Below are 55,443 nucleotides of genomic sequence, written 5' to 3' on the forward strand. Positions count from 1 at the left end.
CTCATGCGGTTCGAGCACTGATAGGACAAAATCGTGACGTAGTTGTCATTGACAGTTTGGAAACAGGACACGCGGAATCGGTACCGGATGGTGTTCAGTTTTACACAGGGGATATTCGGGACCGTCACTTTTTAAATAAAGTATTCGAACATGAACAAATTGAGCAGATTGTTCATTTTGCAGCGAACTCACTTGTTGGCGAGTCGATGGAAAATCCGTTGAAATACTATGATAATAACGTATTTGGCACACAGGTTTTGCTTGAAACGATGACTAAACATGGTGTGAAGCACATCGTCTTTTCATCATCTGCTGCGACATACGGCGAGCAAAAAGAGATGCCTATTACGGAAAAAGCGCAAACCGATCCGACAAGTGCATATGGCGAAACGAAGCTGGCGATGGAACGGATGATGAAGTGGTGTAATGCAGCGCATGGAACAAAGTTTGTTTCACTCCGCTATTTTAACGTGGCTGGTGCGAGTGAATCCGGTGTTATCGGAGAAGACCATAATCCGGAAACCCATTTAATTCCGGTTGTTTTGCAGGTGGCCAACGGGCAGCGCGAGCATATTACGATTTTTGGCGAAGATTATCCGACAGAAGATGGGACGTGCATTCGTGATTACATTCACGTTGAAGATTTAGTCGATGCCCATATTTTGGCGCTTGATTATTTAAAAGAAGGCGGCGAAAGCAACATTTTCAATTTGGGTTCCAACCAGGGCTTTTCAGTAAAAGAAATTGTGGAAACAGCCCGCACAGTTACCGGGCACACCATTCCGGTTGTCATCGGTGAAAAACGCGCGGGCGATCCGGCGGTTTTGATCGCTTCTTCCGAAAAAGCCCGGACGACGTTAGGCTGGTCTCCATCCCGAACAGACATTACAACGATTATCGAACACGCCTGGAATTGGCACAAACATCATCCACATGGCTATGAAGGGACGAATCAAGGATGATCTTTGCTTATATGGAGGAGCTTATTTATAAAGCGCAAAAAGCGGGATTAATTGAAAAGCGTGATCATATGTACACAAGAAATCAGCTGCTCGCTTTATTAAAGAGAAATGATTTTACGGAACCTGTTAAGGATGTGTCTGATTTATCAATTCCGGATCTTGTGGAAGGGCTGACTGATGACGCAATTGAACGCGGGATTGTACAGCCATTTTTAGAAGATAAAGAGATTTTTGCGGCGGACATCATGAATATTTTTGTTTCCAAGCCGTCCCAAATTGCCGATATGTTTTGGGAAAGCTATCAAGCTTCTCCACAACAGGCAACCGATTTTTTTTACAACATGAGTAAATCGTCTAATTACATTCAAACAAAGCGGATTGCCAAAAATGTCTCTTATAAAGCCTCAACGGATTATGGAGAGATTGATATTACCATTAATTTGTCGAAGCCGGAAAAAGATCCAGCTGAAATCGCCCGGGCAAAATTGCGCCCGGAACCAGAAACAAATTATCCGAAGTGCCTGCTTTGTGTGGAAAATGAAGGATATGAAGGTCATGCGAATCATCCCGCTCGTGCCAATCACCGGATTATTCCGGCTGCGCTTAGCGGTGAAGAATGGTTTCTTCAATACTCTCCTTATTTGTATTACAATGAACATTGTATTTTATTATCAGGTGAACACCGCGATATGAAAATTGACCGGGCTGGATTTGACCGCCTCCTTGACTTTGTTCGTCAATTTCCACATTATTTCGCGGGGTCCAATGCCGACTTGCCGATTGTCGGCGGGTCTATTTTGACCCATGACCATTATCAAGGCGGCCGGTACGAATTCGCAATGGCGAGAGCGAGAGAAGATATGTCATTTTCAATGGAACATTTTCCGACCGTGGAAGGCGTGACATTATACTGGCCAATGTCTGTTATCCGGCTGAAAAGTGAAGACCAAAGCGAGCTGGCGGCTGCCGCAGATCATGTGTTAACGAGCTGGAAAACGCATGATGACGAAGCGTGTGGCATTGAGTCTTTCACTGGGGAGACCCGCCACAATACGGTTACACCGATTGCGAGAAAGCGCGGCTCGCTGTATGAATTGGATTTAGTGCTGCGCAACAATCGGACAACGGACGAACATCCCCTGGGATTGTTTCATCCACACGCGGACATTCATCACATTAAGCGTGAAAACATTGGGTTAATTGAAGTCATGGGGCTGGCGGTCCTGCCAGCTCGCTTAAAAGAAGATTTAGCCGCAGTGAAAGCTTTTGTTTCTGGTGGAATTGGGCAAGTGAAAGAAGAACATCAAGAATGGGCGGAAGAGCTGCGCAGCGTATATGATGGGCAAGAGAATGCAGAAGAATTCGTCCGTCAAGCGGTCGCCGCAAAATTTTTACGTGGCCTGGAAGACTGCGGTGTTTTCAAGCAAACGAAAGAAGGCAAAGCTGGATTCGTCCGTTTTTTAGAAAGACTTTAAACGATTGGAATGAAAAAAATGGCGACGATAAAAGATATCGCGGCACAGGCAGGTGTTTCGATCGCGACGGTGTCCCGGGTGCTTAATTACGATCCACAGTTGTCGGTGAGCGCGGAAACAAAGCAGAAAATTTTCGAAGCGGCTGAACAACTGGATTATAAAAAAAAGCGGCCGGCTAAAAAAGCCATGCAGGATACGGTAGCGCTCGTGCATTGGTATACTGAAGAAGAAGAGCTAAATGATTTATATTACCGCTCCATCCGTCTTGGGATTGAAAATAGCTGCCGAGAGCACGGGCTTTTTGTTCAAAAAATACTCTACAGCGAACTAGACAGCGTCAGCAGAGGCTCCATAAAAGGCATGATCGCGGTTGGTAAATACAGCAATGCGCAAGTAGAGAAGCTGAGCGAATGGACAAGCCGGATTGTTTTTGTTGATTTTTCACCTGAAAACGAAGCGTTTGACAGCGTTGTAACGAACTTTTCCAAGGTGACGGAAAAAGCACTTAATTGCTTATGGGACAGTGGGCTGCGCCGCATTGGCTACATCGGCGGACGCGAACAGTTCCAGGATAAATCAGGCACTGTGACGGATAGGCGCGAGCAAACATATAAACAATACATGACAGAAAAAGGCGAATATCGTGAAGAAGATGTGCTCATCGGGACGTATAGCGCCGATGATGGGTATACGATGATGAAAGCCCGTATTGAGAAGAAGAATACTGAGTTGCCGGAAGCTTTTTTTGCAGCCAGCGACACAGTAGCGATTGGCGCATTGCGGGCGATGAACGAAGCACAAATTCAGGTTCCGGATCGTGTCAGCCTCATTGGCGTCAACGATATCAGCGTCTCAAAATACGTGTACCCGCCGCTTACCACCGTTAAAGTTCACACGGAATTTATGGGCGAGACAGCGGTCGGCTTGCTGATCGAGCAGCTGAAGGAAGAACGGATTCCGAAAAAAGTCGTCTTGCCGTCCGAATTAATTGTGCGGGGAACGACGAAATAAATTAGCTGCTAAGCATTTGAAGGCTTTTTTAAAAAGAAATTTGAAGTGCCAGGGGCGGTATAATTAAATTAGGGGCGGTTTACTGTACTCCAGGGGCGGAAAAAATTTTTACCGCTCTAAGAACAGCAAATATCGCCCAAAAATAAAAAGTACCGCCCTTAAGCAAAGAGCTGCCTCCAATTATAGGAAGCAGCTCCTTTTGTCATTCGGCTAATTTATCCGCAAATGCTTTCACATACGGAGGAAGATCCGGCGGACGGCGGCTCGATACAATGTGGCCGTCTACTGTGACCGGCTCATCATGCCATGTCGCGCCGGCATTGGTCATATCATCTTTAATGCCCGGAGTACTTGTCACGTTTTTCCCCTGCAAAATATTCGCTGAAATCAGCACCCAGCCGGCGTGGCAAATTTGCCCGATCGGCTTTTTCGCCGCGTCCATTTTACGAACAAAATCGAGCACTTCCGGATAGCGCCGTAATTTATCCGGCGCCCAGCCGCCCGGTACGAGAATGGCGTCGTAATCATCAGCATTGATTTCCTCAAATGAATACTCCGCTTCCGCCGGCACACCGTACTTGCCGATGTATTTTTTCCTGGCTTCTTTGCCAACAAGATGCACCGTTGCTCCTTCTTCCTGAAGCCGCAAAATCGGGTACCACAGCTCTAAATCTTCAAATTCTTCTTCGACAAGCGCAATGACTTTTTTATCCTGTAGCCGCATCAAAATTCCTCCTCTATTTGTTTCTTTTAGTGTAACAGAGGCCGGACGCATTCAAAAACGATAACACCGGTATTTTGTTATACAAGATAAAGGAAGTATTTACCCGGTGCTGATCCGGATGCAAAAAGAGGGGCTGGTGGAGACGACGATGAAAAAATCGCCAAGCGGCCCGAAGCGAAAGTATATACGATTCCCGGAAAAGGACAGGAAGAGCTGGTGGAGTTTAAAGAAAAATGGTTTGAGCTTTCATCGGCTATGAACCAGTTATTTTAATGGGATGGATGTACTGTCAGCGAAAAGCGAGCAATTTATCGATAAATTTGTACTTATATTTATCGCTGCATCCATTTGGAGTAAAACGTGGTTCAGTATCATCATTCCACTTGTTATGTTTGGGCCGGCATTTTTTATGGAGCGGATTAATGCGAATGAGGAAACCATTTTATACGGTAGTGCCGCAGTGAGTATTATCGCATGTCTTTTCATTATTGTTTGGCCGATTTTTATGAAAGCGAAAAAACAACCGGAACGCTGATTCCGGTTGTTTTTCTTTTAGTTAGTGAGCTTCAATGGTTTCATCATTGTCTTTGCCAAAAAACTGATCAAGCGCCAAGAAAGAGCTGCCTGTCAAAGCAAGAGAAACCGACATCGCAAGCAAAGCAAGATCTAGTTCATAACCGGCCATTTGTCCATTTCCGAGAAAACCGGCTGCAAGTTTTACTTTAAGGATAGCTGCAACCATCACAACCGCCAATAGTGCTGAGAAAATACGCGTGCCGATGCCTAAAATAAGCGCCAAGCCGCCCGCTGTTTCGATAAAGGCAACCGCATAAGCAAGGACGCCCGGCAGTCCAATGCTGTCAAACCAGCCAGCTGTGTTAGCGATTCCCCCTTGAAATTTCACCACTCCATGAACAAAAAACGTAATTCCTAAAACAAGACGAATAATAAAAGCGCTCCATTCTGTATAACGATTCATTTTACTTTTCTCCTCCATTATTAATGGCTTGAAACCATTGAATAAGATTTTTTTGTACAGCTTGTGAAACAGCGTGGCCAGACGGATCGATGTGAAAGACCACATCAGCTTCGCGTTTCTTGAAGAATTTGGTATTCGCTTCTCCCCAAGACAGTGGGAAAATCGGATCTGTTTCGCCATGTGAAATAAATAGTGACAGCGGATAGGCTAGCTTCTCCGGATATGCCTCTTGAACGAAAGATGGAATATACCCGCTCAGCGCCGCTGCGCCTTTAATGCGCCCGTTTAATGAAAGACCGAGTGTCATCGCTAAAATAGCCCCCTGGCTAAAGCCCATCGTATAAAGGCGCCCCGGATCAACCGAATAATGACTACAGGCATAATCAATAAAATCCGTAATCTTTTCTACCGTTTCTTCAAATACGGGACGATGTGGATTGCCAAACCCTTGAATGGTGAAAAAAGCGAACCCGGGCGGCTGTGAAAGCGGACCGCGTATGCTAAACACGTAAACATCTTCAAGTTCATCCAGCAGAGGCAAAAGATCCTGCTCATTGCTTCCAAGGCCGTGCATTAAAAAAATGGCTGGATATTGTCTTCCTTCTTCCACTTGAGCAGGCTGGCGAAGCGCATAGTGCATCCTATAAAAACCTCCTTTGTTTTCTTATATGAATAATTGTTTATTATAAGATAACAACATTCAGGATAGAACGTCAAGTATTTTTTTGTTAATATGTAATTAAGTTTTCTATTAGTAAACAAGGAGCGAGACATTCATGGACATTGGATCAACCATTCGAGCCATTCGAAACCGAAAAAATATTACAATTGCCCAGATGAGTGAAGGGACAGGCTTATCAAAAGGGTTTATCAGCAATATGGAGAACAACAATACGTCACCTTCCATTCAATCGCTGCAGGCAGTGGCGCAGTTTCTTAACATTCCACTGCCTTATCTGCTTTTAGAAAAAGAACAGAAGATGAGGGTAGTCCGTAAAGAAGATCGCGAATATACAACGTATTCAAAAGAAAAAATTAAAGTAGAGCATTTAACGTCTAAAGGGGGATTGACGATTCAGCGGGTTGAATTTCCGCCCGGAGCCTCAACGGGAGATGCCTCCCACGCCCACGAAGGAGAAGAATGCCATCTTGTGCTGCAAGGAAAGATTTTAGCGGAGCAGGGAGAAGACTCGGTTGTTCTTGAGGAAGGCGATGCCTTCAGCTGGAATGCGTGCGTGCCGCATTTTGTTCAAAACGTTGGAGAAGGTACCGCGATTGTGCTTATTGCCGTTTATACGGACGGCGAGTCTGCGGATGTGCTATGAAGGGAAAGAAAAAAGCTGTCTCAATTTGTATTTGAGACAGCCTTTTTTCAGGTGAATATTATTGAACAACTTCCTCGCCAGTCAATTCAATGTGCCCTTCACCCCAGGCGCACATCGCATCTAAAATCGGGCGGAGCGACCAACCGTATTCGGTTAATGAATATACAACCTTTGGCGGAACCTGCTCAAAGACGGTCCGGTTCACGACGCCGTCTGATTCAAGCTCACGCAGCTGCTGCGTGAGCATTTTTTGCGTAATGCCAGGCATTAACTTTTTTAGCTCACTCGTACGCTTTTCTCCTTTAATTAAATGGCACATAATGACGACTTTCCATTTACCGCCGATGACATCGAGTGTCGCTTCAACCGGAATATTGTATGCCACGCTGTTTTCCTCCTTATAGGCACTAAAAAGTACCTGCATTACTTTAAAGTACGTACTTCTCTTTTTGTTTGATTGCTTTCATAATAGCATACACAGGAATGAAACAAAAGATCATAAATGACTATAGGTACTTTAAAGTTCCTATGATACAAAAAAGTACGTACTTTTTATTTTGGGTTTTACCATTCGTAATGATCTTTACAAAGAGACGGCAAGGACCCGCCGCTCTAAAAACAAGGAGGAATAAAAAATGAGTCAAACACTTCATGCATCTTCTACTCAAGAAAATGCTTCATCAAAAAGTACACTCGCCTTATGGGCACTAGCAATCAGTGCATTTGGAATTGGAACAACCGAATTTGTTCCGGTTGGACTGCTTGCATCCATTGCGGGCGACTTAAATATTGGGATTACAATGGCTGGGCTGTTAATTTCCGGCTATGCGATCGGTGTTGCCGTCGGTGCGCCTGTGCTGACCGCCTTAACGAACCGGATGAGCCGGAAATCGCTGCTTATGTCATTAATGGCTGTCTTTATTGTCGGAAATATCGTGGCAGCAACAGCTGCTTCGTTTGAAATATTAATGATCGCCCGTTTTATTACCGCGTTTTCACACGGTGTCTTTTTTTCCATTGGAGCAACGATTGCGGTGCAGCTTGTGCCTCCTCATAAAAAAGCGAGCGCAATTGCGTTAATGTTTACCGGCTTGACTGTTGCCACCGTCACAGGTGTTCCACTCGGCACGTTTATTGGTCAGACATTCGGCTGGCGGGCAACGTTCTGGGGTGTGGCGCTGCTTGGTGTTATATCAATTGTGGCAGTTGCCCTGTTAATGCCAAAAAATTTAAAACAGTCACCGCCGGCTAAGTTTTCGGATATGTTCCGTCTTATGACAAATAAAAATATAGTAATAGGGCTCGCGATTACTGCACTCGGGTACGGCGGCACATTCGTGGCGTTTACGTATTTAACACCGATTTTGCAGGATGTAACGGGCTTGAAACCTGGAATGATCAGCATTGTTCTGCTTGTATACGGGGTTGCGGTGGCGATTGGCAATGAAGTCGGCGGACGGCTTGCCAATCACAATCCAGTTCGTGCCTTGTTTTGGATGTTTATCGCGCAAGCAGCCATTCTTATGATCATGTCTTTCATGATTCCGTTTAAAATTGCCGGGCTGATTGGGATTATATTAATGGGGCTCCTCGCATTTATGAATGTGCCCGGCCTTCAGTTATACGTTGTTCAGCTGGCAGAGAAATATGTCCCTTCCGCAGTGGACGTTGCTTCCGCGTTAAACATTGCTGCATTCAACATTGGCATCGCAGCCGGTGCAACGATCGGCGGACTTGTCGTTGATTCCATCGGTTTGGTCCATACGCCGTGGGTTGGCGGGATAATGGTTATGGGAGCGATTCTCTTAACCGCTCTATCGTCCAAATTAGAAAAAGAATAATAAAAAACAGAGTCCGGATTTATGTCCGGACTCTGTTTTTATCCATGTACTTTTTCAAGCTGATGCAGCTTTTTGTCCAAAATAAAATTGCCAAATGGAATAAATGCCACAATGACAGCTAGAATCGGCCAAATGAGGTTCCAGCGCGTTTTCAAAGTCACATAGGCAATGATGATACAGTACGTAATAAATAGTGCGCCGTGTATGGACCCGACGATGCGGACTGCTTCCGGAATATCAAACCAGTATTTCATCGGCATCGCAATAAATAAAAGAACAAGCAGCGAGATTCCTTCAAAATAGCCCGCAAACCGCAGCTTGCCAACAGTTGTTTTTAACATAAATGCCTCCAATATAGGGATATCGTTTCTTTAAGGATAGCGGATGCATGGACAGAATTCACGTTTTTCATTGACTGTTCACGAGATTGTCAGTCTTTTTTCAAAAGTTCAACTTCAACCGGGAAAATTGATTGTCTTACTAAATTTCTAGAACAAGAAAAAGGCAAAGAAGAGAAGCCTCCTATTTGCATGCAAAAAGACGGAAAGAAAAGCTATCTCTCCGTCTTTTTACTTTAATAAGGATGCCACATAATCTCTTTTGCTTTATTAAACCGCCGTTCAACTTCTTTCCAATTGACAGTCTTCCACCAGGCATCAACATATTTAGCGCGCTCGTTTTTATATTGCAGATAATAGGCGTGTTCCCAAACATCTAAAACAAGCAGTGGAATAACATCCCATTGAGTCAGGTTCTGATGTTTTTCAGCCGTTAAAATCTCTAAACGATGAGAACGGGGAGACCAAACGAGAATCGCCCAACCGGCACCTTCTACATTTTTTGCTGCTTCTGAGAAGTGCTTTTTAAACTGCTCAAAGCTTCCAAAAGCTTCAGTTATTGCTCTGTTGAGGTCACCTGATGGGTTGCCTCCGCCATTCGGGCTCATAACTGTCCAAAAAATCGTGTGCAGGTAATGACCGGCACCGTGAAACGCTGCTTCTCGTTCCCAATGTTTAATTAAGCTGAAATCGCCGCTTTTACGTGCTTTTTGCATTTCCAGCTCTGCTTTATTAAGTCCGTCTACGTAGCTTTGGTGGTGCTTATCGTGATGAAGCTTCATAATTTCTTCTGAGATTACAGGCTCTAAGGCATTATATGCATAAGGAAGTGGAGGCAGGCGATGCCCTCCGATTGGAACGACTTGATGTTTTTTACTTTTCTTCTGAGTGGGCGCTAATTCAGACGGACGTAATAAGAGATTGAGCTGAGCATATAAAGCTGCTGCCTTATTGCCTAGTGCTTGGTAACCCAGTTTCGGATTTTCCTTTTCTACTTCTTTTTTTAATGAAGAGAATGTCTTTTCCCATTGCTGTAAAGCCTTTTCGTCAACATGACCTGCTTTTTCCCGTACGGATTTCCAGTGGTGCTCAACCTCTTTACACCAATTCAATAAAGATATCTGATACGCTTTTTCATGTGAAAACACTTATTTTACCTCCTCCATGTGCCTTTTAACAGGTTATGAGCTAAAGATGATTAGTGTTAAAAAAAGCATGGAGGAAGTGTGGATCGCTTGATTTTTTCTTTATTTATATTTGGTTTTCATTAACCGCATTGAATTCAAGACGACAATTAACGTGGAGCCAACGTCAGCAAAAACCGCCATCCAAAGAGTGAGCCAGCCCGGGATAATAAGCAGCAGCGCCAGGAGCTTCAGGCCGAATGCAAACGCGATGTTCTGCTTGATGACGTGTAATGTTTTTCGGCTGAGCGCGATCGTATAAGGAAGCTTCTCCAAATCATCGGCCATGAGGGCAATATCGGCCGTTTCAAGTGCGGTGTCTGTTCCCGCGCCGCCCATGGCGATGCCGACAGAGGCACTGGCTAATGCCGGGGCATCGTTAATGCCGTCACCGACCATTGCGACATGTCCGTGCTGCGCTCGCAGCGATTTGATCACGTCCAGTTTATCTTGGGGCATGAGCTCTGCCTGCACGTCGGTTAGTCCAAGCTGTTTGCCAATGGAGGCACCGGCCGCTTTGTTGTCGCCTGTCAGCATGACCGTTTTTTCGATGCCGATTTTTTTTAGCTTTTGGATAATCGATAAGCTGCTGTCGCGCACTTGGTCCGCTACGGCTGTATAGCCTTTTATTTCTTCGCCGGTTCCAATCAGCATGACTGTTTTTCCTTGCGCCTGCAGCTGAGAAACGCTCTGCTGTACATGTTCGGGAATAGCCAGCATGTCTTCGAATAATTTTGGGCTGCCGATATAATAGACTGTGCCATTAATAGCCGCTTTGGCTCCTTTGCCGGTTAACGACTGGAAATCATCAGCTGTGTACAGCATTGCTTTTTCCGCAGCCGCTTTCCGGAGAATGGCGGATGCAAGCGGGTGCTGGGAAAACGTCTCAAGCGCCGCAGCAACGGACAAAAGTTCATGTTCGGTCATATCAGACAATGAAGCAATATCCGTCACTTCCGGTTTTCCTTCTGTTAACGTGCCCGTTTTATCAAATGCGACAACCTTCAAACGGCCTGTTTCCTCCAAATGAATACCGCCTTTAATCAAGACGCCATTTTTAGCTGCGTTTCCGATCGCTGTTACAATGGCGACGGGTGTTGAAATAACAAGGGCGCACGGACAGCCGACAACGAGAACGGCAAGGCCGCGATAAATCCATTCAGACCAGCCGCCTCCTATGAAAAGAGGAGGAAGAACCGCAACGAGAAGGGCGATACCCATAATAGCGGGTGTATAATATTTCGCGAAGCGGTCGACGAATGCTTGAGACGGAGCGCGCTCTGCCTGTGCCTCTTCGACTAAGTGAATGATTTTTGCAATGGTTGTGTCTTCAGCAAGCTTTGTGACACGCACTTCTAAAAATCCTTCTTCATTAAGCGACCCAGCAAACACTTCATCGCCTGTTTCTTTATGAACGGGGATTGATTCACCTGTAATAGCTGCTTGGTTAATGGATGACTGGCCTTTGATCACTTCGCCATCCATCGCCACTTTCTGACCGGGTTTAATGATCATCGTGTCGCCAACTTGAATGTCTTCGACGGCAATCTGGAACTCCTGATTGCCCCGTTTAATAAGGGCGGTATCCGGCGCAATGTCCATGAGCGAGCGAATCGACTGGCGGGCTTTGTCCATTGAGTAGCCTTCGAGCGTTTCGCTTAACGCAAACAGAAAAACGACAACAGCGCCTTCCCCCCATTCTCCGATGATCGCCGCACCGATAATGGCGACCGTCATAAGCGTTTTCATATCAAATTCAAATCGTACTAAGTTTTTCAAGCCGACTTTAAATAAATCATAGCCGCCAATTAAAATCGAAAGCGCAAAGATCGTGATTGTCACAAGGCTGCTTTCGCCGGCAGGAAAGGTAGAAATATAGCCAAAGATTAGAAAAAACAGCGAGACCATTGTGTTTTTGTTTTCGCGCTTTTGCCAGAACGGAACTTTTTCTTCGTTGAATTTTTCACGCTCTGGGTACACTTTAATGCCGTCAAACGCGCCGGCGGCTTCGAGTTGTTCAACAGATGCATCGCCGACGATCGCAACTTTTGATGCACCAAAATTCAGCTGGACATCTTCAACCGTTTGGATATCGCGAATATTTTTTTCAAACTTGGCAGCGCAATTGGCACACGACAAGCCTTGAAGCCGGTAAACATGCTTTGTTTCTTCACTCATAGCCTCCAGTCCTCTCTGGCATGCTCAAGTGCAATGCTGACCAGCTGGTGAACATGATTGTCTTTTACAGAGTAATAAACCATTTTTCCTTCTTTTCGGTACTTAGCAAGCCCCATGTTGCGGAGCAGGCGCAAATGGTGAGAAGCCGTTGCTGTGGTGGAGCCAATAATTTCGGCCACATCACACACACAAAGTTCCTCTTCAATCGTCAGCGCGTAAACAATTTTCAAGCGGGTTGCGTCCGATAAGGCTTTAAAAAGCAATTCAACACCGCTTACATCTTCTATTTTCGACTGAACACGTCCGACTACATCTTCGTTAAAACAATTGGTTTCACATGTATCATTAACGGGTTTTACGGTCATTCCGCCACCTCATTCAAATAGTTGTTTGATTGTCTATATTTAGTGTATGATGGGGGTAAAAAAAAGTCAATCACACATTCAAATGATTATTTGAATATAAATAAAGAAAGGCCAAAAGGAGTGTGAAATGTGATGGGACATTCTCATGATCATCATCGCCATGGAAGCAATAATAAATCAGCGTTAAAATGGGCGTTTTTCCTAATTGCTTCTTTTATGATTGTCGAGGTCATTGGCGGTATTTTAACAAACAGTTTGGCGCTCATGTCCGATACGGGGCATATGCTGAGCGATGCCGCAGCGCTTGGTCTCAGCTATGCGGCGATGACATTAGGTGAAAAGGCAGCCTCCAGCAAAAAAACGTACGGCTACAAGCGGTTTGAAATTTTAGCGGCGTTTATTAATGGAATCACATTAATCGCCATCTCGGTTTATATCTTTTTTGAAGCATACCAGCGGCTTATGAATCCCCCGGAAGTGGTTAGTACAGGAATGCTCGTTATTTCGACACTTGGACTGGTCGTGAATATCGCAGCGGCATTTATCCTGATGAGAGGGGATAAAGATGAAAACCTTAATGTCAGAAGCGCTTTTCTTCATGTGTTAGGCGATCTGCTTGGTTCGGTCGGCGCCATTTTGGCCGCGCTGCTTATTTTATTTTTCGGCTGGAATATCGCCGATCCGATCGCGAGTATCATTGTGGCCGTTTTGATTATTATAAGCGGGTATCGGGTCGCACGAGATTCAGTTCACATTTTGATGGAGGGGGCACCGTCTAATATCGACTCCGACAACGTAAAAGAGAAGCTTCTCTCATTACATGAAGTCCAAAGTGTTCACGACCTGCATATTTGGTCTATTACATCTGATTTTCCGGCGATCAGCTGTCATTTGGTCGTAAAAGAAAGTGAAGACGAGCAGATGGTTCTTTCAAAAGCAAAAAAAATGCTGCACGATGAATTTGAGCTGCATCATGTGACCATTCAAATTGATAAAGAAGGAATCGCGGGCTGCGAAACTTGCAATTAAGAAAGTGTGAGAAAAGTGCTGTATTCAATGATGATGTTTTTATTAGCCGGCTTGGCAGAAATCGGCGGTGGCTATCTTATCTGGCTTTGGCTCAGGGAAGGCAGGCCATTTACGTGGGGAATTGTTGGCGGTGTCGCGTTAGCATTATATGGGGTCATTGCAACGTTTCAAACATTTCCTTCATTTGGCCGTGTTTACGCTGCTTACGGCGGTGTGTTTATTGTTTTGTCCGTTTTATGGGGATGGGGTGTCGACAAAAAAGCACCGGATCTGTACGATTGGATTGGAGCAGGCATCTGCCTCGTCGGTGTAGCAGTTATGCTTTGGGCACCGCGGCATTAAGAAAAAGAAAAAAAGCTGGAGAAAAATTCCTCCGGCTTTTTTCTATTTCACATCTGCTTCCTGCAGGCATCGATCAAAACATGTGTTGCACGCTTCTAAGCACTTCAGACAAGCTTGAATACACTCTTTTACATGTTGTTCGTTCATCCCAATTCCTTCTTCTTTTAACCGTCTCCTTTTTCTTTACACACAAAAAACAAAATCCATAGATTCTGCACATTTCCCAGGTACAGTAAAAGAAAACACCTACATGAATGGGGGAAATGAACATGAAAAAAGCATTTAAAGGACTGGTTTTAACCGCAGCACTTTCAACAGCGCTTGCAGCATGCAGCAAAGATGAAACAGACAAGATGGACGGCATGGATCATGAAAATATGAATCATGAAAACACGGATAAAAATATGGGGAATTCGCAAGGAAGCACTGAAGTCTCCAATGATCTGCTTGCTCAATTTGCGGCTGCGCCGGAGACGATGAACGAAAACGCGGCGGAAAATGTGCAGGTCATGAATACAAAAAACACAACGCGTCTTGACGCACAGGACCCGGTGCGAGCATCTGTTCTTGTATCGCAGACGATTTGGCCGGCAACACACACAGAAAGCCAGCCGGGCACGGTTATTTTAGTACCGGATGACAGCTGGCAAATAACCTTGGCAGCGGCAGACCTCATTCATCATCCAAACAACGGACCTATACTGGTTACCGATAAAAATGAATTATCAACGGATACATTAAATGAAATCAAGCGGCTTAACCCAAAAGGCAATGAAGAAGGCACGCAGGTGATGATCATGGGCGACTTATCGGAAGGGGTAAAAAGCCAGCTTGAAGGCTTTCAAGTAGAAGCGATAGAAGAAACGGACCCGGCCCAGTTTGCGGCGGCTGTTGATGAAAAATATGCATCCGTTTCAGGAGACGAGTATCCGGAAAGCGTAATTATCGTCTCAGCGGACGAAGCAGCAAAAGCTTTCTCCATCCCTGCTATTAACTGGATTGCCCATATGCCGGAGCCGGTTCTGTACGTGACGAAAGGCGGGATTCCGGAAGCAACAAAACAAGCGCTTGGGCAGCGTGAAAATGCGTCGCTTTATTTACTCGGACCGGATTCAGTTATTTCAAAAGAAATTGAAACAGAACTGAATGAATATGGGAAGGTGACGAGAATCGCAGGAGAAGACCCGGTATCAACTTCCATTGAATTTGCCAAATTTAAAGATGAAGAAACATCATTTGGCTGGGGATTAACCGAGCCTGGTCACGGTGTATCGTTTGTTTCGAGCGCGACACCCGATTTAGCGCTGGCGGCCGCTCCATTTTCCCATTTAGGCAAACATGCGCCGGTTTTATGGCTTGAAGAAGGGAAAGTAACGGAACCGGTCTATGATTTCCTTGCCACGATCAAGCCAACGTTTGAAGAAGATCCGACGCAGGGTCCGTACAATCATGGATTTATTGTTGGCGGACAGGATTCTATTTCATTTGAAACACAAGGTATTCTGGATGATAAGCTGGAAATTGTGCAGGCGGACGGCGAAGGGCATGGCAGTCACTAACAAGCACCTGATTATGCAGGCAGGCTTGAATCGTACTACACTTGTAGTAACCGGTACACGATAAGGGGTATAGACAGATGAAAAAATCGATTTTGATTGTCGATGATGAATGGGAAATGAGAAACCTGCTTGCGATTCACTTAAAAAAAGAGTACGACGTAACAGAGTGTGCCAGCGGAAAAGAAGCCGTTTTAGTTATTCAAAAACGGACGGTTGACTTGATTTTGCTTGATGTCATGATGCCGGACATGGACGGCTGGGAAACGTGCCGGGTGATTAGAGAGCGCCATGCAATGCCGATTTTAATGCTGACGGCGAGAAATGAAGTGAAGGATAAAGTACGGGGGCTGGAAATCGGGGCGGATGATTATTTAGTGAAGCCCTTTGATCCGGAAGAGCTGTTGGCGAGAGTGAAAGCCCTGCTTCGGCGCTCTGATGTGCAAACGCCGCTTTCAGAGGACAGCCCGGTTACATTTGGCAATGGTTTTTTTACGATCAACCGGCAAAGCTATGAAGTATTCATAAATGGAGAAAAGCTGGATTTAACGCCAAAAGAGTACGAATTTATTGAAACGCTCGCCCTCAGTCCGAAACGCGTATTTACACGTGATATGCTGCTGGACCGCTTGTGGGGATTTGCGGACCGCCGTGATACGCGGACGGTAGACAGCCATGTAAAAAACATCCGGACCAAAATTCGCGAGGCCGGCACACGATATGATCCGATTCAAACCGTATGGGGCGTCGGCTATAAATTTCAAGAACCGGGGCAGCCATCATGAAATGGAACAGTATTACCGTCAAGCTCGGAGGCAGTATTATCGTGCTGTTTCTGGTCGTATTGCTTCCGCTTATGTATACGATTGATCAACTATTTACGTCGTTTTACACAAATCAGCAGCAAAAGCAGACCGAATATTTTGCCGGCCAGTATTCAGCAATGATTACGGACGTGGAAGATGTGAATTCGTACCATATGTTTGATATGCTGTCCGATTTAATCAATGCTGATTTCCTCATTTTTAACAAAGAAGGGGTCATTTTGCGTTCAACTGCAGGCGCCTCCTTTCAAGAAGGAAGCCGTGTCATGACCGAATTATTCGCTCCGATCGCACAAAACCGGTCTGTCGGGCTTGAGTATACATCGTCCGCACAGCCGCTTTTTTTAGCCGGGAAACCAATTGTTATAGACGGTGAAGTGAACGGCGGCCTGGTTGTTGCATCCAATATGGACGGTGTGCAGCAATCGATTAAGGAAGTCAGAAAATGGCTGTTCGTCTCTGCTGTCGGCGCGCTGTTGATCGCTGTGGGTTTCACGTATTTTATTTCGCGGCGTCTGGCCTCACCGCTTTTGCAAATGGAAAAAGCGGCACGCGACATGGCGCGCGGAAAATTATCGACGGTGCTGCCTGTTACGACAAGAGATGAAGTGGGCACATTGGCTGTTGCCATTAATGACCTTGGACGAGAGCTGAAGCAATACAGGACGAGCCGAAGTGAGTTTTTCGCCAACATTTCACATGAACTGCGGACACCAATTTCGTATATTAAAGGGTATTCGGAAGTGCTCCGAAAAGGCATGATCGAAAACGAAGCGGAAAAACAGCAGTATGCGGCCATTATTGAAGACGAGTCGAAACGACTGACAGCACTGATTAATGATTTGTTTGAGCTGGCCAAAATGGAAGAAGGAAAATTGGATCTGCATCCGGAATGGGTTGAAGTGGATGATGTATTGAAAAGCGCTATCGCCAAAGCCAGACTGAAGGCATCAGAAAAAAAGATCGATGTTATTTTCGACACTTCCAGTGAGTTATTGAAGCTCCACATTGATCCGATCCGGCTTGAACAGGCCGTTTTGAATATCGTTGAAAATGCGATCCGGTACAGTGAAGTGGAAACAAATATTCACATCTACACGCGTACCAAAAAGAGCCGATTTATTCTTTTCGTGAAGGACGAAGGAATGGGGATTCAAGAAGAAGATATGCCTTTTATTTTTGAACGGTTTTACCGGGTGGAAAAATCCCGTTCCCGCGCATCCGGAGGGACAGGGCTTGGGCTTGCGATTGTGAAAAATCTTGTTGAGCGATTAAATGGGGATATTCAAGTCGAAAGTGAAATAGGGAAAGGAACGGAATTTATTTTATCTTTTCCATTGGAACGGAATGCAGGTGAAGAAAAATGAAAAAGATGCTTCCCGCATTTTTTATTTTACTGGGCATTGGCTGTATGACGTTATCCAGCACCGCTTTTCATACCCGTTATCTTGGGCATTATCGAATGGAATCGCTTCTCTGTATTTGTTTGTTTTTGATTGTACCGGTGCTGCCGGCCTTTTTGTTCAAGCAATTTTCGAAAAAAACGAAAAAGGAATAGAGACGCAAGCAAAATGCTTTACATACGATAGGGGGGTATAGTAAATTGTTGTTAAGGAGGCGGATGGGATGGAAGAAATGGACCTTCACGCTTGCGGTTCTCTGTCTGACCGGAAAAGCCATCATTCTGAGGCAACGAAGAAAAACTTGGTGACTCGGCTGAACCGGGTGGAAGGGCAAATCCGCGGCATTAAAGGATTAATTGAAAAAGACGTTTACTGTGACGATATTATTACCCAAATTTCCGCCACACAATCAGCACTAAACAGCGTGGCGAAACTATTGCTTGAAGGCCATTTGAAAAGCTGTGTCGTCGAACGCATTCAAGAAGGCGATGAAGAAATCGTCGATGAACTGCTTGTGACGATTCAGCGATTAATGAAAAAATAATGAAGGGAACGATTGGAATGGAACAAACGATATTAAATGTGCAGGGCATGTCATGCGGACATTGTGTAAAAGCGGTAGAAGGAAGCGTCGGCAAGCTGGATGGAGTTCAGTCTGTGAGCGTTCATCTGGACGAAAATAAAGTAGATGTTCAATACGACGCCTCAAAAGTAACACTCGATCAAATTAAAGAAACGATTGATGACCAAGGATACGATGTTGTGTAAAAAACAAAAGCGTGCTGATCGATATCAGCACGTTCTTTTCGAACAATTTTATACCCTATATGGGTATGGGAGGGGTTATTATGAGTACCCAAACAAAAGAAGCAAATATGCAAATTTCCGGCATGACATGCGCGGCTTGTGCGACCCGGATTGAAAAGGGGCTTAATAAGCTCAATGGTGTGGAGCAGGCAACGGTCAATTTGACGCTTGAAAAATCAAACGTTACGTATGATCCATCCAAAATAAGCGAAGCGGACCTGCAGAAGAAAATAAGCGATCTTGGCTACGACGTCGTGGTGGAAAAAGATGAATTCTCGATTACCGGCATGACGTGTGCCGCGTGTGCAACGCGGATTGAAAAAGGATTAAACAAGCTTGATGGCGTGACGAATGCCAACGTTAATCTTGCATTGGAACGCGCGACAGTCGAATACAACTCTTCTGTTTTATCGGCGGTCGATATTATGAAGAAAGTAGATTCGCTTGGCTACGGTGCGCTGTTAAAAGAAGACAGGGACAAAGAATCCGTTGATTACCGGCAAATAGAAATTAAAAAGCAGACGACAAAGTTTACGATTTCTGCTCTTTTGTCCCTGCCGCTTTTATGGGCGATGGCCGGACACTTTGAGTTTACGTCCGGCCTGTACGTACCGGATCTCTTCATGAATCCGTGGATGCAGCTGGTGCTGGCGACGCCGGTTCAGTTTATCATCGGCAGCCAGTTTTATATCGGGGCATATAAAGCATTAAAAAATAAAAGCGCCAACATGGACGTGCTTGTGGCGCTCGGCACATCTGCCGCTTACTTTTACAGCTTGTACTTATCGTTTCAGTCAATTGGCCATAGCGGTCATGCGCCTGAGCTTTATTATGAAACGAGTGCGATTTTGATTACACTTATTTTGTTGGGGAAATTGTTTGAAGCAAAAGCGAAAGGCCGGTCGTCGGAAGCGATTAAAAAATTGATGGGCTTGCAGGCCAAAACAGCCATCGTTGAGCGGGATGGCACAGAAATCGAAGTGCCGCTTGAGCAGGTTTTAGCAGGTGACATAGTTCATGTCCGGCCTGGTGAAAAAATCCCTGTCGACGGCCGTGTCATCGAAGGGCAGTCCGCAGTGGATGAATCGATGCTGACAGGTGAAAGTCTTCCTATTGATAAAAAGTATGGCGATGATGTTATCGGTGCTACGATCAATAAAAATGGATTTTTGAAAATGGAAGCAACAAAAGTCGGCCGGGATACAGCATTGGCGCAAATTATTAAAACAGTGGAAGAGGCACAAGGATCGAAAGCGCCAATTCAGCGGCTTGCTGATCAAATTTCTGGCATTTTTGTGCCAATTGTCGTCGGTATCGCATTCGTTACATTTCTCGTTTGGTTCCTGCTCGTCGAACCGGGTAATTTCGCCGAAGCACTGGAAAAAATGATTGCGGTTCTTGTGATCGCCTGCCCGTGTGCGCTCGGACTTGCAACACCAACGTCCATTATGGCAGGGTCTGGACGCGCGGCGGAATATGGCATTTTGTTTAAAGGCGGCGAGCATTTAGAAACGGCGCATAAAGTGGATACGATCATTCTTGATAAAACAGGTACCGTCACAAACGGCACCCCGGTTTTAACAAATGTGATTACAAACGAAATAGAGGAAGCAGAACTTCTTGCTTTAACCGGCGCGGCCGAAAAGCAGTCTGAGCACCCGCTTGCCGAAGCGATCGTAACGGGCATTCAGAAAAAGGGCATTACGCTAAAAAAGAGCGAACAATTCGAAGCGATTCCGGGCTTTGGCATTCAATCCGTCGTTGAAGGCAAAGAAGTGCTGGTGGGAACACGCAAGCTCATGAATGAATGGCGCATTGATATTCTTAGCGCGGAAAATCAAATGAACGAGTTTGAAAAAGAAGGGAAAACCGCAATGCTGGTGGCGATTGATGGCCAGTACGCCGGTATTGTCGCGGTAGCGGATACAGTGAAAGATACGTCAAAAGAAGCTGTCCGCCGCTTGAAAGACATGGGTCTTCATGTAAGCATGATGACCGGCGATAACGAACAGACTGCTCAGGCAATTGCCCGCCAGGTCGGCATTGATCACGTCATTGCGGAAGTGCTGCCTGAAGGAAAAGCAGATGAAGTGAAAAAGCTGCAGGAACAAGGCAAACATGTTGCTATGGTCGGTGATGGCATTAACGACGCGCCTGCACTCGCGACAGCTGATATCGGTATGGCAATCGGCACGGGAACAGACGTCGCCATGGAGGCAGCGGACATCACCTTGATCCGCGGCGACTTGAACAGCATTGCCGACGCGATTTACATGAGCAAAATTACGATCCGCAACGTGAAGCAAAACTTGTTTTGGGCGTTCGGCTATAACACGCTCGGCATTCCGATCGCGGCACTTGGATTCCTCGCTCCATGGCTTGCCGGAGCGGCAATGGCGTTCAGCTCTGTGTCGGTTGTGTTAAATGCACTGCGGCTTCAAAAAGTGAAGTTATAAGGAAAAAGGGTGTCCCGAAAGTCAGCTCTGCAGACTTTCGGGACACCCTTTTGATGAGAACGGCGTAATCTTCTAGAATTTCGGCTCATTTCCCGAAATAGATGGCGCGATACATGTGTTATTGCGCCATCGCAGGTCCGTTTGTGTGTTTGAGGCTCTTTTTTTATAAACATATTTATCGGTAAATTACTGATGGATTGCCGGATGAGTGCTTAAGCAAGGGCAGTCCTTGGACGGGCGGCCTTATACCATTGAAAACAAAAGACAACAATAAGCACAAGATCAATGGCATCTCCGCCATAATACATAAGCATACTGCCCGCTTCTGCTTGGACGGCGGGCACCCCTGCAGGCGGATGGACGTAAAGGTATTTCGATAAAATGCCATGTCCGGCCAGCGTGAAAACGAGCACAATAGTCCGGTAAAGAAAACTTCTGCGGTGAGAGACCGGATCGATATACATAATTGAAGCGGTAAACAAGTAACCGGCTAAAAATACGTGTACATGAATAAGAAAATGAAATAGTTGGCTTTCATGCATTAGTGTATACAAACTGGTTGTATAGAGAATCCATAGTCCGCCGACATTTAAGATAGAGGCAGTAACCGGATCAGTCAAGAATCGGGTTGGACGGCTTTTTAAAAGACGTGTGAGGAGCCGCGCCTGCCGGACAGGAATGGTCCGTAAAAGGAGTGTGATTGGCGCCGCCACTACCATTAAAAGCGGTGCCAGCATACCGAGCAGCAGGTGGCCGGCCATATGAGCAGTAAAATCAGTGTGTGCTTTTTCAGCTAAAGGCCCGGCGACTGCTATTAATGCGCACGCAATACCAGCTGTCCAAAGAACCGAACGATAAATAGGCCATACTTTATGAAGATGGCTGAAACGAACGGCAGCCCAAATATATAAAATCAATCCGAACCAAAAAGGCACTGTTAATAAAAGCGAAGATGCATCTCCAGCAACTGAATGTGTCTGATGGTCAATGCTCATATGAATCACCTTTTCTTGTGCGGATCACAATGAAGGCTCCGATCGTGATCAAGAGGACCGCACTAATATTCCAGATAAGGTCATAAAGCAAAACATTTTCCACATAGCGAATTTGATGAAGCCGCATTAATTTGTGCTGGATAATTCCGTCATATAGCTGAAACAAACCGGCCCCAAGCAGTAAACCGCCAAACCATCTTTTCAGCCAAAGGGCATTTCGACGCCGAAGATCCGCGAATAAAAACAATCCGCCCACTGTTGCAAACCAGCTAAACGCATGAAAGAATCCATCTGAGACGAGTCCAGCGTTAGTTGTGGATTTGTCATAGAAATGATGCCAATGAAGCAATTGGTGAAAGACCGTTTCATCAAAAAAAGCAACAAAACCAACCCCAAACAAAAAGCCAGACCATAAATTACGCGCCGAATAGTGAATTTGATTTTTATCAATCATTGTACACGCCCCTTTCGACCCTCCATGAGTTAAATAAACATGCTTTTGTTTTACCCACAAGCCGAAAGTTGCATTCCAATATGAAGAAAAAATTCTTTTTTCCGCAAATGAACGTATTTCTTCAGATGATGAATAGAGAATGATATAATAGAAATATTCTGAAATATTATGAGATAGTAAAAGGATGGAGAAAATGGCCCTTATTCAATGTCAATTTTATTCTGAGGTATTAAATTTAAGCACGTCCATGACTGTTATTCTTCCACAGCAAACCAACTCACAAATTGGAATGCAAAATAAAAAAGCTGGTGATAAGCATCAGACGCTCTATTTGCTTCATGGATTAAGTGATGATGATACGATTTGGACGCGCCGGACATCGATCGAACGGTATGTGGCGCCGCTAGGGCTCGCTGTCGTGATGCCGCAAATGCACCATAGCTTTTATGCCGATATGAAATACGGAAATCGGTATTGGACTTTTTTAACGGAAGAATTGCCGGCAGTAGCGCGGTCGTTTTTCCCGTTGTCTGATGCACGGGAAGATAATTTTGTGGCAGGGCTTTCAATGGGAGGATACGGTGCGTTCAAATGGGCGCTGTCCCGGCCGGAGCAATTTAGCGCGGCAGCGAGTTTGTCCGGCGCGGTTGATATTGTAAGCAGAGTAAGCGCAGGGGATCGCGAGCGCGTTTTCCAGCTTGTATTCGGCGATGAGGACATTTCCGGCACAGAGCATGATCTATTTAAATTAATAGAAAAATCCCAGCAAGCTGAACAAAAGCCGATGCTGTATCAATGCTGCGGTACAGAGGACTTTCTTTATGAAGATAACGTCCGTTTTAAGGAAGCAGGCGAAAAGACGGCATATGGATTAACGACTCAATTTGAAACAGGAGAGCACGAGTGGGGATATTGGGACCGAAAGATTCAAGATGTGCTCAACTGGCTGCCATTAAAAAAATAAATTCTTTGGGAGGCAATATGTCAACGATACGAATTATAACCGGAATTTGGAGAAAGCATGAAGAAACGAATGAAAAACCGAAAGAGCCGGCACTCAAAACCCGCTATTACCGAAAAAGCCGGGAATCGCTGATCAACGATATTAAAAAAGTAGTGCAGGACGGCAAGCTTGGCGGGTGGATTGTAGAGAATGAAGATGTGGCGCGCGGTGAGATCATGCTCACGAAAGGACCGTATGGAATGGTTGTGACCATTTATAAACTGACACCTATGCGCTCTGCGATTGACGTGTACTGCTCAAAAGACGGGATGCTCGGTGACTTCGGCAACAGCTACCGCTACATTCTCGAATTTTTTAAAGCGCTTCAGACGGAAGCGGAACCGGAATAATCATATGACAAAAACAGCCAGGAGCATATTCTGGCTGTTTTTTGATGCTGGTCTTGCGCTCAAATTTAATTAAGCGATACAATGTACGAAATCTGTTTATTATTTTAAAAGGAAAGGAGGAGAAGAGATGGCAACGATTATGGACGTGGCCAGATTATCAGGCTTATCGAAAACAACCGTGTCACGCGTCATTAACAATCAAGCGTACGTATCAGAAGAAAAACGGGCGCTTGTACTCAAAGCCATGAAAGAACTGGATTACCATCCGAATCCAGCTGCCAGAAGGCTGAGAGGACAGTCAACGGCAATCATTGGTGTCGTCGTTCCAAAAATGAAAATCCCTTTTTTTGCTTATTTAGTAGACGCCATTGAGCAGGCTGCTCACGCAGAAGGTTACAAGGTGATGATCTGCCAAAGTGATGGAGACCGAGCGAAAGAGCTGGCCTTTTTAAATCTGCTGAAAACCAAACAAGTAGATGGCGTCATTATGACGGCCATGGAAAACGAGTGGAAAACAGTCCAGTCGTTTACAAAGCATGGCCCGGTCGTGCTTTGTAATGAATACATGAATGAGCCGTCTGTGCCGGTTATTAAAATGAATCAATTCGAAGGGGCGTATTTGGGCGTAAAACATTTGCTTGAAAAAGGACACCGAAAAATTGGGTATTGTACAGGCGGGCTTTTTGCGGAAGAAGGAAAAGACAAGGACCGTAACCGAGGCTACCAAAAAGCGATGGCAGAGGCAGGACTGTCGATAAATCCAACGTGGATTTTTGTAGACCGGCATACGATCGAGGACGGGAAGCAGCTACTTAAGTATATACTGGAAATGGAGGATCGGCCGACGGCGGTCTTTACCGGAAGCGACGAGGTTGCGGCCGGTATGATTGCCCAAGCGGAACAACAAGGAGTAAATATTCCGGCGGACGTGGCGATTATGGGCTTTGATGACGAGCCGCTTGCCGCATTCCTCAGACCCACACTGACAACCGTTAGACAGCCAGTCGAGCAAATGGGGGAAAAAGCAACGGAGGTTATGATAAACAGGCTGCATGATGACCAGTCCGACATACAGCACTATGAATTACCGGTTGAAATTATTGTACGGCAATCTACTTAAATTGTGAGAAAGATATTCTCGCAATTTTTTTAAAATAAGTATGGTAACGATACCATATGGGTAATATCAAGGGCTGTTTATTTGATAATATTTTCTTACATTTTTTTGAAAAATAAACAAAAGTACTGAATATTATCTCTATGGTAACGATACCATAGAGATAAATGAAGGAAAATCTATATATTTTAATAACTGTTTATGCAGCTTTTATATCCGAGCAAAGTATATAGTGAGAATATGCAGAGTGAGGTGTGTATGGTCGGATTGTTGAGCGTGACGACCGGATTAGCCGCGAATTCGACCGTCAGCATCCGGAATCCGACCATGATCATGAATAATCCGGCCGTCTTGCTGAATGATAGGTTAGTCTTTTTTAAAATCAAAATAGTAGACATTAATATGGATAAAAAGTACATAATAAAGAAGGAATACATAACTTCGAGGTGATCTAATGACGCACAAAGCAATTGTCCTGGATTTGGACGGAACAACACTGACGGAATTTAATACGGTCAACGATACGCTGACAGGGTATGTAAAAGAACTCCGAGAGCGCGGAGTCTTTGTTTTCATTGCAACCGGCCGAACATTAAAAGAAGCAAGAGATGTACTGCCGTCAGACTTTCATGTTGATGGAACGGTAACGGCAAACGGGATGTCTGCTTTTTTAGGAGAAGATCAAATTTCCGGTCATGCACTTTCTTCTGATTTGGTGGAGAAGCTCGTGGTAAAAGCAGGCGAGTGGGGCATTTATTACGAAATTCACCCGAATGATGGAGGTCGGATTGCATTGAAAACCGATCGTCCATTTATGACGAAAGCCGCCACAGAACCAAAGCCGGAGACGGTGCATGAAAATGAATGGCTTTCGCGTCAGGAAGCCGTTCAGTCAAAAATTCACTGGACAGACGAGCTGCAAACAGAAAACGCGGCAAAAATTTATTTTTTCAGCCGCGATAAACAGGCGATGGAGCAATGGAAAGCGGAGTTGGAACAGGTAAAAGAACGCATTGCCTTCACGACTGCTTCTTCTACGCATCATAACGTGGAAGTAACGGTGGATGGGGTGTCAAAAGCGACTGGCATCACTCAATTGCTGGATCGTTTCAACTTGAAAAAAGAAGAGATCATGGCGGTTGGAGACGGGGAAAACGACCTGCCTTTATTTAAGCTCGTCGGTCACTGTGTCGCCATGAAAAACGCGACCGGCTTTGTGAAAGAGCAAGCCGATGAAGTAACCGAGTTTTCGTATAAAGAGGACGGATTGTATCATTTTTTAAAGAAGACTTTTGGCTGAAAATATATTGTTTAAATGCTTAATTCCGGTCTCCGCGTGAGGACCGGTTTTTTTAGTTTGAAGGAGTTACGGTATCTTGCTTTTTCATTCTTTCCCTGCTTTATCTTAAAGATTTCGGTGTATAGTAAACGAAGAGGGGAACGTTATGGGAACGAGAAAACGGACGATTCCTGTTGGATCGGTATACATTACGAAGAGCCGGTTAAACTTTTTTTGCTTGAACTGGAGTCGATGGATAGGATGAACTAAATTGGTCGATAAATTCAGCTGGAATATTGATCACAAAGACCAATTATCATAAAATGATCTTAAGTGATCAGGCCCATGCTCCTCAAGAGGACTGGGCTGTTTTTATTTTATAAAAAAGGAGCCTGCCACCATGTATGAGCTAAAGACAAAAGAAACGGATAACAGTGTCATTGAGTTTATTGAACAGGTTGAGAGCCCCAAGAAACGTGAGGATGCTTATAAGCTGCTGGATATTTTCACAGAAACAACAGGTTATGAGGCAAAGATGTGGGGTCCCAGTATTATTGGATTCGGTTCATATCATTATAAATATGAATCCGGCCATGAGGGCGATGCGCCACTGGTCGGCTTTTCGCCTCGGAAAGCAAAAATCAGTTTATATTTTGCGACGGGTGATGCAAAACGTGGGGAACTGTTAAAGAATTTCGGGAAACATACAACCGGAAAAGCTTGTGTGTATATTAATAAAGTGGAGGATATTGAGGTGGGTGTTTTAAAAGAGTTAATTCATCAATCTATATCATTTTTACAAGAAACATACCCGGATCATTAAGCATACAGTGATGTTTCTTCTTCAAAACGGTTGTTGTAAAATGCAAAGCTGCTATTTTACAATATAATAACCATGTAGATTGAAGGTGACGGTTTGAAACGAATTCATTACAGGTGGGTTGTTTAACATGTTCAATTCGTACACATGAGCGTTTTTTGTGCGGTGGCGAGTTTGTTTGTCCTGTTGATTAAAAAAGAAAAACGGCGCTCTTTAATCGAGCGCCGTTTTTCTTTCTTCTCTGCAATTTTCACATATATGCAAAATTTTCGAAGGATTTTCTTCATTGTCTAACTCTGTTGCTTCATTAATTGAGCCGCAGATTTCACATACTTTCATTAGATTCATTTCCTTCCTTCACATTTAATTTATCACGGTCATCCGAGTAGATAGGAAAACCTGAATCGATAATGGCTTGCTCAAAATCATGGAAAGAAGCCATTCGTTCATCATACGTAAACACGGCTTCCTTTTTTTCCAAATTGATTTCCGCCTGGTTGATTCCCCAAACAGCAAGAATGGCATTAAGTACGGCATCTGCATCTTTCATGCTGTGCATATCTTTAACAACGATGTTACTGGATTGCACGTTTTTCACCCTTTCTTGTCTTGTTCTTTATGTGGTGATTGCGCAAAAGCAGTGCCCATTCCTTCCATAAATGCAGCCATGGCAGCTATGGAGGCTTTCATTTCCGGGCTCCCTAGTTTTTTTCTCATTTTCCACAAGCTTTGGCTTTCTCCTTTTTGCCCAGCCTCGGACATTTTTTTAAGCCCGAGACCGATTCCTCCTATCAATTTCTCCGTATCGCCTGAGGGGAGAGAGCCAAGAAATTTAACGCCATTCATGCCATTTTTAATGACATTGTGCATCATCGGCTGATTCATTTGCTGAATGGCAATAGCGCCGACTTCTGTCCGATTATCGAGCATCCCTCTCAGCGCATCGTAAATCCCCATCTCATGCAGGCCCTTCATTAATTGAATGGATGCCATAACAGCTTCTTTATTCTCCGTCAATTCCTTCATAATCTCCGCGGAAGCTTGAGCCTGTTCCTCCTGTTGATTAGGAACTTCTTTTTTGATTTGCCTGATCGCCTGTGCCATGTTCATCCTCCTTAACCATTTCATGGATTGGTGTAAAGTCTGAGCGGTTCCATTTTTCTTCGACTTTTACACTGATCTGCGGGACCCTGTTGCCGAAACGGTGATTATGCTTTGGCAGCGGCGGCTCGCCTTTTTGCTCAAGCACTTCCATTTTTACACCCATTTCTTTGTAGGCCGGTGTATGGGTAATGTAGTCATGATAGCTGCTTGTTAGATAGTTGACCGCTTCGTTGTCCTCACGCGTATTCATTGGCAAATAAAGTTCCTTGCCTTTCACCCGGTCTGTGACAACGACTTTTACCTCCACATATCCGTAAGGTGACGTCAGACCGACCAAACTTCCGTCTTCTAGATTTCGTTCCTTCGCAAGCTCCAGTGAAACCTCCAGCCATACTTCTGGTACTTTATGTGTCAGACCCTCATTTCGATACGTCATGTTTCCTTCATGGAAGTGTTCAAGGATACGTCCATTGTTTAAGTGCAGGTCGTAGTCGTCACCTGCTTCAAACGGAGGTGTCCAATCAACCGGTACGAGTTTCGCTTTGCCATCCGGGAAAGCAAACTTTTCCGTATAAAGGAGCGGTGTATCTTTTCCATCAGCTGAAACAGGCCACACAAGAGATTTAAATCCTTCCAGACGCTCATAACTTACACCAGCAAACAGTGGGGCAAGACTAGCTGCTTCGTCCATGATTTCACTTGGATGCTTGTAATTCCAATTGGCACCAAACCGGTTTGCGATCAGCTGGAAAATTTCCCAATCAGGCTTTGAATCGCCCAGCGGCTCAAGAACTTTATAAAAACGCTGAATTCTCCGCTCTGTATTCACAAATGTTCCATCCTTTTCAAGGCTAGGGGCAGCCGGCAGCACGACGTCTGCATATTGCGCAGTTTTACTAAAGAAAATGTCCTGAACAACAAAGAACTCCAGGCCTTCAAAGGCGGATTGAACAAAGTGCGAGTTAGCATCGACAAGCGCCATTTCTTCTCCGAACAAATAAAGAGCCTTTAATTTGTCTTCATGCATGGCCTCAACCATATGGTGGTTATCATGCCCCGGCTCTGATGGGATGGTTGTTCCCCATGCTTTTTCGTACCGCTCACGGACTTTTGGATCTTGTACCGGTTCGTAGCCCGGAAACCAGGCCGGCATTGTGCCAAAATCACATGCACCTTGAACGTTATTATGCCCACGCAGCGGATAAGCTCCTGTACCCGTGCGTCCATAATTTCCTGTGATCAAGAGAAGATTGGAAATCGCTGTACTTGCATCGGTTGCACCTTGGTGCTGCGTGATCCCCATTGCCCACAGAGCACAAACCGAGTTTGCTTCATGGATCATCGTGGCAATCCGGATCAAAATCTCTTGTGGTAACCCCGTTTTTTCTTCGGCATACGCTAATGTGAATTTTTCTAAAGACTTTACGTATTCGTCCATACCATTCACTCTGTTTTGAAGAAACTCTTTGTCTTCCCATCCCATATCGAGGATGTATTTTGTTACAGCATTAATCCAGATAAGATCTGTGCTTGGTTTAGGATGAATAAATAAATCTGCCCGCTCTGCCAGTTCATTTCCTCTTAAATCGGCGACAATTAATTTTTGGCCATGAAGTTTATGCGCACGCTTGACGCGTGTAGCGAGGACTGGATGCGATTCAGCCGGGTTTGCCCCAATGACGATCACAAGCTCAGCCGACGATATGTCATGGATTGTTCCTGCGTCTCCTCCGAGTCCTACTGTTCTCATTAGCCCGGCTGTTGCCGGAGATTGGCAGTAGCGTGAACAGTTATCAATATTATTGGTTCCCATAATGCCGCGTGCAAACTTTTGAAAAAGATAATTTTCTTCATTAGAGCATTTGGACGAGGCGATATACCCGATGGAATCCGCTCCATATTTTTCTTTCACACCGCCCAGTTTTTCTGCAATAAGGTCAAGTGCTTCGTCCCAAGTGGCTTCAACAAACTCGTCGCCCTTACGAATCAAAGGTTTTGTTAATCTGTCTTCATTGTTTACGTAATCCCAGCCCCATTTGCCTTTCACACAAGTGGAAATGCCATTAGCAGGCGCTTCTTCCAGCGGCTGAATTTTCAAGATCTCTCTATTTTTTGTCCATACCTCAAAGCTGCAGCCAACACCGCAATACGTACACACTGTTTTCGTACGTTTAATGCGGGACTTTCTCATAGCTGCTTCGACTTCTGAAATGGCAAAAATCTCTTTATATCCGGGTTCTACTTCTTTTGTCATATCAATCATTGGCCCGAGAACCTTTGGTGGGATGGCGGTTAAGTAACCGGCCTCTCCAAGCATAGATTTTTCCATTAATGCATTACATGGACATACATTTACGCAATGGCCGCACGACACACAAGACGATTGGTCAATCGGCACATCATTATCCCAAATAACCCGGGGCACTTTTCGGCTCCAGTCAATCGTTAACGTTTCATTCACCTGCAGGTCCTGGCATGCTTCGACGCACCTGCCGCAGAGAATACATTGATCCGGTTCATATCGGTAGAAGGGATGAGAGTTATCAGGCGCATAAGGCTTTGCTTCAAACGGATATTTTTGATGGGCGAGTCCCATATGTTCGACCGTATTATGCACCGTACAGTTCCCATTATTGTTGTCACACACCGTACAATATAGCTCATGGTTTTTTAAAATGCGGGACATGCCCTCATACTGCGCTTCCTGCACAAGCTCGGATTCCGTATCGACGACCATGCCGGGTGCTGCTTTTGTCACACAGGACCTGACTAATTCGCCGCCTGCGTTTACATAACAGGTATCACATGTTTGAATACTGCCAAGGTCAGGCGTATAACAAAGACCGGGAATAAATAAGTCGCCCGCTCTGGCCACATCCAAAATCGTTTGCCCGGGCTTTGCACTATACGACTTTCCATTAATCTCAATTGAAAAACCAGCTTCATTCATCGTTTTTCCTCCGTTACGTTCTTTATAGAATATTAAGCTTTGTATGTTTCTTTTTCATTGGATAATGTCGGTGAATCAGCTTTTAAATAAGCCATCCAATAAATGGAGGCAACGAATATAGATCCACCGACCGCATTTCCTAAAAAAACAGGGATAAAGTTTTGAATATAATCTGTCCAGTCAGCATGTCCCGCAAAAATCGCCGCCGGAATGATAAACATATTAGCAACGACGTGCTGAAAGCCAATGGCGACAAACCCCATAATCGGAAACCAGATGGCCAAAATTTTCCCGCCTATATCCTCTGCGCCGTAGGACTGCCATACAGCAAGACCTACAAGCCAGTTACAGCCAATGGCGGAGAAAAAGCACTGCCAAAAACTTTCTTCTAATTTCGCTTCTGCCACTGAAACGGTTTTCTCCAAAAAGGGTCCGGTTTCTGTTAAACCTACAATATGCCCAAAAACGTACGCCACGAAAACGGCACCAATAAAATTGCTGATCGTAATCCAGAACCAATTGAAAAGCAATTTTTGGACGGTCACTTTTTTGCTTAGGCACGCGATTGTGACGGCCACCATATTGCCCGTTAACAGTTCAGCGCCTGCGATAAGGATTAAAACAAGGCCAAGTGGAAAAACCGCTGCACCTAAGAATGACCCAAATGACCCCCAGTCCTCTGGTAAATTACCGGTTACCCTAATGGTTAGAAGGAAGCCGATTGATATAAAGGCGCCTCCCAAAAAACCCAGCAGGAGCATGCTTTGAAATGGGAGCTCTGCTTTTGTTTTACCTGCTTCTACTGCTATATTTGCAATTTTCTTTGGGGGCTGATATCCCATTGGAAAACCCTCCTAATCTTTTCAAGCAATATTGTTTACGTTTTTGGGGAAAATTATTAACGTTTTTACTTTTATTTAAGAAAGAAGGAGTTCCAATGGATAAAGAAATACTGTTTCAACGCGCCCAGACCATGATTATTTCATCAACAAAAAAACCAAAACATATGGTTATCTCCACAGTGAAAATGGCGGATTTATTTGGCGCTTCGTTAAAAGAAATTGACCAAGGATTGAATGAACTTGTGAAGGAAGGGCGCTTAAAGCAAACAAAGATGAAAGAGCCGCCTTATCATGAAGTGTATTTTTTGTCTTAACTAAAAAGAGATGGGAGAAGGAAGTGAAGGATAGCGTACGGTCTTCGATTGTTTCCCGCAGGAGTCTTCGCTGCAAGCCCGCCGCTGCCGTTTCTATAAGAGCATCGCATGAAAAGCCGGTTCACCACACGGACATGCTCCGCTGGCGGCAGCGGCGAAACGGGACCGTTACGATGCCCACTGTTTTTCGGAAAAGCCAGCCGAAAAACGGCACGAACATTCGCTGCTCTTCCGAAAAACGGGGTGAAGCAAAAAGAATGCAGACTTCTGCGGAAAGCGAAGTCCTGGTTGCTTCATCTATCGGCCCTTTCAAAAAAAGACTGACGACTTTGTCGACAGCCGGAGCTTAAAGGGGAACCCTTTAAGCTTTTATCTTCAAGCGGATTAACAAAAAACAAGCGTGAATAAAGTTCCACAGAAAATGAGGAATTTATTCACGCTTAGTCGATCAGGAAAGGAGAACAGCCCCGTAAATAAGAGAAGACAAGACGACGAGACCGGGATGGACTTTTCTTTTTTCCATCAGCCAGTAGCTTCCGGCCGCCAAAATAACAATGTGAACCACACTGATTTGAACATAAGAATCGAAAAATGCCTGGAACGCCATAACACCGAGCAGCACAGCGATCGTCGGTTTTACGTAAGCGGTCATCCGCTTGACACGCGGGGACGTCCGGTTTTTATATAAAATGCCCATAAGCGTGATCATTAAAAGAAGAGACGGTGTAACCGTTGCAAGCACAGCAAGAAACGCACCGAGCCAGCCTCCTTCCTGAAAACCAATGTAGCCGCCCATTTTCGTCGCAATCGGGCCGGGCAGCGCATTCCCCATCGCAAATGCTTCATTGAATTCCTGCACCGTCATCCATCCATAATGGTCCACCACTTCCTTTTGAATAAGCGGAATTGTCGCCGGACCGCCACCGTAGCCGAGCATGTTTGTCATGAAAAACACCCAGAAAATATGTAAATAAATCATGAGGACCGTCCTTTCTTTTTATTCGTCGTTTCTTTTTTGACCGGTTTGAAGAAAGCAAATAAGAGAAGAGACGCAATAATAATAGCAGGGTGAACGTGAAGAAATTCAATAAGAAAAAGGGCGGCGATCACATGAAGCGCCACGGTAGCCCATCTTAACCCTTTGACTGAGCTTTGCAGGAAATCTTTTGTTAAAACCGCCAGCATCACTCCGACCACCGGTAGAACACCCCTCGTCATTCCCTGTACCCAAGCCAGGTCTTTAAACGTCTTTAAGGTTGTTAAAAGAACAATCATTAAAATAATTGTTGGCAAAATGGTGGCCAAAATTGCGTTGATCGTGCCTGGAATACCGCCAATCCGATACCCGATGTAACCAGCCATTTTTGTGTTAATAGGACCGGGCAGCGTGTTGCCAATCGCTAAAATGTCTCCGAATTCTTCATTGTCCATCCACTTAAACCGCTCGACCACTTCTTTTTGAACGAGCGGAATCGTTGTCGGGCCGCCGCCATAGCCCAGCATGCTGCTGCGAAAAAATGCAATGAAAATGTCTCGCTGCTTCATAAAATCATCCTTTCTCTAATAAATGGTTTAACCAAAACAGAATGAAAATAAGAACGCATTCAGTATTTTCGTGCTAATTGTATGTTTAATCATATATTAACATTCGAATAGTAATAAAAAAAGATAAAAAGATTACGTTTCGAAAAAATATATGTAAGATTATCTGTCAGAAAAGAATATTTATTCGAATTTTTTATTTATGATGTCCCTATCAACTACGAGAAGGAGCTCATCATATGAAAAACACACATCCTGCTTTTGTTATTTTTCTCTTTTTCCTTGGCTGGGTCTTTATGTACGCGGATCGGAATATTCTCTCGCCTGTCATGGGGAGCATCGGGGAAGAATGGAGTCTTGATAAATCTCAGCTTGGGTTAATGTCAACGGTATTCTTTGCGGCTTATGCAGCGATGCAGATTCCGACAGGCTTTTTAGCTGATAAGTTCGGTCGTGTCAAAGTGCTCGTTATCGGTTATTTAGTATTTGGCCTAGCGACTTATTTAAGCGGCACGGCGACAACATTTCTTGTGTTTTTAATGATGCGTGCGCTGACAGGGCTCGGGGAAGGTACATATTACGGCTCTCAATACGGGATTTCGTCTACAATTACCCCTCAAAAGTATCGCGGTCTCGTTTCTGCACTCATTAATAGCGGGATGGCATTCGGTATTTCACTAGGGTTTATGGCGTCGAGTTATTTTACCTATACGTTAAATAAAGGGTGGCAGTATCCTTTTTATGTGTTTGCGATTCCCACCATTATTGTTGCTATTTTAATCGCTGTCTTTGTTCGAGATGATACGCACAAGAAGAAAGCAGCTGCAAAGGCAGCCGGAAAAACAGAAAAGCTTGATATGAAAAAATTGTTTACGAAAAATCATATCCTTGTGTATGTGCTGATTTTCTGCTCGCTTTATGGATTTTTCGGTATGCTGACATGGCTTCCTTATTACTTGCAGACGGTTAGAGGAGTGGAAGCTTCACAAACAGGTATCATTGCATCGCTTGTACCATGGGCTTCAATCCCGGGAGCTATTTTATTCGGCTTTTTATCTGATAAAATAAAAAACAGAAAGCCATTGATCATTTCACTGGCAATAGCAGGAGCAATATGTCAGTTTGCTATTCCTTATACGGAAAATTATTCGCTTTTGCTTGTTGGTTTAGCTCTATACGGACTTCTTGGAAAATTGGCACTTGATCCTGTCTTAATTTCTTACCTGGCAGATATTACACCGCCTTCCATGTATTCAAAAGTGTATGGCTTTTTTAACTTCAGCGGTATGCTGTCTTCTATCTTTGCGCCATACATTACGGGCTTTTTCGCGGATGCGACTGGAAAATTGGAATTTGGCTTTTATTTATCGGGTACACTGCTGATTTTTGGAGCGATTCTATTCATGTTCACAGATAATAAAGGCTATGTTGAAGAAACAGAAGATTATTTAGAGGGGGAGAAAGTGATATGAACAAAGCAGTTGTTGGCACAAAAACGATGGTCGTGAGTCCTCATTATTTAGCATCAAAGGCGGGTAATGCGATTCTTGAAAAAGGAGGAAATGCCTTTGATGCGGCTGTAGCGGTCAGTGCCTGCCTGGCGGTTGTGTATCCGCATATGACAGGTCTTGGCGGTGATTCATTCTGGCTTGCATATAGCGCGGAAAATAATGAAGTCAACTCCTATAATGGCAGCGGCCGCACAGGCGCCGGTGTTACAAGAGATCAATATGAAGGATACAAGTCCATCCCATTTCGCGGCATTCAAAGTGTGATTACCGTTCCAGGAATGGTAGACAGCTGGGATGCCGTATTGAAAAAGTATGGAAAAATGTCTCTGGCAGACGTTCTTGCACCTGCAATTGAATATGCATCCGGTGGATTTCCGCTCTCAGAAGATCATCATGTGAACACGGCAAAAAATGTGGATATGTTAAAACAAGATAAAGATACGGCCGCTGTTTTTCTGCCGGAAAACCGCGTACCGGAGATAAATGAGCGATTTATCCAGTTACACTTAGCGAAAACACTTCAGCAGCTTGTCGAAAAAGGACGGGATGACTTTTACAAAGGAGAAATGGCCGGAAAAATAGTTTCCTCTCTACAGGAAAAAGGCGGATTGCTGACGCTTGAAGACTTTTCCGCTCATAAAGGCAGCTGGGAGGAGCCTTTAGAGACAACCTACCGCGGCTACACGATGCATCAAGTCCCGCCCAATTCACAAGGGTTCGTTGGCTTGATGGCTCTTAATATTTTGGAATATTTCGATTTGGCAGATATTCCGCATGGCTCGTATGAATATTACCATTTGCTTGTTGAAGCGTTAAAAAGAAGTTTTCAAGACCGTAATGCGTTTCTGACAGATCCTGATTTTCATGATATTCCGCTCCAAAAATTGTTGAGCAAGTCCTACGCAAAAGAAATGGCAAAAGAAATCCGCCTAAATCAGGCAAGTGACACAGTGACGCAGCCGGTTGGCAGCGATACGGCGCACGCGGCGGTCGTGGATGAGGAAGGAAATGCGGTATCATTTATTCAAAGTCTTTATTTTGAATTTGGCTCAGGGATAGTGGCGGGTGACACGGGCATTACGATGCAAAACAGGGGATCATTTTTTTCATTAGATCCTGATCATGTGAACTGTCTGGAGCCAAAAAAGAGATCATTCCATACGCTGATGCCGGCGATGGCGATGAAGAGTGGTAAACCGGCGATTTTATACGGAACGCAGGGAGGCGAGGGGCAGCCTCAGACCCAAACCGCCATTATTACAAGAATGATTGATTATGGAATGAACCCGCAGCAGGCGATCAGTGAACCTCGTTTTGTTTGGGGAAGAACGTGGGGAGAGGACACGCAGGAGCTGAAGATTGAAAGCAGAGTGCAGGAACAAATAACAGAGAAGCTTTCAGCTGCAGGCCATATTGTGAATCGCGTAGAAGAAATAGACAAAATCATGGGCCACGCCAATGCGATTGTGCGTGATGAACAAGGATTTCTGCATGGAGGTGTTGATCCGCGCGGGGACGGGGCGGCAATCGGCCGCTAATAATGGGCGATATATTTTCTTTTAGGGCGGTATGTGCTGCGCCTGGGGCGGTAAAACATTTTTCCGCCCCAGGCAGTACAAATACCGCTCTAAATTTGCATATACCGCCCCAAGCGCAGTATTACAATTTCATTCCCATCCGGCTTTTGTACCGCTTAATTAAAATTTGGCAGTCAACGCTGACGACGCCTTGGAGCGGATACAGCTTTTCTGCCAAAAAGCGTTCCATTTCCTGATTGTCGGTGAATATCCCGTGCATATGGAGCTTGCTTGGGCCGGTCATATGATACAAACTCGTAACCGCAGCCTCGGTTTCAAGGTGGGTGGCGACCTGCTCTAAAAATTGAGGCTCTACTTCCACGTTAAAAAAAGCCGACACATGAATGCCGATTTTGGCGGGGTTGATCACCGTTGTGAATTTTTCGATCACGCCTTGCTCGGTTAAATTATTGATTCGGGCCTGCACAGCGACACGGGAGAGATCAACCTGCTTGGCGATATCCGTATAAGAAATGCGGCTGTTTTCATGCAGCAAGGACAAAATTTGCTTGTCGATTTCGTCGATGCCAAGATTCGGGATGCTATATTTCGATAACATAACGCGTCAGCTCCATTAGTAGTTTTCCGTTGTGAAAAATGATGTAAATCTAGTGTATCACGATCCGCCTTTATGTATAAACGGCTAATCAAAATATCACGGCGACACTAGCTATTATCATAATGGAACAAACAAAAGGAAGATACCGGCTTGACTGGTTTTCTGCCCAAAAAAAGAACCTGCCGTATAAGCAGGTCCTCCTATCAAAAGATCAGAAAGTATATATTTTTGGACGTTGTCCAGCTCCAGGCAGCCAATCCCTCGGTCATAAGCCGTCACAGCTGTGTGGCAAAGAGGGCCACCCTGCTGGCCCGTCTTACGCCTGCCGGGCCTGAACGGCTGCCTTGCGCTTGGGCCCGCAGGATGCGGGTCATAAAGGCGTTGCGGCACGATGCCGCGTTCCTAGCCTTTAATCCTATAAAAATCTTTGACGTACTTCCGGTGATGGAAGCATACAATGATCGTCTTTTTTGCCGAACCATTTGTACCGGTTGGCGGCGACATAGTCATATACAAAATTACGAAGCGGCGCCGGAAGGACAATAAGTGCGTACAGCAGCTTCCAGGCACCATCCAAGTGGCGGGTAATGCGGAGCGCGGCGGCAGACTTAATATACGCTACCCCATCTTCCACAAGCATAAAGCTGTCCAAATCGTCTGGCATATTGTGCTCTTTTAAAAGCTTTTGTCCGACGTCACTTTGTAAGGACGCATAATTAAAATATCCTTTGGAATCGCGCTCTATAATAAATTGAACACTGGCATCACAAAAGTTGCAATCACCATCAAACAAAACAATTGCAGTCATGTTAAAATTCCTCCTTACGAAGAGTTATGTCTTACTAGTTTAACCACTTTTGTTTAATTTCAAACAACCCAGCTTGAACCCCTTCATTTCAAAATGATAAACTAGTGAAAATTACTTATATATTATGGTGGAAAAAAGTTTATTTGGCCCCTGAAAGGGGGACTAAGGTAATATTCACTATGTTCGGGGTATTTATTTTATAAAAAGGGGTATGAGCACATGGCGGAAAGCTGTATTGAATGCCGGATTCCGATTCGATTTTACGAGCCGGGACGTTTATTTATTTCAAACGAAGATGACTGGTCTTTTATTGATTTTCAAACGATAAAAGAAGCCGAGGGGAAGCTTGAACTTATTCAGGACAATGGATTAATTGGGGGGATCGGCAGGCCTGGTGACAAGATGCCGGCTCGGACTGCACCGCTTCGTGATGTAGTGGACTGGTTTTCACATCAAGAGGTCATCCGTGTGATCGAAAAAGGGCAGTTTGTCAGTTTTCTGCAGCCGATTGTGGAAACAGCTTCTGGCAGTGTCTACGGGTATGAGTCCCTCCTTAGAACAAATAAAGAAGCGGCAATTCCACCAGGAAGACTATTTGATACTGCTCAAAAACTGGGTATGCATTCGTATCTTGACAAGCAGGCCCGGGAAAGCGCTATTATTGCGCGAAAACAACATATTCAGGACGGTCAAAAGAGCTTTATTAACTTTTTGCCTTCCACCATCTATAATCCGGAATTTTGCTTAAAGCACACGTTCAATATTATTGAAAAATATAATGTAGATCCGGATGATCTTGTTTTTGAAGTGGTTGAAACGGAAAAAATAGAAGATGTAGAGCATTTGAAAGAAGTGCTGAATGTGTACAAAAGAGAAGGCATTAAAGTAGCACTGGACGACGTCGGTGCAGGTTTTTCCACCATTGAAATGCTGGAGCAATTACAGCCGGACTATATTAAAATTGACCGGTCGTACGTCTCATTCTGTGATCAGGATGAAACAAAGCAATCATTTATCAATAAAGCGCTCGCGACTGCCTCAAACCTCGGCATCAAAACACTGGCAGAAGGCATTGAACGCAAAGAAGAATATGACTATTGCCGTGAGGCCGGCATTCCGCTTGCGCAAGGCTATTACTTTGGAAAGCCTTCTGCCCAACCGGTGGAAAGTATTCAGCACGCTTAAACATAAAGAAAAAGCATCCGATCTTATTTGACGGATGCTTTTTTCAGGTGACGAATTATGACAAATAGTCCGGCACTGCAAAGCAGCACTCCAGTGAATAACAGTCCTTGAGGCGGCGTTAAAGATAGTCCGCCGGTAACCGTCGATCCCGCCACAACGCCAAGCGAGAAAAACGCATAAAAATAACCGTACGCTTTTCCCCGGCTCTCCGGTGAAACGGTGCTGACGAGCAATGAATTAATGGAAGGAAATAAGAAGGCAAAACCAGCTCCATATAATCCCATGATTACGTAAATAAGGGCAGATGACTCCACCTGACTGAGAAGCGCCAGACTGATTCCCATCGTCAAAATTCCGAATGTAAACGTTACTTCCGGTCGCAGCCGGTCAAACAGACGATTTAAAGGTGAGAGAAAAATAAAAATGGCGACAATTCCAAATGTGCTTAGCAGAAGGCCGCTCGTCTGGATATCATAGCCGAGCCGGATTACTTTTAAAGGAAGCATGTATGCAAGAACTCCCTGTGAAAACATGAGCAGAAAAGCGCCAGTAAATGCTTTGAGCACGCTGGTGTTTCGGAAAAAATCACGCAGCGATGTCGTTTCTTTCTGAACAGATAAGACATGGTCAGGCTGTTTTTTTAACAAAAGAAGCGCCATGCACCCAAGTACGATCATAGCAGCCGCTGTTACGCCAAGGACGGCCGCTTCGTTCGTCCGGTTCGCCATAATCCCGCTGAAGGCTGGTCCAATGATCGCCGCCATACCGACAAAAGCCCCCGAAATCGCTGCGCCTTTGCCTTTTTTCTCATTGGACGCATGATTCGCTAAATAGGTAAATGCGGCAGGTGTGATCAAGCCGGCCAGCAAACCATGAACGAACCGGATCAGCAGCAATGATCCCGCATCCGCTGCCGCCTGATACATGAAAAGAGCGGCGCCCGTAGCAAAAAGGCCCGTCACAAGAACACGAAACGGCCCTTTTTTATCTGTCCAAAATCCCGACAACACATTGCCAATCGTATTTGAAAAAGAATACATCCCAACAACAAGCCCCATTAAAAACGGCGTCGCCCCGAGCGATTCCGCAAACGGGCTCATAATCGGCAGCTGTGTAAATAAATCAAAAAAAGAAAAAAAGACGATAACGTAAACAAACGCCCGCATTCTGGCCGCCTCCGTTCAATAATTATCTTTACTATAGCACGCGTCAGGAAGGAAAAGAAAATGAAACAAATTCTGCCATTCATTCGTATGAAAAAGGAAAACAAGGGGTGGATACAATGGGCCGAAAAAGAAAAAAGAAACATGAGGACAACTGGTATTTGGCTGATGTGTTAATTGACGTTATTTCATACGGCTGGGAAGCCATTTTGCATGGCGTCCGAGCTCTTATAAAATGGTGGAATTAATCAAAAATGATAGGATAAAAGAAATCGTTTGCAAAGGAGTGGAAGCATGAAAACCGAAAAAGAAAAAATGCTGGCGGGCGAGATGTATGATCCTCAGGACACCGAACTAATGAAGGATCGAGCTGATGCCCGTAAAAAAACAAGACTATACAACGCCACAACCGAAGAAGAAGGAGAACTTCGCATCACCATGCTGAAGGAATGGTTCGGCTCGACGGGAGAGCACGTATACATTGAGCCGACGTTCCGCTGCGACTATGGATACAACATTCACGTCGGTGAAAACTTTTTTGCTAATTTTGACTGCGTCATCCTGGATGTATGTGAAGTGAAAATCGGGAAAAATTGCATGATGGCGCCGGGCGTTCACATCTATACGGCGACACACCCCCTCCACCCGGACGAACGTAATTCAGGACGCGAATTTTCCAAGCCTGTGACGATTGGCGATAACGTCTGGTTTGGCGGTGCCTCGATTGTAAATCCCGGTGTGACGATCGGTGATAACGTTGTGGTCGCGTCAGGGGCGGTTGTGACGAAGGATGTTCCTGACAATGTTGTGATAGGCGGTAATCCAGCAAGAGTGATCAAAAGTATTGATACTTAATGGAAGGATTGTCTAAGGCCTGGGCAAACATTTACTTGAAGTTGGCGATTGTCATGGATGCCAAGAACCGCGGGGATGAAGAAACGCTGAAAAATCTCGTTTTACCCGGACATTGACGGCATTTGGCGGATTGAAAACTATGTACGTTCAGCTGAAAACAGATCGACGCAGGTGACATATTCTGATGAGCCGGCTTTAAATGTGAATTACTATCTATTTTTAAAGAAAACATAAGTAAATTAACCATTAAAACTCTTGCGACAGCAGGAGTTTTTATTGTGTGTGCGTATTTCGTTTGAAAAAGAAGGCATTTCCCGGGCAATAGCCTCAATGTAGTAAAGCACAGGCAATTGAGTAGTGATAGGCGTATATGGATAACGTTCTTTTGTTATGTAGTACATAATATTTATTTCGGACATTTTAGCCAGGATGCACTGTTTGTTATTTGTAAAGCTGACGATATGGCTTCCTTCATTGCCTGCTAGTTCCGCAGGAGTCCTTGTCGCGAGCCCAACGCCGCTGCTTCTATAAAAGCAGCGCATGAAAGAGCCGGTTCATGCGGACATGTTCTTTTGAAAAAAAGTGTGTTTAACCAATGAAAGAAACGTTCTTTTTATTCGGCATTTTCTGAAAATAAAGAGTTTCTGAAATCAGGAATATATTTCATGGGAGTGGGTAAATATTACTATGATGTTAAAAAGAAAAGTTGGCAAAGGATGTGTCCATCATGGGACTCACAGCAGACCGATGTATTTTTAAGCAGGAGCTCAAGTTATTATATATGGATTACATGCGCTGTGGTGACGGCGATATTAAAAAAGAGATAGCAAAAGACATTAGGCTGTTAAAACAAGCAATTGATTTGATTCCATAAACTATAATTATTTCTGATGACAGAAAATAAAAAAATCCTCCTCCAATAGAATGTGTCTTTACTTGTCGTTCAATAAAAAAATCTCTTATTCATTTTCATTAAAATGGATGAAAAACCCATGGTAATATGAGATGAATGAAGGCAGGTTGTTACAGCTAGTTGCCATAAGGTTAAATTGAAAGAATATTGTGATAAAATAACAATGGTGATACAGTAAAGGCATACATAGGATTGGGGGAACTTATTTATGCCATTATTGCGTTTTGATGTTATTGAAGGAAGAACAGAGGAAGAATTAAAGCAGCTGCTTGATGCGGCGCACCGCGGAATGCTCAAGGCGTTTGAAGTTCCGGAACGCGATCGTTATCAAATCGTGCACCAGCACCCGGCGCACGAAATGATTGTTGAAGACACAGGTCTTGGCTTTGAACGCTCAAAAGATGTTGTGTTGATCAGCATCACAAGCAAGCAAAGAACTGAAAAACAAAAACAAAAGTTGTATCAGTATATCGTCGAGGAACTTCAGGAAAGCTGCGGCATTGACCCGAAAGATGTGATGATTTCTATCGCGATCAACGGAGATGCCGACTGGAGCTTCGGATTCGGCAAAGCGCAGTTTTTAACAGGGGATCTTTAATTCAAAAGCCATTTCAGGGACATTCTGAAATGGCTTTTTTCTAGAATTATCTTCTTTTTCACGTTATCCTTTTTGAAACAAGGAGAAAGGAAGAGACGATGACACAGCTCACATCATTTTTCATCATTGTTATGCTCGTTCTCCACATTGTTGTCTTAAGAGAGCGGCTGGCGCGCGTGAATTGGCAGATTGTCGTTCAGCCGGATGAAGCGCTGGATCAAGAAGTAGCGGATATGCTTCGACAAAGGCAAACGATAGTCCGCACTGTTAAGTATGTGCGTGAAAAAACGGGTTTAGGGCTTTTGGAAGCGAAACAGTAGGTAGACCGTGTTCAATCGGTTTCACAACGTTAGACAAAATGAGACAGCGTCTCATTTTTAGAAACGGCATGACGCAAAAATGCAGTCCTGCCGCTTTTTTTTGTTGGCACACAGCTTGCATTAAAAAAGTGAAAAGATGAAAGGCGGTGCGGGGGAATGGCACATATTGCGATTATTGGCGGCGGCCCGGCTGGATATGTTGCGGCGATCGCGGCGGTTCAAAGCGGCAGCCAGGTCACATTGATTGAGGAAAAGGATTTAGGCGGTACGTGTTTAAACGTCGGCTGTGTCCCGACGAAAGCGCTGCTTGAGAGCGCTGAAATGGCTGAAAAGGTAAAAAAAGCCTCAACATTCGGGATCGAACTGCCGGACGGACAAACAGTGATTAATTGGGAAAACGTCCAGGGAAGAAAAGGACAAATTGTGAAGCAGCTTGTCGGCGGTATCGGATACTTAATGAAAAAGAACAAAATTACAGTTAAAAAAGGGAGCGCTTGCTTTTTGAATTCTCATTCAATTCTCATTCGAAATGGCGGCGAGAAAGAAACGCTTCAAGCGGACAAGTTTATTATCGCTTCAGGATCAGAGCCAGTGCAGCTGGCGCACGTTGCGTTTCATGAAGAAACTGTCGCCGCGCTGCGTGTATACATCGCCGGAAATAGCCTCAGTTGGCTTAACAGAATCGCAGGCGCGTGCGCAATATGGAGACGATATCCGGATTGGCGAGTTTTCGTTTGCGGCGAATGGAAAAGCGCTGATCACCGGTAAACCTCCCGGAAAAGTGAAGGTGATTGTGGAGCCGGAAGTGGATGGAATTGTCGGATTATCGATTGTTGGTCCGCATGCGACAGAGCTGATTGGGCAAGGGACATTAATGATTCATGCGGAGCTGACCGCGGATATTTTGCATGATTTTATCGCCGCCCATCCGACATTATCAGAAGCGATTCATGAAGCATTGCTTGATGCAGAGGGACAGGCACTTCATCAATAATTGAAGGAGGAAACGTCATGAAAGAAAAAATAGCGATTGTTACCGGATCAGGTAGAGAAATTGGGAAAGCCATTGCGCTTCGATTAGCCCAGGATGGGATTAATGCTGTTATTAATGACATAAACTAAACGAAGAAGCTGTGCAGGAAACTATGACAGGACAATCTGTTTTGATTGACGGAGGCATTATTTTCTCTTAAAAGAAAATCAGTCACAAATTCAATAGAAGAAGAACAGGCCTTTTCCATCAAAGATGATGAGAACAGGCCTTTTTGTTTTTAAACAAAAATAGTTTGCAACCCGAACCTTTTCGAGTAAAATATGAAAAACTAGTGAGACAGTTCACAAACACCGACGGCTTACAAAAAAGATAAAGGGGGAAGTGGCATGACAGATGCGATAAAGAGGTTGATTCATACGGCGCAGCACCCGGAAGAAGCGGATTTGATTATTCAAAACGGCATGATTGTCGACGTCTTTTCGCTCGAAACGTTTCTGGCCGATGTCGCAATTAAGGATGGCTGCATTATCGGCATTGGCACGTATCCGAAAGGGAAAAAGGTATTGGATGCTTCAGGGAAATATGTAATGCCCGGTTTTATTGACGGCCATATCCATATTGAATCCACAATGGTCACACCATCCGAGTTTTCAAGGGCGCTGATCAAGCACGGAGTCACAACCGTTGTCACCGATCCGCATGAAATTGCTAACGTAGCGGGTACAACAGGTATTGACTATATGCTTGAAGACGCGTCTCATACAGGCATTGATATTTTAATGAAGCTGCCTTCCTGTGTGCCGGCAACGCCGTTTGAACAAAACGGGGCGACATTAACTGCAGATGACCTTCATCCTTATTTGTCTCATGAAAAGGTGATTGGACTGGCGGAAGTAATGGATTATCCATCGGTTTTAAATGCGGACGACGGGATGCTGGCGAAAATTGAGATGACAATAGCTGCCGGATTAACAGTAGACGGTCATGCGGCGGGCCTTTCGGATACAGCACTGAATGTATACAGCACGGCAGGTATCCGCAATGATCATGAAGCGGTGACGGCGGAGGAAGCGAAAGCGCGTGTCCGGCGGGGCATTCACGTTTTAGTACGGGAAGGCTCAGCGGCTAAAGATTTGCTGGCGATTTTGCCAGCCATCCATGAGCGGAACAGCAGCCGGTTTTCGTTTTGCACCGATGATAAGCATTTGGATGAATTGGTGGAAGAAGGCACAGTAAATTACGCCGCGCGTTTAGCGATGGAGCACGGCCTTAATCCGCTTATCGCGATTCAAATGGCGACGATCAATAACGCGGCTTGCCATGGTCTGCAAGATAAAGGAGCTGTCGCCCCCGGTTATCAAGCAGATTTGTTAATCGTGGAAAATATAGAAACGCTGCAGCCCGAGACGATTATTAAAAACGGCCGGATCGTGGATATAAACAATGTAAAAAGCGAGCGGGCGCTCGTGCCGGAGTCCGTAAAATCCTCCATTAATATAAAGAAAGTCACGAAAGAAGCGCTCCAAATTCCGCTTGAAGATGGACAAAAAGCTATGGTGATCGGCGTTGTGCCGGGACGGATTATTACGAATAAAATTGTGGCTAATGTGAAAACAAAGGGTGGATTTTTTGTGCCTGATGTTGAGCGGGATCAGCTGAAAATCGTTGTTTGCGAGCGGCATCATGCGAGCGGCAGTATCGGAGCCGGTATAGTCAACGGGCTGGGTTTAAAACGGGGCGCCATCGCATCAACGGTCGCCCATGACTCGCATAATTTAGTGGTCGCCGGAACGAATGATGAAGACATTTTAGCGGCGATTGAAGCGGTGGAAGACATGCATGGCGGGCTTGCGATTGTGGAGGGCGGGCGCGTTTTGGCATCAGTTCCACTCCGTGTTGGCGGCATTATGTCGGAAAAGCCTTATGAAGAAGTGATTCAGGAACTGCATCACTTGCATGAACAGCTGGCTCTTGTGGCGGAAGAATCACAAAATATTTTTATGATTTTATCATTCCTGTGCCTGCCGGTTATTCCGAGCTTGAAGCTGACGGATAAAGGCTTGTTTGACGTTGATTCATTCCACCATATTGAAGTGGGGATTCCGGAGTGACACCTTTTACAGAAGACGTAATCCGGGTCTTAAGAGACATACCGTCGGGCGTTGTCGTAACATACGGCCAAGTGGCACGGCTTGCAGGAAGTCCGAGGGCCGCCCGCCAAGTCGTCCGCATTTTACATTCGATGAGTGAAAAACACAATCTGCCATGGCACCGGGTTGTCAACGCTAAAGGGGAAATCAATGTGCCGGATGAAGCGTCCAGAGCGGAGCAACGCCGTCTTTTAATAGAAGAAGGTGTTTCATTTACAAAGGATGGACGCGTCAATTTTAATAAAGAAGCAAAAAGCGCGACTCAGCAGAACGAAAGCTGAGTCGCGCTTTTTTGTCGATGTTCGACAGGTTCAAACATTGTTGATATATTATATGTAAAAATTATGAAAATATTGTTTTTTCATAAAGGTGGATAATTATATGAAAGCAGGGCTGTTTATTTGTGTATATGGCGTTTTATTTGCGGCTTCCTTTTATACATACAATCAATTTTATTCAAATCCAACAGTGGAAGATGCCGGACGCCTTTTGCCTGCTCAAGTAAAAGAGATTGCACAGGCGGATGGTGAAGAAACGTTAAAAGAGATCGTCAAACAGGCAAATCGTACGGGGAGCCGTCTTACTATTGCCGGGATGCAGCACAGTCAAGGCGGGCAGACGTATTATCCGGGAGCGGTCATGATTGATATGAAGCCATTTAATCAAGTGATTGATTTCCAGCCGGAGAAAAAAGTCATTACCGTTCAAAGCGGAGCGACCTGGGATGATATTCAGAAGCACGTGAATCCGTATGGCCTTGCCGTGAAAGTTATGCAGTCGCAAAATATTTTTACGATTGGCGGCTCGTTAAGTGTAAATGTACACGGCCGGGATATTCGTCATGAATCGCTGATCGATACGGTGCAGTCATTTCGGCTGTTAAAACCAGACGGCACAATCATTCGCGTCAGCCGGACAGAAAACGCAGACCTTTTTCCATATGTGATCGGTGGCTACGGCTTATTCGGCATTATTTTAGATGTGACGCTTTCTTTAACGGACGATGAATTGTACCAAAAGAACACGAAGGAATTTGATTACAGTGAGTACAGCGATTATTTTCAAAAAGAAGTAAAAGAAAATCCAGCCGTTAAAATGCATCTTGCCCGCCTCTCAGTTGCGCCATCTTCTTTTTTGCGCGAAATGTATGTAACGGATTATGTAACAGCTGAAGATCAGCAGCTGCTGAAAGACTATGAAACATTGAAAAAAGAGCGGATTGTGGCATTGCCTAAGTTTTTCCTTGGCTTGTCCCGCTACAGTGGCTGGGGGAAGGATGCATTTTGGGACATTCAAAAGCAGTATATGCTTGAAGACAACGGTTCTTACGAATCAAGAAACAACGTCATGCGCTCTGAAACAGATTTTATGGCGTATGAAAGCGGCACGAAAACAGAAGTATTGCAGGAATATTTTGTGCCTGTGAATGAATTCGCTGATTATATAGATGACCTGCGGCGTGTGCTCGAAAAAGAAGATGAATTTAATTTATTAAACATTACAATCCGCTATGTTGAAAAAAGTGATCAGGCCGTTCTTTCGTATGCAAAGGAAGACATGTTTGCGCTTGTTCTTTTAATTAATCAAGGCAGATCAGAGGAAGAAGTAAAGAAATCGGAAGCAGTTATACGAAAGATGATTGATGTCACACTGGACCATCAAGGCAGCTATTATTTGCCATATTACTCTTATCCTTCAAAAGAACAGCTGGAAACAGCGTATCCGCGTATCGATGAATTCTTTAGAAAAAAGCAGCAGTTTGATCCTGATTTGCGGTTTACAAACCATTTTTACGAGGAGTATAACGAATGAATTATCGTCAGTTTGTTTTATCTCAGAGCATCATCTTTATGGCAAGCAGTATGATTTTCCCGTTTTATGTCCTGCTGCTCCGGAATATTGGGGACAGCTACTCGCAGTTCGGCTGGGCATACGGTCTTTTTGCATTAACGTCTGCTCTTGCATATCCGGTTATTGGCAAATGGGCGGATCAGTTCGGAGACAGGACGCTGCTTCTTTTTTATTCGCTGGCGATGTCGGTCATTCTTCTATTGTTTCCGCTCGTGACGAGTGTATGGCAAGTGTACGTGCTGCAAATCGTCATGGGGATCTTAGGGGCTGTACAAAAAAACACAGAAAAAGCGGCTTTGACCCGGCGGACTGACAAAAAGCAAGCTGGCGCTGATATGGGCCGCTACCACTTTTGGACGTCGATTGCTGCAGCGGGAGCGATCATCGTCACTGGTTATCTTGTTGATTTCTTGACGATTGCCACAATTTTTTATCTGGCATCTCTCCTTTATGCGGTAAGCGGGTTCATTATGTGGCAAAAGAAAAAATCAATTTTATAAAAAAATTGATCCATCTGCTTTTTTGGTCCGTTAGCTATTCGAACAACTAAATAAAAGAAGATGAAGATAGTGAAGAAAACCTTCAAAAAAATGCTCATTCCCATCATGGGGTTAACGCTGCTTGTGCCCGGTATAGCATCAGCCAATACGGAAGCAGCTAACAAAGCGCTTGACCAGAATGCAGTGGATATGACACCTGCGGTTGCGGCCGTGTATGGCAAAGAAGGTGCGGCAGAGTTTGAACGAAAAAGCTACACCGGCCCGGAGGCAGAAAATCATCGATATTACGTTACAGCCATCGGCGCATACAATCAAGAATCTAAGCCGTCTGAAATGACGAAATAAGAAAAAGCTTTCTCTTTGAGAGGAAGCTTTTTTATATGTATAAGGCTGCAGCAAGAACGAGTAAATGAAAAATTTGGTCGGCGACAATCCCGAGCCAGCGCGCTTCCGGTCCGCGTGCGGTCATGATTGTTCGCACCCACCAGGCAACGAATGTGCGACGGTCGATGATGACGTGTGTAATAAAAACAAAGACCACCGCAAGAGGGGAAAGACCGCCAAAAGTCAGCCAGGCAAAAAAGGCAACGATCAGTGTATACACGAAACAGTGAGTGAAAAGCGGTACCCACCTGGACGCTTTATATTGCGCCATCCAGCTTGTTTGAAACAAATAATCACCTATTAAATGCGCTAAAAGCAAAAAGCTAAACGGCTCCATTGATTCACCTCGTCTTCTAAAATAGATCTCTATATGTTGGTAAAATTATGATATATTAAAAATATCATACTATCGTTTTAGGTCATAGGAACTTTTTTATAAATGAGGTGAATACTGTGGGGGACAACGGGTCCGTTCAGCGCGAGCTTTCGGCAGAAGAAATGCTTGAAATTATATTGAATTATGCCGCGAAAATTTCGGGTGAAAACGATTTGGATACTCTGCTCATTTTAATGGCTGAGATGGGCCGCGAGCTTGTAAGGGCTGATCGGTGTACTCTCTGGCTTGTTGATCATGAAAAAAATCGCCTATGGACAAAAGTGGCACAGGGGATTGATCGTGTTGACATGCCGGCTGACAGCGGCCTCGCGGGGCATTCTATTCAAACAGGCGAAACCGTGCTTGTAAAAGATGCTTATAAAGATGATCGTTTCAACCAGGCTATCGACAAAAAAACAAATTATCGGACACGATCGGTGCTCTGTATACCAATTCGCAGTTTTGATCAGGAAATAATCGGCGTCTATCAGGCCATCCATAAAGGGCTCGACTGGTTTTCGGAAAAGGATGCAAAAAAATTGTCATTGGCTTCCACCTACACGGGGAAATCTATTCAAGCCGCTATCTTGCATTCGGAGCTTGTGGAAACGCAGCGGGAAATTATTTTTAAAATTGGTGAAGTGAGCGAGAGCCGTTCACGGGAAACAGGCCAGCATGTTAAGCGGGTCGCCAAGTATTCACGCGCGCTGGCAAAGCTGTCCGGGCTGCTGGAACCGGAGGCGCAAATGCTCGAGCTTGCATCACCTATGCACGACATCGGCAAAGTGGCGATTCCGGATCGAATTTTAAAAAAGCCGGGTAAGCTGACGGCGGAGGAATATGCCGTCATGCAGACACATACAACAGAGGGCTACAATATTTTCAAGAGCTCAACCCGCCGTATTTTTAAAGCAGCCGCTGTCATTGCATATGAGCACCATGAAAAATGGGACGGCACCGGCTATCCGCGCGGGTTAAAAGGAGAAGAGATCCACTTATATGCGCGGATTACAGCGATAGCAGATGTGTTTGATGCTTTAGGAAGTGACCGTGTGTACAAAAAGGCATGGCCGCTTAATCAAATTATCCAGTTCATTGATGAAGGACGGGGACGTCACTTTGACCCGAACCTTGTCAATTTATTTTTGGAGAATCTGGATGTTTTCACTGCAATCCGGAAGCAGTACAAAGATTCTTTTTAATTCATTATAAAAAAGGCGGAATAGCGATGCCGAAAGAAAAAACATATCGATTTCAAAAAGTATATTCGCTTCCACGGGCTGAAGTATGGAAGCTTTTATCTGATACGGACCACTTAAACCGGGTGACAGGTCTTTTCCCAGTTCAGTTTACCGATGCGCAGTTTAAGGATCAGTCTATGTTCCGGTATGCGGAGACAAAAGTACTTGCTCTTGTTCCAATCAAATGGCGTGAATACCCATTTGAATGGATAAAGGAAGAACGGTATTCGGTAGAGCGCGTTTATGAAGGCGGCCCGCTTGAACGGGTGCTCTGGACGATCGAGTGCAAAGATGTTTTGATGGATGGACAGACAGCAACGGAGGTAACGGGAACAGCCCATTTTACGAAACGAAATATTCTTGGACAAGCGGCAATCTCTTTAATCGCTCTGCCTTCGCTGAAAAAAATCATCATGAATTATTTGGATCATTATATAAAAGACAATACGAATCGTGTTGTGAAGGAACTGCCGCAGGAAAAAACATCCTATATTGTATATCACGAACGTTTCAGCCGATTACTTGATCAATTACGTACTGTGTATCCGCATGAAGGACTTGCGGACTGTCTTGAAAATCATTTAACGATGACAGGTGATGACGAAGTTCTTCATATGAAGCCGTATCGTTTAGCAGCCAAATGGGGCTATGCACGCCAGGAAGTGCTTGATCTTTTTTTGCATGCCACAAAAATCGGTCTTCTCACGCAAAGCTGGAATTTAATGTGTCCAAACTGCCGTGTACCGAAACAGACGGTTTCGTCGCTGTCGGAAGTGGGAGGCCAGGTACATTGTGACCTGTGTGGGGTCGGATACGATATGAATTTCGACCGCTATGTGGAAATGCGTTTTTCGGTCCACCCTTCTATACGTCAAGCAACAGATCAGACGTATTGTGTGGCGGGTCCTTTAAGATCACCGCATATTTTTGCTCAATATCGCCTGAAGCCTTATATGTCCCAGCAGGTATATTATCCACCTCTTCCTCCCGGCTCGCGCATTCGGACGCTTAAAACCAACCATGCGATGGACATTACGTCTGGAGTCAATCAGACATTGACGTATTCATCAAAGGGGTGGACGGATCAATTGGCCGGTCTTTCACCAAATGGCGGAATAATTGGGCTGCATAATGATAATGATGAAGAACGAGTTGTTGTCTTTGAAACGACGGCATGGGACGCGGAAGCATTAACAGCGGCGGATGCGACTACTTCACAGTTGTTCCGCGACCTTTTTTCAAAAGAGCTGCTTGCGCTGGATCAGCAAATTGGCGTCGAATCGCTGACGATTTTATTCAGCGACTTGCGCGGTTCGACAGCTATGTATGAGCGAGTAGGGGATGCGAAAGCGTACCGGCACGTACACCGTCATTTCGATTTTCTGCGCCGCTATATTGCGGCGCACAACGGCGCTATCGTTAAAACGATTGGTGATTCGGTCATGGCCGCTTTTTATAAACCGGATGATGCGCTCCGTGCGGCTCTGGCGATTCAGTCGGAAAGCGCCGTATTTAACGAGTCACAAGGCATGGAAGTTATTATTAAGATCGGTTTATTTACCGGTCCAACAATCGCAGTTAATGCAAATGAACTGCTTGATTATTTTGGACATACTGTGAACATGGCCGCCCGCGTTCAGCAGCAAAGTGAAGGCGGTGACATTATGATCAGTGCCGAAGAGTGGGAACGTGAGTCTTTCGCACAGGCGGCGGAAGGATATGAATTTGAAGTCAGCCGCTCGTATAAAAAATTATCCGGCATTCAAAATGAAGTCAATCTTGTACAGTTAACACACATTTCAGTATCAGGCAGCCTCGCTGTCTGACACTCTGAAGAAAAGGGAGAGACTGGCAATGAACATCGCATTAAAAGACTACATCAGCATCTTTATCCACCAAACAGATTTAAAAATAACGGGTTGTGTAAAGGAGCGGCTCGCCCCGTTCAACCTCGCACCCGAGCAAAATTTAATTATGATGCTGCTCTGGGAACGGGATGGACGGAACCAGCAAGAGCTGTCAGAACAATTGGAAAAGGACAAAACAAATATTACTCGCATGCTTTCAAGTCTGGAGCAAAAGGGGTTCGTCAAACGCGTAATCGAAACTTACGACCGCCGTTCAACCCGTATTTTTTTAACAGAGGAAGGAAAGGCACTCGAATGCGATGTTATTCCGTTGACAGATGAGTTTCATCGTACTGTTACGTCAGGGGTGACGGAAGAAGAGCTGGCGATTGTGCGGAGAGTTTTGTCGAAAATGCGCGAAAATATAAAATAAAAAAATTTATTTAATAGTTGCTGTAGCAACTAAGTATATGATACAATTCTATCAGTGATAAAAAGTAACTAACTAACTGGAGGAAACAAAAAATGACAAACGTTTTATTTGTAAAAGCAAACTCACGTCCGGCCGAGCAGGCGGTCAGTGTCCAATTATATAATGCATTCTTGGAAACATATCGTGCCGAAAATCCATCAGACAACATTACCGAACTGGATCTTTTTGCAGAAAACCTTCCGTATTATGATACTGATAAAATTAACGGCATGTTTAAGCTGGCGCGTGGCATGGAGTTAACAGCAGAGGAAAAAGCGGCGACGGATCTTGTAACAAAATACTTGAATCAATTTTTGGAAGCGGACAAAGTGGTCTTTGCTTTCCCGCTTTGGAACTTCACGATTCCAGCAGCGCTTCACACGTACCTTGACTACTTAAACCAAGCTGGCAAAACATTCAGTTACACGCCAGAGGGTCCGGTCGGTTTGTTGAAAAACAAAAAAGTGACATTATTGAATGCACGCGGCGGCGTATATTCAGAAGGACCGATGCAGTCTTTGGAAATGGCAGTGAACTATGTGAAAGCTGTTATGGCATTCTGGGGCGTTGAAGATGTTCAAACGATTGTTATCGAAGGGCACAACCAATTCCCAGACCGTTCAGCTGAAATTGTCCAAGCAGGTCTTGATACAGCGAAAGAAGCAGCTCTTACATTTTAATTATTCAAAGCTGTCCCACATATTGGGGCAGCTTTTTTTATACGTAAAAATCGACAGGACATAACCCCTCAGATAAAATAAAAAGATAAGACCAATTTGAAAGCTGAGGCGGTAGATAAGTGCATAGAAATCCAGAATTGCATCAATTTCTATTAAGTAAGGCCAGAAATTTAACCGAAGAATGGTATGCTGCGCTGGATAAATCAGAGGCAGAGGGCGTGTATGCATCAACCGATCCAGATGTGATTCGAAAGTTAAAGCAGCAAAATTTTGCCTTTCATGAACATTTGTGTGAAGTGTATATAAAAGAAGAAACAGCCTTTTTTGAAGATTTTATCGATTGGATTATGGAGGTGGCAACTGACACTGAACATTTAAATACGCCAGTTCATATTATCTTAGGTGAATTTCTAAATGTTCAGGAACAATATCTCGATTATATTGACCAATTTATACATCAGCACCAAGATAAATATACATATGAGGAAATTACCCGCTGGAAACGGGTGCTCATTAAAATATTTGGACAAGTAATGAGCAAATTTGTGGAAGAAAATCATAAATTCGCACAATTAAAGTTAAAAAGCCAGCAGGAAGTCATCTACGAATTAAGTGCACCCGTTATTACTTTTCAGAATAAAAAAGGGCTCCTGCCTATTATCGGTGCAGTGGACACGGCTCGTGCTCGGCATTTGCTTGAAAAAACCCTTGTGCAATGCGCAGAAAAAGGCATTAACCACTTGTTTATTGATCTTTCAGGTTTGATTATTGTTGATACAATGGTCGCCTTGCAAATTTTTCGTCTCATTGACGCGCTAAAACTGATTGGTGTAAAAACAACACTGTCCGGCATTCGCCCAGAGGTGGCTGTGACATCGATTCAGCTTGGATTAGACTTTAATAAGCTTGATATTACCGGAAATCTTGCGCAGGCATTAAAAGAATAAAAAGAACCGGTAGAAAATAAAGAAAAACACCTCGCGTATCACCTTAGTTAAGAATCATATTAACTATAAACGGGTGTTTTTTTGTTTGTTTCATTCTTCGATACGATAAGCTTACTTGACTAATTCATCCAGAACTTCATTCCAGCGCTGTATCACATGGTGTGAATCCTTTAATTGAATTTTGATGCCGGATGTGATGTCAGCATATTTGGCTTTATCTGTTTTAACAAAAAGAATGGTTCCGGAAAACCGTTCCCGTACGTGTTTTGCGTGATCAATTAACGGCAATTTTTGAAGTGAAAGACGTAAATAGTGAACTTGTTCTGCTAAAACAACGACGAGTGTTGCTTTGCCGGTACGTAAAATATTAGATGTTGTGGCGGTGCCGGGCCATAGCGCAAGCCTCACTTCTGTACGATTAATCGAGATGATTTCACCGACACTAATCATGGCAGTATGGGGCCACATGTCTTCACCTACAGAAAGCAGCATCATTGCTTCTTTCTGCTTTGTCTCTAAGTCTTTCCCATTCAGCAGATTTACTATATCTTCTGGCATGCCGGGCTGAATCATCTGGCTTCACTTCCCTTCAGTACCTTATTTATTTTTACAGATTTCACTGACTTTCAGATCGTGCTTTTTCATTTTACGGATTAAAGTTGTATGTGAAACACCCAATATCTTCGCAGCTTTCCGGATGGTTCCTTCACGCTCGATTATACTCTTGATCAAATTCTTTTCCACCGAATCGAATAAATTTATCCCATTATGCTTATTTTTTAATAATTCAGACAATAGTACATCCGAATGCTGCTTGGAAACGGGGAGTTCTTGAGGTTCTATAACATCGTTTTTGATGGTAAGAACGAGCCGCTCAATAATATTAGACAGTTCTCTAATATTGCCTGGCCAGTGATAGTCATAAAGAATGTCAGAAGCGGCT

At 44.6% G+C, this 55,443-nt stretch carries 64 protein-coding genes and 3 pseudogenes (2 of these 67 running past the window's edge); 44 read left to right on the forward strand and 23 right to left on the reverse strand.

Features of this window, described 5'->3' with window-relative positions; translation table 11 throughout:
• The 3 genes in view from galE to NLX67_RS13410 are tightly spaced (at most 18 nt apart) and all read left to right on the forward strand, a layout consistent with a single transcriptional unit that may run on beyond the window.
• A protein-coding gene (gene galE, locus NLX67_RS13400) for a UDP-glucose 4-epimerase GalE (protein WP_254312075.1) crosses the window boundary here: on the forward strand, nt 1–962 show its 3' portion. The gene continues 40 nt to the left of window position 1, outside the view; 962 of the gene's 1,002 nt are visible here — the last part of the coding sequence; the start codon falls outside the window, past its left edge; it ends in the stop codon at nt 960–962.
• A complete protein-coding gene (gene galT, locus NLX67_RS13405; protein WP_254312076.1) occupies nt 959–2,437 on the forward strand; it encodes a UDP-glucose--hexose-1-phosphate uridylyltransferase in 1,479 nt (492 codons plus the stop codon). Before galE ends, galT begins: the two co-directional genes overlap by 4 nt.
• 18 nt (nt 2,438–2,455) lie before the next feature.
• Nucleotides 2,456–3,448, forward strand: coding sequence for a LacI family DNA-binding transcriptional regulator (locus NLX67_RS13410; RefSeq protein ID WP_254312077.1), 993 nt, complete (start codon nt 2,456–2,458; stop codon nt 3,446–3,448).
• 202 nt (nt 3,449–3,650) lie between these two features.
• Here NLX67_RS13410 and NLX67_RS13415 read toward each other — a convergent pair whose 3' ends face one another.
• Nucleotides 3,651–4,172 (reverse strand): type 1 glutamine amidotransferase domain-containing protein, encoded by a 522-nt coding sequence (locus tag NLX67_RS13415; RefSeq protein ID WP_254312078.1) that lies wholly within the window; start codon nt 4,170–4,172, stop codon nt 3,651–3,653.
• Nucleotides 4,173–4,290: 118 nt separating this feature from the next.
• Here NLX67_RS13415 and NLX67_RS13420 point away from each other — a divergent pair, with 118 nt between their 5' ends.
• Together NLX67_RS13420 and NLX67_RS13425 are read left to right on the forward strand one after the other, a co-directional pair.
• Entirely contained in the window at nt 4,291–4,431 is a 141-nt protein-coding gene (locus NLX67_RS13420; protein ID WP_254312160.1) for a PadR family transcriptional regulator, read from the forward strand.
• 18 nt (nt 4,432–4,449) lie between these two features.
• Nucleotides 4,450–4,707, forward strand: a complete 258-nt coding sequence (locus NLX67_RS13425) for a hypothetical protein (RefSeq protein WP_254312079.1) — start codon at nt 4,450–4,452, stop codon at nt 4,705–4,707.
• 21 nt (nt 4,708–4,728) lie between these two features.
• On the opposite strand, the gene NLX67_RS13430 is transcribed toward NLX67_RS13425, so the two are convergent.
• Entirely contained in the window at nt 4,729–5,151 is a 423-nt protein-coding gene (locus NLX67_RS13430) for a DoxX family protein (protein ID WP_254312080.1), read from the reverse strand.
• A gap of 1 nt (nt 5,152) precedes the next feature.
• Nucleotides 5,153–5,791, reverse strand: coding sequence for an alpha/beta hydrolase (locus tag NLX67_RS13435; RefSeq protein WP_254312081.1), 639 nt, complete (start codon nt 5,789–5,791; stop codon nt 5,153–5,155).
• A 136-nt stretch (nt 5,792–5,927) separates the two neighbouring features.
• Between NLX67_RS13435 and NLX67_RS13440 the strand changes: the two genes are divergently transcribed.
• The gene (locus NLX67_RS13440; protein ID WP_254312082.1) at nt 5,928–6,476 is read left to right on the forward strand and encodes a helix-turn-helix domain-containing protein; all 549 of its coding nucleotides are present in this window, start codon (nt 5,928–5,930) and stop codon (nt 6,474–6,476) included.
• 58 nt (nt 6,477–6,534) lie between these two features.
• On the opposite strand, the gene NLX67_RS13445 is transcribed toward NLX67_RS13440, so the two are convergent.
• Nucleotides 6,535–6,900 (reverse strand): winged helix-turn-helix transcriptional regulator, encoded by a 366-nt coding sequence (locus tag NLX67_RS13445; RefSeq protein ID WP_211272247.1) that lies wholly within the window; start codon nt 6,898–6,900, stop codon nt 6,535–6,537.
• Between the two features lie 211 nt (nt 6,901–7,111).
• Between NLX67_RS13445 and NLX67_RS13450 the strand changes: the two genes are divergently transcribed.
• Nucleotides 7,112–8,317, forward strand: a complete 1,206-nt coding sequence (locus tag NLX67_RS13450) for an MFS transporter (RefSeq protein ID WP_254312083.1) — start codon at nt 7,112–7,114, stop codon at nt 8,315–8,317.
• A gap of 38 nt (nt 8,318–8,355) precedes the next feature.
• On the opposite strand, the gene NLX67_RS13455 is transcribed toward NLX67_RS13450, so the two are convergent.
• The 4 genes from NLX67_RS13455 to NLX67_RS13470 form a co-directional block, all read right to left on the reverse strand.
• Entirely contained in the window at nt 8,356–8,658 is a 303-nt protein-coding gene (locus NLX67_RS13455; protein WP_046179546.1) for a DUF3817 domain-containing protein, read from the reverse strand.
• A gap of 233 nt (nt 8,659–8,891) precedes the next feature.
• Nucleotides 8,892–9,803, reverse strand: a complete 912-nt coding sequence (locus tag NLX67_RS13460) for a superoxide dismutase (protein WP_254312084.1) — start codon at nt 9,801–9,803, stop codon at nt 8,892–8,894.
• Nucleotides 9,804–9,902: 99 nt separating this feature from the next.
• On the reverse strand, nt 9,903–12,017 hold the full coding sequence (locus tag NLX67_RS13465) for a heavy metal translocating P-type ATPase (protein WP_254312085.1): 2,115 nt from the start codon (nt 12,015–12,017) through the stop codon (nt 9,903–9,905).
• Nucleotides 12,014–12,382 (reverse strand): ArsR/SmtB family transcription factor, encoded by a 369-nt coding sequence (locus NLX67_RS13470; RefSeq protein ID WP_254312086.1) that lies wholly within the window; start codon nt 12,380–12,382, stop codon nt 12,014–12,016. The genes NLX67_RS13465 and NLX67_RS13470 overlap by 4 nt, the downstream gene beginning before the upstream one ends.
• A gap of 132 nt (nt 12,383–12,514) precedes the next feature.
• Between NLX67_RS13470 and NLX67_RS13475 the strand changes: the two genes are divergently transcribed.
• The gene (locus NLX67_RS13475; protein WP_254312161.1) at nt 12,515–13,411 is read left to right on the forward strand and encodes a cation diffusion facilitator family transporter; all 897 of its coding nucleotides are present in this window, start codon (nt 12,515–12,517) and stop codon (nt 13,409–13,411) included.
• A gap of 27 nt (nt 13,412–13,438) precedes the next feature.
• Nucleotides 13,439–13,753, forward strand: coding sequence for a YnfA family protein (locus NLX67_RS13480; RefSeq protein ID WP_216595826.1), 315 nt, complete (start codon nt 13,439–13,441; stop codon nt 13,751–13,753).
• A 42-nt stretch (nt 13,754–13,795) separates the two neighbouring features.
• Here NLX67_RS13480 and NLX67_RS23230 read toward each other — a convergent pair whose 3' ends face one another.
• Entirely contained in the window at nt 13,796–13,900 is a 105-nt protein-coding gene (locus NLX67_RS23230; RefSeq protein ID WP_375143380.1) for a four-helix bundle copper-binding protein, read from the reverse strand.
• A gap of 122 nt (nt 13,901–14,022) precedes the next feature.
• Here NLX67_RS23230 and NLX67_RS13485 point away from each other — a divergent pair, with 122 nt between their 5' ends.
• The 7 genes from NLX67_RS13485 (at nt 14,023) to NLX67_RS13515 (ending at nt 20,799) form a co-directional block, all read left to right on the forward strand.
• Nucleotides 14,023–15,312, forward strand: coding sequence for a cell wall-binding repeat-containing protein (locus NLX67_RS13485; RefSeq protein WP_254312087.1), 1,290 nt, complete (start codon nt 14,023–14,025; stop codon nt 15,310–15,312).
• Nucleotides 15,313–15,389: 77 nt separating this feature from the next.
• A complete protein-coding gene (locus NLX67_RS13490) occupies nt 15,390–16,094 on the forward strand; it encodes a response regulator transcription factor (protein ID WP_046179541.1) in 705 nt (234 codons plus the stop codon).
• Nucleotides 16,091–17,500 (forward strand): sensor histidine kinase, encoded by a 1,410-nt coding sequence (locus NLX67_RS13495; RefSeq protein WP_254312088.1) that lies wholly within the window; start codon nt 16,091–16,093, stop codon nt 17,498–17,500. Before NLX67_RS13490 ends, NLX67_RS13495 begins: the two co-directional genes overlap by 4 nt.
• Complete coding sequence (locus NLX67_RS13500; protein WP_254312089.1) at nt 17,497–17,691, forward strand: hypothetical protein; 195 nt, start codon at nt 17,497–17,499, stop codon at nt 17,689–17,691. Before NLX67_RS13495 ends, NLX67_RS13500 begins: the two co-directional genes overlap by 4 nt.
• A gap of 68 nt (nt 17,692–17,759) precedes the next feature.
• A complete protein-coding gene (locus tag NLX67_RS13505) occupies nt 17,760–18,080 on the forward strand; it encodes a metal-sensitive transcriptional regulator (protein ID WP_305882032.1) in 321 nt (106 codons plus the stop codon).
• Nucleotides 18,081–18,097: 17 nt separating this feature from the next.
• On the forward strand, nt 18,098–18,304 hold the full coding sequence (copZ, locus tag NLX67_RS13510; protein WP_046179537.1) for a copper chaperone CopZ: 207 nt from the start codon (nt 18,098–18,100) through the stop codon (nt 18,302–18,304).
• Nucleotides 18,305–18,384: 80 nt separating this feature from the next.
• Nucleotides 18,385–20,799: a heavy metal translocating P-type ATPase gene (locus NLX67_RS13515; RefSeq protein WP_254312090.1), complete on the forward strand. Its 2,415-nt coding sequence runs from the start codon at nt 18,385–18,387 to the stop codon at nt 20,797–20,799.
• Nucleotides 20,800–21,011: 212 nt separating this feature from the next.
• Here the strand turns inward: NLX67_RS13515 and NLX67_RS13520 are convergent, their stop codons facing one another.
• Together NLX67_RS13520 and NLX67_RS13525 are read right to left on the reverse strand one after the other, a co-directional pair.
• Nucleotides 21,012–21,794 (reverse strand): cytochrome c oxidase assembly protein, encoded by a 783-nt coding sequence (locus NLX67_RS13520; RefSeq protein WP_254312091.1) that lies wholly within the window; start codon nt 21,792–21,794, stop codon nt 21,012–21,014.
• A complete protein-coding gene (locus NLX67_RS13525) occupies nt 21,784–22,248 on the reverse strand; it encodes a DUF2243 domain-containing protein (RefSeq protein ID WP_254312092.1) in 465 nt (154 codons plus the stop codon). Before NLX67_RS13525 ends, NLX67_RS13520 begins: the two co-directional genes overlap by 11 nt.
• A gap of 193 nt (nt 22,249–22,441) precedes the next feature.
• On the opposite strand from NLX67_RS13525, the gene NLX67_RS13530 reads away from it, so the two are divergent.
• From NLX67_RS13530 to NLX67_RS13550, 5 genes are all read left to right on the forward strand, one after another.
• Nucleotides 22,442–23,212 (forward strand): alpha/beta hydrolase, encoded by a 771-nt coding sequence (locus NLX67_RS13530; RefSeq protein ID WP_254312093.1) that lies wholly within the window; start codon nt 22,442–22,444, stop codon nt 23,210–23,212.
• Between the two features lie 17 nt (nt 23,213–23,229).
• Nucleotides 23,230–23,601 carry a hypothetical protein gene (locus tag NLX67_RS13535; protein ID WP_254312094.1) on the forward strand — a complete coding sequence of 124 codons (372 nt, stop codon included), beginning with the start codon at nt 23,230–23,232 and terminating at the stop codon, nt 23,599–23,601.
• A gap of 127 nt (nt 23,602–23,728) precedes the next feature.
• Nucleotides 23,729–24,721 (forward strand): LacI family DNA-binding transcriptional regulator, encoded by a 993-nt coding sequence (locus NLX67_RS13540; protein WP_254312095.1) that lies wholly within the window; start codon nt 23,729–23,731, stop codon nt 24,719–24,721.
• A gap of 451 nt (nt 24,722–25,172) precedes the next feature.
• Nucleotides 25,173–26,018, forward strand: a complete 846-nt coding sequence (locus NLX67_RS13545) for an HAD family hydrolase (protein ID WP_254312096.1) — start codon at nt 25,173–25,175, stop codon at nt 26,016–26,018.
• Between the two features lie 379 nt (nt 26,019–26,397).
• Nucleotides 26,398–26,820, forward strand: coding sequence for a DUF1801 domain-containing protein (locus NLX67_RS13550; RefSeq protein ID WP_254312097.1), 423 nt, complete (start codon nt 26,398–26,400; stop codon nt 26,818–26,820).
• Between the two features lie 322 nt (nt 26,821–27,142).
• On the opposite strand, the gene NLX67_RS13555 is transcribed toward NLX67_RS13550, so the two are convergent.
• The 4 genes from NLX67_RS13555 to NLX67_RS13570 are packed head-to-tail and all read right to left on the reverse strand — an operon-like array spanning nt 27,143 to nt 31,713.
• Nucleotides 27,143–27,406 (reverse strand): heavy-metal-associated domain-containing protein, encoded by a 264-nt coding sequence (locus tag NLX67_RS13555; protein ID WP_046179525.1) that lies wholly within the window; start codon nt 27,404–27,406, stop codon nt 27,143–27,145.
• A 5-nt stretch (nt 27,407–27,411) separates the two neighbouring features.
• Entirely contained in the window at nt 27,412–27,921 is a 510-nt protein-coding gene (locus tag NLX67_RS13560) for a helical membrane plugin domain-containing protein (RefSeq protein WP_254312098.1), read from the reverse strand.
• Complete coding sequence (gene fdhF, locus NLX67_RS13565) at nt 27,881–30,871, reverse strand: formate dehydrogenase subunit alpha (RefSeq protein ID WP_254312099.1); 2,991 nt, start codon at nt 30,869–30,871, stop codon at nt 27,881–27,883. The genes NLX67_RS13560 and fdhF overlap by 41 nt, the downstream gene beginning before the upstream one ends.
• Nucleotides 30,872–30,903: 32 nt before the next feature.
• Nucleotides 30,904–31,713: a formate/nitrite transporter family protein gene (locus tag NLX67_RS13570; RefSeq protein WP_046179522.1), complete on the reverse strand. Its 810-nt coding sequence runs from the start codon at nt 31,711–31,713 to the stop codon at nt 30,904–30,906.
• A gap of 95 nt (nt 31,714–31,808) precedes the next feature.
• On the opposite strand from NLX67_RS13570, the gene NLX67_RS13575 reads away from it, so the two are divergent.
• Both NLX67_RS13575 and NLX67_RS13580 read left to right on the forward strand, forming a co-directional pair.
• Nucleotides 31,809–32,027, forward strand: coding sequence for a hypothetical protein (locus NLX67_RS13575; RefSeq protein ID WP_046179521.1), 219 nt, complete (start codon nt 31,809–31,811; stop codon nt 32,025–32,027).
• Nucleotides 32,028–32,050: 23 nt separating this feature from the next.
• A complete protein-coding gene (locus NLX67_RS13580; protein WP_254312100.1) occupies nt 32,051–32,377 on the forward strand; it encodes a hypothetical protein in 327 nt (108 codons plus the stop codon).
• 98 nt (nt 32,378–32,475) lie between these two features.
• Here NLX67_RS13580 and NLX67_RS13585 read toward each other — a convergent pair whose 3' ends face one another.
• On the reverse strand, nt 32,476–33,006 hold the full coding sequence (locus NLX67_RS13585) for a chromate transporter (RefSeq protein ID WP_046179520.1): 531 nt from the start codon (nt 33,004–33,006) through the stop codon (nt 32,476–32,478).
• Entirely contained in the window at nt 33,003–33,572 is a 570-nt protein-coding gene (locus NLX67_RS13590) for a chromate transporter (protein ID WP_046179519.1), read from the reverse strand. The genes NLX67_RS13585 and NLX67_RS13590 overlap by 4 nt, the downstream gene beginning before the upstream one ends.
• A gap of 236 nt (nt 33,573–33,808) precedes the next feature.
• On the opposite strand from NLX67_RS13590, the gene NLX67_RS13595 reads away from it, so the two are divergent.
• Nucleotides 33,809–35,041: an MFS transporter gene (locus tag NLX67_RS13595; RefSeq protein ID WP_254312101.1), complete on the forward strand. Its 1,233-nt coding sequence runs from the start codon at nt 33,809–33,811 to the stop codon at nt 35,039–35,041.
• Complete coding sequence (gene ggt / locus NLX67_RS13600; RefSeq protein WP_254312102.1) at nt 35,038–36,618, forward strand: gamma-glutamyltransferase; 1,581 nt, start codon at nt 35,038–35,040, stop codon at nt 36,616–36,618. Before NLX67_RS13595 ends, ggt begins: the two co-directional genes overlap by 4 nt.
• A gap of 121 nt (nt 36,619–36,739) precedes the next feature.
• Here the strand turns inward: ggt and chrS are convergent, their stop codons facing one another.
• Nucleotides 36,740–37,216 (reverse strand): chromate efflux transcriptional regulator ChrS, encoded by a 477-nt coding sequence (chrS, locus tag NLX67_RS13605; protein WP_046179516.1) that lies wholly within the window; start codon nt 37,214–37,216, stop codon nt 36,740–36,742.
• Between the two features lie 415 nt (nt 37,217–37,631).
• On the reverse strand, nt 37,632–38,024 hold the full coding sequence (locus tag NLX67_RS13610) for a thiol-disulfide oxidoreductase DCC family protein (RefSeq protein WP_046179514.1): 393 nt from the start codon (nt 38,022–38,024) through the stop codon (nt 37,632–37,634).
• Between the two features lie 219 nt (nt 38,025–38,243).
• On the opposite strand from NLX67_RS13610, the gene NLX67_RS13615 reads away from it, so the two are divergent.
• Complete coding sequence (locus tag NLX67_RS13615; protein WP_254312104.1) at nt 38,244–39,209, forward strand: EAL domain-containing protein; 966 nt, start codon at nt 38,244–38,246, stop codon at nt 39,207–39,209.
• A 23-nt stretch (nt 39,210–39,232) separates the two neighbouring features.
• Here NLX67_RS13615 and NLX67_RS13620 read toward each other — a convergent pair whose 3' ends face one another.
• Complete coding sequence (locus tag NLX67_RS13620; protein ID WP_254312105.1) at nt 39,233–40,375, reverse strand: MFS transporter; 1,143 nt, start codon at nt 40,373–40,375, stop codon at nt 39,233–39,235.
• Between the two features lie 116 nt (nt 40,376–40,491).
• On the opposite strand from NLX67_RS13620, the gene NLX67_RS22825 reads away from it, so the two are divergent.
• The 13 genes and pseudogenes from NLX67_RS22825 (at nt 40,492) to NLX67_RS13670 (ending at nt 48,898) form a co-directional block, all read left to right on the forward strand.
• On the forward strand, nt 40,492–40,620 hold the full coding sequence (locus NLX67_RS22825) for a hypothetical protein (RefSeq protein WP_256519859.1): 129 nt from the start codon (nt 40,492–40,494) through the stop codon (nt 40,618–40,620).
• 46 nt (nt 40,621–40,666) lie between these two features.
• Nucleotides 40,667–41,227 carry a maltose acetyltransferase domain-containing protein gene (locus tag NLX67_RS13625; RefSeq protein WP_254312106.1) on the forward strand — a complete coding sequence of 187 codons (561 nt, stop codon included), beginning with the start codon at nt 40,667–40,669 and terminating at the stop codon, nt 41,225–41,227.
• Nucleotides 41,228–41,229: 2 nt separating this feature from the next.
• Nucleotides 41,230–41,461, forward strand: a pseudogene (locus NLX67_RS23235) (hypothetical protein); the annotation flags it as partial.
• Nucleotides 41,462–41,954: 493 nt separating this feature from the next.
• Entirely contained in the window at nt 41,955–42,101 is a 147-nt protein-coding gene (locus tag NLX67_RS13630; protein WP_172645550.1) for a hypothetical protein, read from the forward strand.
• Nucleotides 42,102–42,348: 247 nt separating this feature from the next.
• Nucleotides 42,349–42,738: a tautomerase family protein gene (locus NLX67_RS13635; protein WP_046179510.1), complete on the forward strand. Its 390-nt coding sequence runs from the start codon at nt 42,349–42,351 to the stop codon at nt 42,736–42,738.
• A gap of 98 nt (nt 42,739–42,836) precedes the next feature.
• Nucleotides 42,837–43,058 carry a hypothetical protein gene (locus NLX67_RS13640; RefSeq protein WP_046179509.1) on the forward strand — a complete coding sequence of 74 codons (222 nt, stop codon included), beginning with the start codon at nt 42,837–42,839 and terminating at the stop codon, nt 43,056–43,058.
• 156 nt (nt 43,059–43,214) lie between these two features.
• Nucleotides 43,215–44,052, forward strand: a pseudogene (locus tag NLX67_RS13645) (FAD-dependent oxidoreductase).
• 17 nt (nt 44,053–44,069) lie between these two features.
• Nucleotides 44,070–44,168 (forward strand): annotated as a pseudogene (locus NLX67_RS23055) (enoyl-ACP reductase); the annotation flags it as partial.
• 270 nt (nt 44,169–44,438) lie between these two features.
• On the forward strand, nt 44,439–46,163 hold the full coding sequence (gene ade, locus NLX67_RS13650) for an adenine deaminase (protein WP_254312107.1): 1,725 nt from the start codon (nt 44,439–44,441) through the stop codon (nt 46,161–46,163).
• Nucleotides 46,160–46,483: an MGMT family protein gene (locus NLX67_RS13655; protein WP_254312108.1), complete on the forward strand. Its 324-nt coding sequence runs from the start codon at nt 46,160–46,162 to the stop codon at nt 46,481–46,483. The genes ade and NLX67_RS13655 overlap by 4 nt, the downstream gene beginning before the upstream one ends.
• Before the next feature lie 100 nt (nt 46,484–46,583).
• Nucleotides 46,584–48,014 (forward strand): FAD-binding oxidoreductase, encoded by a 1,431-nt coding sequence (locus NLX67_RS13660; RefSeq protein WP_254312109.1) that lies wholly within the window; start codon nt 46,584–46,586, stop codon nt 48,012–48,014.
• On the forward strand, nt 48,011–48,553 hold the full coding sequence (locus tag NLX67_RS13665; RefSeq protein WP_254312110.1) for an MFS transporter: 543 nt from the start codon (nt 48,011–48,013) through the stop codon (nt 48,551–48,553). Before NLX67_RS13660 ends, NLX67_RS13665 begins: the two co-directional genes overlap by 4 nt.
• Before the next feature lie 69 nt (nt 48,554–48,622).
• Complete coding sequence (locus NLX67_RS13670; RefSeq protein ID WP_254312111.1) at nt 48,623–48,898, forward strand: hypothetical protein; 276 nt, start codon at nt 48,623–48,625, stop codon at nt 48,896–48,898.
• Nucleotides 48,899–48,929: 31 nt separating this feature from the next.
• Here NLX67_RS13670 and NLX67_RS13675 read toward each other — a convergent pair whose 3' ends face one another.
• Nucleotides 48,930–49,274, reverse strand: a complete 345-nt coding sequence (locus NLX67_RS13675) for a DUF3307 domain-containing protein (protein WP_046179503.1) — start codon at nt 49,272–49,274, stop codon at nt 48,930–48,932.
• Between the two features lie 116 nt (nt 49,275–49,390).
• Between NLX67_RS13675 and NLX67_RS13680 the strand changes: the two genes are divergently transcribed.
• The 5 genes from NLX67_RS13680 (at nt 49,391) to NLX67_RS13700 (ending at nt 54,500) form a co-directional block, all read left to right on the forward strand.
• Entirely contained in the window at nt 49,391–50,515 is a 1,125-nt protein-coding gene (locus tag NLX67_RS13680) for an HD-GYP domain-containing protein (RefSeq protein ID WP_254312112.1), read from the forward strand.
• A 26-nt stretch (nt 50,516–50,541) separates the two neighbouring features.
• Nucleotides 50,542–52,380 carry an adenylate/guanylate cyclase domain-containing protein gene (locus NLX67_RS13685; RefSeq protein ID WP_254312113.1) on the forward strand — a complete coding sequence of 613 codons (1,839 nt, stop codon included), beginning with the start codon at nt 50,542–50,544 and terminating at the stop codon, nt 52,378–52,380.
• A 28-nt stretch (nt 52,381–52,408) separates the two neighbouring features.
• On the forward strand, nt 52,409–52,834 hold the full coding sequence (locus NLX67_RS13690; RefSeq protein ID WP_254312114.1) for a MarR family winged helix-turn-helix transcriptional regulator: 426 nt from the start codon (nt 52,409–52,411) through the stop codon (nt 52,832–52,834).
• 92 nt (nt 52,835–52,926) lie between these two features.
• Complete coding sequence (locus NLX67_RS13695; protein WP_046179499.1) at nt 52,927–53,553, forward strand: FMN-dependent NADH-azoreductase; 627 nt, start codon at nt 52,927–52,929, stop codon at nt 53,551–53,553.
• 119 nt (nt 53,554–53,672) lie between these two features.
• Nucleotides 53,673–54,500 carry an STAS domain-containing protein gene (locus NLX67_RS13700; protein WP_254312115.1) on the forward strand — a complete coding sequence of 276 codons (828 nt, stop codon included), beginning with the start codon at nt 53,673–53,675 and terminating at the stop codon, nt 54,498–54,500.
• Between the two features lie 111 nt (nt 54,501–54,611).
• Here the strand turns inward: NLX67_RS13700 and NLX67_RS13705 are convergent, their stop codons facing one another.
• Both NLX67_RS13705 and NLX67_RS13710 read right to left on the reverse strand, forming a co-directional pair.
• The gene (locus NLX67_RS13705) at nt 54,612–55,073 is read right to left on the reverse strand and encodes a pyridoxamine 5'-phosphate oxidase family protein (RefSeq protein ID WP_254312116.1); all 462 of its coding nucleotides are present in this window, start codon (nt 55,071–55,073) and stop codon (nt 54,612–54,614) included.
• 24 nt (nt 55,074–55,097) lie between these two features.
• Nucleotides 55,098–55,443: the 3' portion of a sigma-54 interaction domain-containing protein gene (locus NLX67_RS13710; protein ID WP_254312117.1), read on the reverse strand. Its footprint extends 1,052 nt past the window's final position; only the last 346 of its 1,398 coding nucleotides appear in the window; its start codon lies off the right edge, out of view — the gene reads right to left on this strand; the stop codon is at nt 55,098–55,100.

The sequence above is a fragment of the Domibacillus sp. A3M-37 genome, from assembly GCF_024213455.1.
GTDB classification, from domain to species: Bacteria; Bacillota; Bacilli; order Bacillales; family Domibacillaceae; genus Domibacillus; species Domibacillus tundrae.

Excerpts from the sequence above, each read along its gene's own strand:
- NLX67_RS22825 (WP_256519859.1), top strand. The coding sequence starts at position 40,492 with ATGGGCCGAAAAAGAAAAAAGAAACATGAGGACAACTGGTATTTGGCT.
- NLX67_RS13630 (WP_172645550.1), top strand. The coding sequence starts at position 41,955 with ATGGGACTCACAGCAGACCGATGTATTTTTAAGCAGGAGCTCAAGTTA.
- NLX67_RS13470 (WP_254312086.1), bottom strand. The coding sequence starts at position 12,382 with ATGACCGTAAAACCCGTTAATGATACATGTGAAACCAATTGTTTTAAC.
- ade (WP_254312107.1), top strand. The coding sequence starts at position 44,439 with ATGACAGATGCGATAAAGAGGTTGATTCATACGGCGCAGCACCCGGAA.
- NLX67_RS13420 (WP_254312160.1), top strand. The coding sequence starts at position 4,291 with ATGCAAAAAGAGGGGCTGGTGGAGACGACGATGAAAAAATCGCCAAGC.
- NLX67_RS13685 (WP_254312113.1), top strand. The coding sequence starts at position 50,542 with ATGCCGAAAGAAAAAACATATCGATTTCAAAAAGTATATTCGCTTCCA.
- NLX67_RS13455 (WP_046179546.1), bottom strand. The coding sequence starts at position 8,658 with ATGTTAAAAACAACTGTTGGCAAGCTGCGGTTTGCGGGCTATTTTGAA.
- NLX67_RS13430 (WP_254312080.1), bottom strand. The coding sequence starts at position 5,151 with ATGAATCGTTATACAGAATGGAGCGCTTTTATTATTCGTCTTGTTTTA.
- NLX67_RS13590 (WP_046179519.1), bottom strand. The coding sequence starts at position 33,572 with ATGAAGCAGCGAGACATTTTCATTGCATTTTTTCGCAGCAGCATGCTG.
- NLX67_RS13475 (WP_254312161.1), top strand. The coding sequence starts at position 12,515 with ATGGGACATTCTCATGATCATCATCGCCATGGAAGCAATAATAAATCA.
- NLX67_RS13570 (WP_046179522.1), bottom strand. The coding sequence starts at position 31,713 with ATGGGATATCAGCCCCCAAAGAAAATTGCAAATATAGCAGTAGAAGCA.
- NLX67_RS13595 (WP_254312101.1), top strand. The coding sequence starts at position 33,809 with ATGAAAAACACACATCCTGCTTTTGTTATTTTTCTCTTTTTCCTTGGC.
- NLX67_RS13675 (WP_046179503.1), bottom strand. The coding sequence starts at position 49,274 with ATGGAGCCGTTTAGCTTTTTGCTTTTAGCGCATTTAATAGGTGATTAT.
- NLX67_RS13515 (WP_254312090.1), top strand. The coding sequence starts at position 18,385 with ATGAGTACCCAAACAAAAGAAGCAAATATGCAAATTTCCGGCATGACA.
- NLX67_RS13485 (WP_254312087.1), top strand. The coding sequence starts at position 14,023 with ATGAAAAAAGCATTTAAAGGACTGGTTTTAACCGCAGCACTTTCAACA.
- NLX67_RS13480 (WP_216595826.1), top strand. The coding sequence starts at position 13,439 with ATGATGATGTTTTTATTAGCCGGCTTGGCAGAAATCGGCGGTGGCTAT.
- NLX67_RS13620 (WP_254312105.1), bottom strand. The coding sequence starts at position 40,375 with ATGCGGGCGTTTGTTTACGTTATCGTCTTTTTTTCTTTTTTTGATTTA.
- NLX67_RS13450 (WP_254312083.1), top strand. The coding sequence starts at position 7,112 with ATGAGTCAAACACTTCATGCATCTTCTACTCAAGAAAATGCTTCATCA.
- NLX67_RS13660 (WP_254312109.1), top strand. The coding sequence starts at position 46,584 with ATGAAAGCAGGGCTGTTTATTTGTGTATATGGCGTTTTATTTGCGGCT.
- NLX67_RS13690 (WP_254312114.1), top strand. The coding sequence starts at position 52,409 with ATGAACATCGCATTAAAAGACTACATCAGCATCTTTATCCACCAAACA.
- galT (WP_254312076.1), top strand. The coding sequence starts at position 959 with ATGATCTTTGCTTATATGGAGGAGCTTATTTATAAAGCGCAAAAAGCG.
- NLX67_RS13435 (WP_254312081.1), bottom strand. The coding sequence starts at position 5,791 with ATGCACTATGCGCTTCGCCAGCCTGCTCAAGTGGAAGAAGGAAGACAA.
- NLX67_RS13465 (WP_254312085.1), bottom strand. The coding sequence starts at position 12,017 with ATGAGTGAAGAAACAAAGCATGTTTACCGGCTTCAAGGCTTGTCGTGT.
- NLX67_RS13560 (WP_254312098.1), bottom strand. The coding sequence starts at position 27,921 with ATGGCACAGGCGATCAGGCAAATCAAAAAAGAAGTTCCTAATCAACAG.
- NLX67_RS13635 (WP_046179510.1), top strand. The coding sequence starts at position 42,349 with ATGCCATTATTGCGTTTTGATGTTATTGAAGGAAGAACAGAGGAAGAA.
- NLX67_RS13545 (WP_254312096.1), top strand. The coding sequence starts at position 25,173 with ATGACGCACAAAGCAATTGTCCTGGATTTGGACGGAACAACACTGACG.
- NLX67_RS13415 (WP_254312078.1), bottom strand. The coding sequence starts at position 4,172 with ATGCGGCTACAGGATAAAAAAGTCATTGCGCTTGTCGAAGAAGAATTT.
- NLX67_RS13550 (WP_254312097.1), top strand. The coding sequence starts at position 26,398 with ATGTATGAGCTAAAGACAAAAGAAACGGATAACAGTGTCATTGAGTTT.
- NLX67_RS13500 (WP_254312089.1), top strand. The coding sequence starts at position 17,497 with ATGAAAAAGATGCTTCCCGCATTTTTTATTTTACTGGGCATTGGCTGT.
- copZ (WP_046179537.1), top strand. The coding sequence starts at position 18,098 with ATGGAACAAACGATATTAAATGTGCAGGGCATGTCATGCGGACATTGT.
- NLX67_RS13585 (WP_046179520.1), bottom strand. The coding sequence starts at position 33,006 with ATGATTTATTTACATATTTTCTGGGTGTTTTTCATGACAAACATGCTC.
- NLX67_RS13505 (WP_305882032.1), top strand. The coding sequence starts at position 17,760 with ATGGAAGAAATGGACCTTCACGCTTGCGGTTCTCTGTCTGACCGGAAA.
- NLX67_RS13575 (WP_046179521.1), top strand. The coding sequence starts at position 31,809 with ATGGATAAAGAAATACTGTTTCAACGCGCCCAGACCATGATTATTTCA.
- NLX67_RS13705 (WP_254312116.1), bottom strand. The coding sequence starts at position 55,073 with ATGATTCAGCCCGGCATGCCAGAAGATATAGTAAATCTGCTGAATGGG.
- ggt (WP_254312102.1), top strand. The coding sequence starts at position 35,038 with ATGAACAAAGCAGTTGTTGGCACAAAAACGATGGTCGTGAGTCCTCAT.
- NLX67_RS13610 (WP_046179514.1), bottom strand. The coding sequence starts at position 38,024 with ATGACTGCAATTGTTTTGTTTGATGGTGATTGCAACTTTTGTGATGCC.
- NLX67_RS13440 (WP_254312082.1), top strand. The coding sequence starts at position 5,928 with ATGGACATTGGATCAACCATTCGAGCCATTCGAAACCGAAAAAATATT.
- chrS (WP_046179516.1), bottom strand. The coding sequence starts at position 37,216 with ATGTTATCGAAATATAGCATCCCGAATCTTGGCATCGACGAAATCGAC.
- NLX67_RS13615 (WP_254312104.1), top strand. The coding sequence starts at position 38,244 with ATGGCGGAAAGCTGTATTGAATGCCGGATTCCGATTCGATTTTACGAG.
- NLX67_RS13530 (WP_254312093.1), top strand. The coding sequence starts at position 22,442 with ATGGCCCTTATTCAATGTCAATTTTATTCTGAGGTATTAAATTTAAGC.
- NLX67_RS23230 (WP_375143380.1), bottom strand. The coding sequence starts at position 13,900 with ATGAACGAACAACATGTAAAAGAGTGTATTCAAGCTTGTCTGAAGTGC.
- NLX67_RS13495 (WP_254312088.1), top strand. The coding sequence starts at position 16,091 with ATGAAATGGAACAGTATTACCGTCAAGCTCGGAGGCAGTATTATCGTG.
- NLX67_RS13490 (WP_046179541.1), top strand. The coding sequence starts at position 15,390 with ATGAAAAAATCGATTTTGATTGTCGATGATGAATGGGAAATGAGAAAC.
- NLX67_RS13640 (WP_046179509.1), top strand. The coding sequence starts at position 42,837 with ATGACACAGCTCACATCATTTTTCATCATTGTTATGCTCGTTCTCCAC.
- NLX67_RS13535 (WP_254312094.1), top strand. The coding sequence starts at position 23,230 with ATGTCAACGATACGAATTATAACCGGAATTTGGAGAAAGCATGAAGAA.
- NLX67_RS13525 (WP_254312092.1), bottom strand. The coding sequence starts at position 22,248 with ATGATTGATAAAAATCAAATTCACTATTCGGCGCGTAATTTATGGTCT.
- NLX67_RS13695 (WP_046179499.1), top strand. The coding sequence starts at position 52,927 with ATGACAAACGTTTTATTTGTAAAAGCAAACTCACGTCCGGCCGAGCAG.
- NLX67_RS13540 (WP_254312095.1), top strand. The coding sequence starts at position 23,729 with ATGGCAACGATTATGGACGTGGCCAGATTATCAGGCTTATCGAAAACA.
- NLX67_RS13520 (WP_254312091.1), bottom strand. The coding sequence starts at position 21,794 with ATGAGCATTGACCATCAGACACATTCAGTTGCTGGAGATGCATCTTCG.
- NLX67_RS13665 (WP_254312110.1), top strand. The coding sequence starts at position 48,011 with ATGAATTATCGTCAGTTTGTTTTATCTCAGAGCATCATCTTTATGGCA.
- NLX67_RS13410 (WP_254312077.1), top strand. The coding sequence starts at position 2,456 with ATGGCGACGATAAAAGATATCGCGGCACAGGCAGGTGTTTCGATCGCG.
- NLX67_RS13425 (WP_254312079.1), top strand. The coding sequence starts at position 4,450 with ATGGATGTACTGTCAGCGAAAAGCGAGCAATTTATCGATAAATTTGTA.
- NLX67_RS13445 (WP_211272247.1), bottom strand. The coding sequence starts at position 6,900 with ATGCAGGTACTTTTTAGTGCCTATAAGGAGGAAAACAGCGTGGCATAC.
- NLX67_RS13625 (WP_254312106.1), top strand. The coding sequence starts at position 40,667 with ATGAAAACCGAAAAAGAAAAAATGCTGGCGGGCGAGATGTATGATCCT.
- fdhF (WP_254312099.1), bottom strand. The coding sequence starts at position 30,871 with ATGAATGAAGCTGGTTTTTCAATTGAGATTAATGGAAAGTCGTATAGT.